Below are 57671 nucleotides of genomic sequence, written 5' to 3'. Positions count from 1 at the left end.
CTACATCGCCCTGGGCAACATCTACTTCAACTACAAGCCGCAACCCGTCTTCGACCTCGCCATCGCGAACTACGAAGAAGCCGTCAAGCTCGACCCCGATCTCGTCCAGCCCCACTTCAACCTCGCCCAATGCTACTGGGCGCAGGCGAACAGGGAATCGGACAACGAACTCGCCAACGAGCTGTTCAAGCGCTCGCTGATCGAATGGGACAAGGTGACGCAACTCGATCCGAAGAATGCACGGGCGTGGTTCGAGAAGGGCAAGATCCTCTACCTCGGCAAGCGCTACCGCGAAGCGGCAGGCTCCCTCATCCGCTATCGTCAGTTGCGCCCCGTCGGTACCGGTAATCCGCTGGCGAGCTGGTACCTCGGCAACTCCTTCTACGAAGTGCGCGAATGCGACTCGGCACGTCAGCATCTCGACGATGCCGCACGCCAGATCGATTCCGTGCGTTCCAAGGCCTCGCTCCTCATGGCCCGCTGCCAGTTCTTCGCCAAGAACTGGGCCAAGTCGGCAGAGCTCTTCGGCAAGGTCGAAAGCGCATCGACCACGCTGGAGTCCCAGGATCTCTGGTACTACGGCGCAACGCTCGTCCTGGCAGGGGATACGGCCAAGGCCATCAGCGTCATGGACCGTGCCGCCACGGCCGATCCGAAGCAGTGCACCTTCATGTTCCGGTACGGAGTCCTGCTGCAGCAACAGCAGAAGAACGAGGCTTCGACGCGCATCCTGAAGATGCGTCTCGCCAACTGTTCCGACTCGCTCGATGCCCGCATCATGGTTCTCATCGGCAACAACTTCTTCGCCGACAGTCTCGTGGACAGCGCTCGGGCAATGTATGAACGTGCCGTGGCCAAGGATTCCCTGACGCCGTACTTCCTCTCGCGGCTTGCGGAAATCACCCTCATCCAGAACGACGAAGCACGTGCCAGGGGCCTCTTCGAAAAGGTCGTCATGCTCGGACGGAACGGTTCGGCCTCGGACAAGCAGGCCGCGATCGGTGCCATCGGACGTCTGAACGGCATGGATCTCACCGCAAAGCGCTGCCAGCAGGTCGTGGACAGGTCGAAGACCGGCCTCGAGATCGACCCCAGAAGCGAAGCCATGCATCTCTGGACCGCCGTCGGCTACCAGTGCCTGAACGATGCGGCCAACGCCAGGAAGTACTACCGGGAAGTCCTCAAGATCAACCCCAACAACGGTACGGCCAAGCAGAACCTCAAGAGCCTCGGAGACTGATCTTCGGGGCCTTGCCCCTTTGTGAATTGGAGATAGCTCCGTATTTTCGTTGTCTTGTGTTCCATTCCCGTCGTTTGGTACCATGATTGTACTACCGATTTCCGGGCTGCAGGACGGGGAGCACCCCTTTGACATTTCCGTTCCCGTCGCACGTATTCCGGACCTCCTCAGCGAGTTCACGGGAGACGTCCACGTACAGGGAACACTGACGAAGCACGAGCAACGGATTTCCCTCCAATGCACCGTACAGGCGTCAGCCAGGCTGGAATGCGACCGCTCACTCGAGATGTTCGACGAGCCGATCACGCTCCAGCTTCGAAGGGAATACGTCAAGGACACCTCGCGTGCCATCGAACAGGGCGCAGGGGCCGACGAAACCGAAGACGTCATTGCGATACGTGAAGATGCGCGGCACATCGACATCACCGACGATGTCCGCCAGGAACTGGCGCTGAGCCTGCCCATGCGCCGGGTCGCACCGCAATACCGGGACGTTCCGTTCAATGAGCTGTATCCCGATCTCGCCGATCGTGATGCGGAAGCGACGGACCCGGAGGTGGTGAACGAACGATGGGCAGCATTGAAGAAGTTGAAGGATATCTGAACCAGGAGTATTGTCATGCCTAATCCGAAACGACGCCATTCCAAGTCGCGCGGTGCCAAGCGCCGTACGCACTACAAGGCCTTCGCACCGGCAGTATCGAGCTGCCCGAACTGTGGCGCTGCCAAGCAGCCCCATATCGTATGCCACTCCTGTGGCTATTATAACGGTCGCAAGATCCTCACGGTAGATTAATCCTATGCCCGTCCGGGTCGTACTGGACGCCATGGGGGGTGATCACGCCCCCGCGAACGAGGTTATCGGTGCCATCCAGGCACTGAAAACCCTTGGCGGAGATGTGGAACTCATCCTGGTGGGTCGCGAGGAAGAATTGCAGCCTCTTCTCGCGAATAAGGAAGTGACGAGCGGTTGTCGCATCGTCCATGCTCCCGACGTCGTCGGCATGGGCGATGAACCCTCCTCGATCATCAAACACCGTCAGCAATCTTCATTGTATGTCGGCCTCGCTCTCATGCGCGATGGCCAAGCGGATGCCTTTGTCTCCGGTGGAAACACCGGAGCCGTGATGGCAACCGCTACGATGTTGTGCGGACGCCTTCCCGGGGTGAGCCGTCCTACCATCGGTTCCTTCTTCCCTACGAAGACAGGTCGCCCCTGTCTTCTCGTCGACGTCGGCGCCAACGTTGACAGTAAACCGAAGTTCCTCGGCGACTATGCCGTGATGGGCTCCGTCTACTGCAAGCAGATGATGGGCGTCGACGATCCTTCCGTCGGCCTGCTCAATGTGGGCGAGGAAGAGGGCAAGGGAACGGAAGTCGCGAAGGAAACCTACGACCTGCTCAGGACGAAGCCCATCCGTTTCATCGGAAACGTCGAAGGACGTGACGTGCTGGCCGGTACGGTCGACGTCATCGTCTGCGATGGCTTCGAAGGCAACATCGTCCTCAAGTTCGCGGAAAGCGTCCTCGGCTTTCTCAAGGCCAAGCTGCGCGCATATGCGGACAGGGGACTCGTCCAGAAGCTTCTCATCGGCGCCTTCGCCCCCGTACTGAAGTCCGCGCTGAAGGATATGGACTATCAGGAATACGGTGGTGTGCCCCTGCTCGGCATCAACGGCGTCGTCATCATCGGCCACGGCTCGTCGAGCCCTGTGGCCATTTCCAATATGATCGTGCGGGCCGTGGAAGTCGTCCGGAAGGACGTCAACGGCCATATCAAGGCGGCTCTGGCCGCCCCCTCCACATCACAGACGGAACACGCATGAAGGCCACAATAACAGCCATCGCCCATTCCGTACCTCCGGACGTCTACGACAACAAGTGGTTCGAAGAACGCATCGACACGAACGACGAATGGATCCAGTCCCGTACCGGTATCCGTGAACGTCATTTCGCGACCGAAGGCGGCGTCACGGACATCCTTCTTCCGGCCGCCGAGGAGGTGCTCCGGCAGCGTGGAATCACGGCGAACGACATCGACTGCATCATCCTCTGTACGGTCACCGCGGATCGCATCTTCCCGGCATCGGCCGCAATCCTGCAACGCAAGCTGGGTGCGACCAATGCCTGGGGATTCGACCTCTCGGCAGCGTGCTCGGGCTTCATCTACGGTATCGTCACGGCGGCCAAGCTCGTCGAGTCCGGTGCCGTACGCAACGTCCTGCTCTGCGGCGGGGACAAGATGAGCTCGATCATCAACTTCGAGGACCGCACCACGTGCGTGCTCTTCGGCGATGGCGGAGGCGTCGTCCTGCTCGAGAAGTCCGAGGACGATTCGTTCGGCGTTCTCGACCACATTCTCCGCATGGACGGCAACGGTGAGCAGCACCTGCATCAGAAGGCGGGCGGCAGCCTCCGTCCACCCACCCACGAAACCGTCGATGCACGCGAACACTTCGTCTATCAGGAAGGTCAGGCCGTCTTCAAGGCAGCCGTCAAGGGCATGGCCGACGTATCCTACGAGATCATGCACCGCAACGGACTCACGGCCGACGACGTGGCCTGGTTCGTACCGCACCAGGCGAACCTCCGCATCATCGATGCGGCAGCCGAGCGCATGGGCCTGTCGAAAGACAAGGTGATGGTCAACATCCAGCGCTACGGCAACACGACGGCGGGAACGATTCCGCTGTGTCTGTCGGAACTCTATCATAACGGGCAGTTGCATCGGGGCGACAACGTCGTCCTCGCCAGCTTCGGCGCAGGATACACCTGGGGCAGCGTCCTCCTCCGCTGGTCGCTCGATCCCGTAACCAAGGACAAGGCATGAAGGCATTGATGTTTTCAGGTCAAGGCTCGCAGTACGTGGGCATGGCCAGGGATCTCTCCGAGCGCTTCGATGCCGCCCGTGATCTCATCCGGCGTGCGGACGAAGTTCTGGGCTACGGCCTCAGCACGATCATGATGGACGGTCCGGAGCCGACGCTCAGGGAAACGCGCTATACGCAGCCGGCCCTGTTCGTCCACGAAGCCGCCCTGCTTGCCGTAACTGGTATCGAGAAGCATGCGGATGCCGTCGCGGGACATTCCCTTGGAGAATACTCGGCCCTCCATGCGGCCGGTGTACTGTCCTTCGAGGATGCCCTGCAACTCGTCCAGCTCCGTGCTACACTGATGTTCGACGCCGGTACGATCATTCCCGGTACGATGGCGGCCGTCGTCGGCCTCGACGACCGGGCCGTACGGACCCTCTGCGATGAACTCGATGGCGTCGACGGCAACGTCCTCGTCCCCGCGAACTTCAATTCGCCCGGACAGGTCGTGATCTCCGGTTCCGCGGAGTATCTTCGCGCCTGCATGCCTCGCTTCAAGGAGGCCGGTGCGAAGCTGGTCAAGGAACTGCAAGTCAGCGGCGCGTTCCACTCGCCCTTGCTGGCCGAGGCCGAGAAGCCGCTCGCGGAGCGGATCCACGCGACGACCTTCCATGACGCCCGCATCGACGTCTACGTGAACGTCAGCGCGACGGCCGTCCGCGAAGCTGGGGCGCTGAGGGACAGTGCCATCCGGCAGTTGACGTCGCCCGTGCTGTGGACGCAGACCCTGGAAGCGATGCAGCGTGCGGGAATCACCGAAGCCGTCGAAATAGGTCCCGGCAAGGTTCTGCAGGGACTGGCGAAGAGAACGATCGACAACGTGCAGTGCGACGGTATCGATACGGCCGATGATGTAGAACGCTATTTGTCGACGAAAGGATCATGACTATGTCCGCAACGACGCATGACGGCAAGGTATTCATCGTGACGGGCGGATCGCGTGGTATCGGCGAAGCCATCGTACGACGTCTGGCGGCCGAAGGCGGCCGCGTCTTCACGACGTACAATTCGCAACCCGAACGTGCGGAAGCCATCCGTGCGGAAATCGTGGCGGCGGGCGGCACGGTGGAGTATCTCCAGATCGACGTTTCGAACGAAGAGAGCGTCAAGGGCCTCATCGACCACGTCGTATCCACGGCCGGTCGCATCGACGGTCTCGTCAACAACGCAGGCATCACGCGCGACGGCCTCATCATGCGGATGAGTACGAAGGACTGGGACGACGTCCTGCGCACGAACCTCACCGGCGTGTTCTATGCATGCCGTGCCGTGGCACGTCCGATGATGTCGCAACGCTCGGGCCGGATCGTCAACATCGGCTCCATCGTAGGCCTCGGCGGCAATGCCGGACAGGTCAACTACAGTGCGGCGAAAGCCGGTCTCGTAGGGCTTACACGCTCGCTTGCGCGCGAACTTGCCTCTCGTAACATTTTAGTAAATTGCGTCGCTCCGGGCTATGTCGAGACCGACATGACGGACAAATTGACGGGGGATCAGAAATCGGCATTTACGGAGTCGGTTCCTCTCAAGCGTCCTGCGAGTCCCGATGAGATAGCCGGCGTGGTTTCCTTCCTGCTCTCCGATCAATCTTCCTATATCACCGGACAGGTTCTGAACGTGGACGGTGGGCTGGCGATGTAACTGTGAATGTTCGTTTCTTCAACTCAATTCTCTGAGGGTTTTTATGTCGACTGTGGCGCAAAAGGTGACCGAGATCATCGTCAACAAGCTTGGCGTTGAAGAATCGCAAGTCACGCCTGGTGCTTCGTTCACCAATGACCTCGGTGCGGACTCGCTCGACACCGTAGAGCTCATCATGGAGTTCGAACGTGCATTCAACATGACGATCGAAGATGCAGATGCCGAAAAGATCCAGTCTGTCGGCGACGCAATCACGTATATCGAATCTAAGGCTTCCTGATCCCGTTGAACTTTCGGTAGGTCCTATGCCGCGGAATAACGTTCCACGTATCGTCGTCACCGGCCTCGGTGCCGTCACTCCCATCGGAAACACCAAGGATGCGTTCTGGTCGGGAATGATGTCGGGCCGAAGTGGGGCAGCGCCCATCACACGGTTCGACGCGACGCAGTTTGAAACGCGCTTTGCCGCGGAGGTCAAGGATTACGATCCTCTTCTGCATATCTCGCGCAAGGAGGTCCAGCGCATGGACCTCTTTGCGCAGTTCGCCATGTCGGCGGCCATCATGGCCGTCGAGGATTCCGGCATCGACTTCGAAGTCACGAACCGTGAACGTACGGGCGTGATCTTCGGTTCCGGTATCGGCGGAATGTGGACCTACCACCATCAGCAACAGAATCTGTACGAACGACACGGCGTACCGGACCGGATCTCGCCGTTCTTCGTACCGATGCTCATCTCCGATATCGCTGCCGGCCATATCGCCATTCGTTACGGTCTCAAGGGACCGAACTACGGCACCGTATCGGCATGCGCAACGTCGTCGCACTCCATCGCCGATGCGCTCATGATCATGCAGCGCGGCATGGCCGACGTCATGCTCGCCGGTGGTTCCGAAGCCGTCGTCTGCCCCATGGGCATCGGTGGCTTCAACGCCATGAAAGCGCTCTCGACGCGGAACGACGATCCCTCCACGGCCAGCCGTCCGTTCGACAAGGACAGGGACGGCTTCGTCATGGGTGAAGGGGGAGGCGTTCTCGTCCTCGAAACCCTCGAACACGCCATGAATCGTGGCGCTACCATCTATGCGGAAATCTGCGGCATCGGTCTTACCGATGATGCCTTCCACATCACGCAACCCGCTCCGGGTGGTGAAGGTGCAGTACGCTCCATGCGCCTCGCCATCGAGGACGCAGGCCTGCTTCCTTCGGATATCGACTACATCAACGCTCACGGTACGTCGACGCCGTTCAACGACCGGTCCGAATCGGCAGCCATCCGCACGGTATTCGGCGATCATGCCGATACCATGTCCGTCAGCTCCACGAAGTCGATGACGGGCCATCTTCTCGGCGCCGCCGGCGCCGTCGAAGCCGTGGCCACGGCCCTGGCGCTGAAGGAACAGATCGCTCCGCCGACCATCAACCAGTTCACCCCCGACCCGGATTGTACGCTCGACTACGTCGCCAATACGCCCAAACCGCGCCGTATACGCGCGGCCCTGAGCAATACCTTCGGCTTCGGCGGTCATAACGCCACGTTATGCTTCAAGGCATTCGAAGAATGATAACGGCCGTACGGCCACCACGACGAGGACGTACGTGAAGGATATCGTTCGCCAGCTCTACAGCAACCTGCTCAAGTTCACGTCGGTGAGAGGATCATCGGGCGACGCCGTCTCCCGTGAACTGTTCCCGCCGATGAACGTCCTGTCCGCCCAACGGGTGACGGAGCTGGAGGCCACTCTCGGCGTCACTATCCACAACCCGGCCATGTTCGAGCAGGCGCTGACGCACCGTTCCTACCTCCAGGTCGCCAATACGCCCGACCACCGCTCCAACGAACGGCTGGAATTCCTCGGTGATTCCATCCTGGGCATGGTGACGGCCGAATACCTGTTCTACAACAACAGGGAAGTGCTCGAGGGCGAACTCACGAAGATGCGCTCCTGGCTGGTGAACAAGAAATCGCTCGCCATCTGCGCCCGTGCCATGCACCTCGAGGACTTCCTCTTCCTCAGCTTCAGCGCGAAGCAGTCGCTCCAGCGCGGCAACGACAGTATGCTCGCCGATGCCCTGGAAGCGATCATCGCTGCCGTCTACGTGGACCGTGGCTTCGACGAGGTACGGAAGTTCATCGTGAACAAGCTCCTGCCCATCATGGTCAAGGAAAGTCTCGTCCACGATACCAACTTCAAGAGTCTCCTGCTGGAAGACGTGCAGAGCAGGGGCCATGCCGCCCCGCGCTACGTCGTCGTCCTCGAGGAAGGACCCGATCACGAGAAACAGTTCACGGTGGAAGTCTACGTGGACGACCGCTGCATCGGCAAGGGAACGGGGCGGACGAAGAAGGACGCCGAACAACGGGCCGCAGAGCTCGGCCTGGAACACCTGAATCGCCGCCGTGAACGCACGCGACGCCGCAGGCACTCCAGCAACGAGAACGAAGCCCCGTCTCACTAAAACAGCCTGCTGTTGCGTCTCAACGGCCTGGTAACAAACCGTGGTTCTGGACGTCAGGCTATCTGACATCGACAAGGAACGAACGCATGCGTCGGCTGACCTCACTCTCCCTTCTTCTCATGCTCGCCGTAGCGCCCATGCTGGCACAGATCGGCGGCAGCCTGCCTTTCGGCAAGAACAAGGTTCAATACGAAAAATTCAAGTGGCGCTTCATACAGTCGGAGAACTTCGACGTCTACTTCCATGAAGGCGGCGAATATGCCGCGAAGTTCACGGCACTGAAGGCCGAAAAAGCCCTCACGGAAATCGAAGGCACGCTGACGTATTCGATCACGAAGCGCATCGTCTTCATCGTCTATAACTCGCACAACCAGTTCCAGCAGACGAACGTCCTCGACGAATTCATGTCGGAGGGAATCGGTGGTGTGACCGAGCTCTTCAAGAACCGTATCGTGATTCCGTTCGAAGGCGACTACCAGAAGTTCGCCCACGTCATCCATCACGAACTCGTGCATGCCGTCCTGAACGACATGTTCTACGGCGGCTCCATCCAGTCCCTTCTCAGCAACAACGTCCGCGCCATCATTCCCATCTGGATGAACGAAGGCTTCGCGGAATATTCGAGCACGGGTGGGCTGGACATCAAGACGGACCAGTTCATGCGCGACGTGGCCGTAAGCGAATACCTCCGCGGCCTGAACCAGCTCAACGGCTACTTCGCCTATCGCGGTGGCCAGGCATTCTGGTGGTACGTGGCCGAGAAGTACGGCAAGGGCAAGGTGGGCGAGGTGTTCAACAGGTTCCGCTCCATCGGCGACGTCAATCAGACCTTCCGTGCTGCCTTCGGCATGACGTACGAAGAGATGTCGGATCAGTGGGCGAAGGACATCAAGAAGTTCTACTTCCCGGACGTCGACAAGTACGAATACGTCGAAGACTATTCGACGCGTCTGACCAATCACCAGAAGGAAGACAACTTCTACAACACGTCGCCGGCCGTTTCTCCGGACGGTGAGCGTGTGGCCTTCATTTCCGACCGTGACGGAACCTTCGGTCTCTACGTCATGGAACTGGCGACGAAGAAGGTACGAAAGCTGCAGAGCAGCGGTCGCAGCACGGATTTCGAGGAGCTGAACTTCCTCACACCCGGCATCTCATGGGATCCTGCCGGGAAACGTCTTGCCGTCGGTGCCAAGTCCGGCGGCCAGGACGCCCTCTACATCATCGACGTCGACGGCGGGGGATACGACAGGAAGGAATTCGGATTCCAGACGATGGGCGGCGTATCGTGGTCGCCGGACGGGAAGTACATCGTCTTCGACGCCGCACCGGGTGGAACCCAGTCCGACCTGTACGCCTACGGCATCGACAATGACTCGCTACGTCAGCTCACCAACGATGTCTTCACGGACATGGAGCCGGCATGGGCCCCCGACGGCCGCACGATCTACTTCATCTCGGATCGCGGACGATTCGTGGATGGCGGCGAGACCATCGACAACTTCGCGATGTGGACGCATGACGTCTCGCAACGCGACATCTACAGCATCACGCTCGACTCCGGTTCGATCAGACGCATCACGAACGATCCTTCGGTCGGGAAGTACTCCATCGTCGTGGCACCCGACCATCGCAGCATCCTCTACGTAGCCGACTACAACGGTATCGGCAACCTCTGGGAACTGAGTCTCGCGACGGGCGAACGCCACGCGCGCACGAACTCGCTGCAGGAAGTCAGCCAGATCTCGATCACGAAGGACGGCACCAAGATGCTGTTCTCGTCGCAGAACCGCGTCGGCTACGACCTCTTCCTTCTCAAGTTCCCGTTCGAGCAGAAAGAGCGCGATACGCTTCCGCTCACGAAGTTCCGCCAGCAGGAACTCGACAACCGCAACTCGCTGTCGGCCATCATGCTCAACCTCGACGCACCGCGTCCGGACAGTGTGGCCGCCTACGGGAACTTCGACATCGACTTCAGCCGCCAGAAGGTCGTGCCGCCGAACGAGGACGTCGTCGTGAAGGGTGCGACGGAAGGCGGCAACAAGGACAGCGTGAACACCGACTTCACGCCGAAGGACTATCGCGTATCGTTCAGTCCGGACGTCATCACCGGCAATGCCGGCTACAGTAACTGGTACGGCGCGCAGGGAACAGCACAGATGCTGTTCACGGACATGATGGGCGATCACGAGATCTACTTCCAGGCCAATCTCTTCCTCGATCTCAGCAACAGCAACTTCTACCTGTCCTACGGCTACCTGCCGGACATCGTCGACTATCGTGTGGCGGCCTTCCACAACGCCGGCTATACCTACATCGGCTCCGTCCTCTTCCGTCTGCGCAACTACGGCATGACGTTGTGGGGATCGTATCCCTTCAGCAGATACTCACGGTTCGACCTCGGCATCCAGGCCATGGCCATGTCGCGCGAGAACATCGACTTCCCGACGTCGCCGTCACTGTCCCGCTTCGTGACGGTACCGCAGGCTTCCTACGTCTACGACAACACGCTGCAGGGATTCTGGGCTCCGGTCGACGGAACCCGCGCGAACCTCACCGTCGAAGGATCGCCGAAACTCGGCAACAACGGTCTCGGCTTCGTGACGCTGCGCACCGACCTTCGCGAATACATCCATCTCGGCGGAGCGTATTCGATCGCACTGCGTGGTGCAGGCGGTATGAGCATGGGCGCCAATCCGCAGAAATTCTTCATCGGCGGTACGGACAACTGGTTCAACCGCTTCTTCTCCGCCAACGGATGGCCCTTCGTCAATCCCGAGGATTTCGCCTTCACACGACCGGGATGGCCGCTGCGCGGATGGGGGATCAACGAACGCTACGGATCGAAGTACTTCATCGGTAACGCCGAATTCCGGTTCCCGCTGCTCTTCGCCTTCCAGGCCGGCCCCATTCCCGCCCTGTTCCAGGGTCTGCAGGCCCAGCTCTTCCTCGACATGGGCGGTGCGTTCGACGACGGTAACCGTGCCTATACGCCGGATGGGAACATCGCTTCCAATCCGATCCTCTACAGCACCGGTTTCGGCATACGATCGCTCGCACTGGGCCTGCCGCTGCGTTTCGACGTGGCATGGCGGCGCGAAGCGTCGGGAATATTCTCCCAACCGGTCTACCTGTTCTCGCTCGGAGCGGACTTCTAGTCCCTCAGGGAGTATCCCGCCCGTGCATTCGTGCGGCTCGTCACCTGGGCGATGACGAAGTCGACCTGCGATTGAGGAACGTCGACGTCGAACGTCACCGCGTCGGCATAGATGGGCAGGAAGGGGATATCCAGTTCTTCCAGCAGCCCGGTGATACGGGCGATATCGTCGTACGTGCAGAAAATGGAGAGCGGACGGGTCTGGACGACCTTGCGGCGGGGACACGAGGCGAGTACGTCCGTGGCCGCTTCCGAATACGCCCGTGCGAGACCTCCCGTGCCGAGCTTGATTCCGCCGAAATAACGCACTACGACCACTACCGAATCCGTCAATTGCGCCTTCTGGAGACAGAAGAGGATCGGTTTGCCCGCGGTACCCGACGGTTCGCCGTCATCGGACATGCGATAATCGAGACCATGCTGCCCCAGACGGTAGGCGAAGCAGTGGTGAACGGCATCGAAGAACTCTTTTCTCAAACGCTCGACGTAGGCCATCGCGTCCTCCCTCGCGGGGCTGTGTAACGCACAGGCAAGGAAGACCGAACGTTTGATGGTAATTTCGGCTCTCGTTTCGGCAGCTACGGTCCAATATTCGTCAGTTGCCATCACGTACTGGAAAAAGGAAGTGCATGCGTATCGGAATGGTCTGTTATCCAACATACGGTGGCAGCGGTGTGCTCGCGACCGAACTCGGCCAGGAACTGGCACGGCGTGGTCACAGCGTCCACTTCATCACCTATGCCCAGCCCATGAGGCTGGACAGGTTCCAAGATAACATCTACTATCATGAGGTGGAGACGCCGACGTATCCACTGCTCGAATTCAATCTCTACACCCTGGCTCTGGCAGGCAAGATCATCGACGTCGCCAAGTACGAGAACCTCGATATCCTGCACGTCCACTATGCCATTCCGCATGCCATCAGCGGATATCTGGCGCGGGAGATCATGCAGGGCTCCAAGCCCATGCGCCTCATCACGACGCTGCATGGCACGGACATCACCCTCGTCGGACTCGAACCGTCCTTCCATCCTCTCGTGAAGTTCTCACTGGAGCGTTCGGACGTCGTGACGGCCGTATCGGGCTTCCTGCAGGAGAAGACGCGGCAGAACTTCGCGCCCGACATGTCCATACGCGTGATCCCTAACTTCGTGGATACGAACCTGTATCAGCGTACGCGGTGCACGCAACTGGAACGTCAGATACGCGGCAACGGCGAACACATTCTCATGCACGTATCCAACTTCCGTCCGGTGAAGAGGGTACAGGACTGCATCCACATCCTCTCCGAAGTACGCAAGAGCATCAATGCCACGCTGCTCCTGGTGGGCGATGGCCCCGAACGTTCCGAAGCCGAACGGCTCGTGCGCGATCTCGGTCTCGTCGATCACGTGAAGTTCCTCGGAAAGCAGTCGGCCCTGCCGGAAATCCTTTCCGTGGCCGACATCTTCCTTCTTCCGAGCCAGCAGGAGAGTTTCGGTCTGTCGGCCCTCGAGGCCATGAGCTGTTCGGTGCCCGTCGTGGCCACGAACATCGGCGGCATTCCGGAAGTCGTCGCGCACGGAGATACGGGCTACATCGCCGAACTCGGCGATGTGCAACGCATGGCCAAGTACTGCGTCGAACTGCTCTCCAATCCCAAGAAGCTCAACATCTTCAGCGAGAACGCGCGCAAACGCGCCGTGGAGAAGTTCGACATCTCCCTCATCGTCCCCCAGTACGAAGCCCTGTACGAAGAGGCCCTGATGTCAGGCGTCACCGAACTGTCGTAGCGTATTTTCGAACCATCCTTCAGCATTCCACCCCGATCATGACAGAGACACTGACCTATCTTGCCGAGAATGCCGCACGATTCGATGCGGAACTGCACGACTTCCTCTCCATTCCCAGCGTCAGCACGGACCCGTCGGCGATTCCCGACGTCCGCCGTTGCGCCGAATGGCTCGCGGCACATCTTACGTCCATCGGCATGCCGGATGTCCGCGTCCTGGACACACCCGGCCACCCCATCGTCTATGCCGAGCATCTCGGTGCCGGACCCGACAAGCCGACGGTATTGTTCTACGGTCACTACGATGTCCAGCCCGTCGATCCCATCGACCTGTGGACCACGCCGCCCTTCGCGCCCGAAGTGCGTGACGGCAGGATCTATGCCCGTGGTGCGACGGACGACAAGGGACAGGTCTTCCTGCATGTCAAGGCTCTCGAAGCGCTGATCGCCACGACCGGTGGTCTCCCCGTCAACGTCAAGTTCCTCATCGAAGGCGAAGAGGAAATCGGCAGTCCGAACCTCGCTCCCTTCGTTCGGCAGCATGCGGACATGCTCCGATGCGATGCCGTCGCGGTGTCGGATACACCAATGTTCGCTCCGGGTATCCCTGGTCTCGTCTACGGACTGCGCGGCCTGGCCTATCTTCAGATCGACGTCCAGGGTCCCGATCGCGACCTGCATTCGGGATCGTACGGCGGCGCCGTCAACAACCCGCTCAACGCGCTCGCGAGTATCCTCGCACAACTGAAGGATGTAAGGACCGGACGTATCCTCGTTCCCGGATTCTACGACGAAGTCCTGTCGCTCGACGACACGGAACGCATGGAGCTCGGACAACTCGAATACGACGACCAGCGTCTGAAGGATGACGTCGGTGTCGATACTCTCTATGGCGAAGAAGGATATTCGACGCTCGAACGCCTGTGGGCACGGCCCACACTGGACGTCAACGGCATGCTCGGCGGATTCACCGGCGAAGGTGCGAAAACCGTTCTTCCTGCGAAAGCCATGGCGAAGGTCAGCATGCGACTCGTGCCACATCAGCGCACCGCCGATATCGTAAAGAAGTTTACCGACTACATCCAGCGGATCGCACCTCAGGGAGTGACCGTCACCGTCACCGATCTCCACGGTGCCGATCCCGTCCTCGTGCCCAGGGATACGAAGGCCATGCATGCCGCCGCCAGGGCGATGGAGGAAACGTTCGGTCAGCGCTGCCGCTTCACACGAGAAGGTGGTTCCATTCCGGTCGTCCTGCTCTTCGACACCGTGCTCAAGGCTCCGACGGTGCTGATGGGCTTCGGGCTCAACAACGAGAACGCCCATTCGCCGGACGAACACTTCGACATGTCGAACTTCCATGAAGGCATGAAGGCGGCCGCACGGTTCTACACGAACATGGGACAGGACGGAACGTCATGACGCAACGGAGAGCCGAAGCACTGCTTCTGCTGATCACGTGCCTGTGGGGCGGTACGTTCGCCATCATCAAGGATGCGCTCGTAACGACATCTCCGGCCGTCTTCGTCCTCCTGCGTTTCGGCCTCGCCCTCGTCATGGCCATCGCCATCTGGCCACGTGCGATGCGTGGCTGGAATCGCCGTCTCGTGATGCGCGGCATGGCGCTCGGCAGTCTCTATGGCATCTGCCTGTTGCTCCAGTCCGTCGGACTGACGAGCATCTCGGCTTCATCGAGTGCCTTCATCACCGGATCGGCCATCATCTTCGTCCCGTTCATCCACCGCGGCGTCACGGGCACATCCATCAGGCCCAGGCATCTCGTCGCTGCGGTGATCGTCGTCGTCGGCCTCTGGCTGCTGACCGAGGCAAGCATGGGCGGATTCAGGATAGGCGACATCGTGACGTTGATCAGCGCACTCCTGTGGGCATTCTACCTGACCTACATCGACGTCTGGACGTCCGAGCTGCGCGACGATCCGGACAAGCAGAACGCCCTGGTCATCATGCAGTTCGGTATGACGGTCATCCTGGCAGGCATCACCGAACTCATCCTCGAAGGAGGCGCCTTCCGGTTCACGTGGAATACCTCCATCGTCTGGAGTCTGTTGTACTGCTCCGTCGTCGCCTCCGTACTCGCGACCTGGGTGCAGACGCGCTTCCAGCAATACACGCATCCGGTCCGTGCCGGCATGATCTTCGCCGTCGAGCCGCTCGCCGCTTCGGCCATCGCCTTCGTGGCGTTCGACGAATCCTGGTCCATGGCCAAGGTCGTCGGCGCGATCATCATGCTTGCTGGCATGATCCTTCCGGATTATCTCGCATCACGTCGAACCATCACGACAACGACATCATGAACGACATCACTTCGGAGAAGAAGACGGTACGTACGGCTGCACTAGAATCGCGTGCGCACATCAAGGACGACGAACGGTCGTTCTGGAATCAGTTGATCTTCGAGCGGGCTCACAAGATCAGGGCCTTCCAGCTAGCGAAGCGCATTCACGTCTATCGCGATATCCGTGGGGAAGTGGCGACGATGCCCTTCATCGAATACGCCTGGGCCACGGGCAAGGACGTCTACGTTCCTGTCGTCGTAGCCGATGTCATGCGCCACGTACGGGTCACGCATGCCACGCGATGGGCGCCGGGCGGCTTCGGCATCCACGAGCCCGTTCCGGATGAACATGGCGATACGACGGACGACGACGGCTTCACGACGAACGACGTCGTCATCGTTCCGCTGGCGGCCTTCGATGCCTCCTGCAACAGGGTCGGTTACGGAAGGGGATTCTACGACCGCTTCCTTTCGGCGACCGATGCCGTCAGCATCGGCCTCGCCTACGAATGCCAGAAGGTCGCGAAGGTACCGGTCGACATCCACGACGTTCCTCTGCGCTGCGTCGTTACGGAACGGCAGGTATACGTACGCGACTGACGTCTCAACAACAACCCGATCGATCATCGTCCATGCTCATGCCGAACATCCCACGACCATCGTCCGCGATCCTGAGTGTCCTGCTCGTCATGCTCTGTGCGACCACGACGATGCATGCCGACTGTACCGATACGATGCTTCTCGGCAACGAGGAACCGCTCGTCAAATACGGTATCGATTCCACAGGACACTGGTGGGCGATCACGCAGCCGTTCGAGGGAATAGAACATCTCTACGTCGATGGCAAGCGCTACGGTCCGTTCAACAGGATCGAACCACCGATATTCTCCCGCAGTGGAGCCAGTTGGGGAACCATCGGCGAACGCAACACGCAATGGTCCATCGTCACCGCCGAAGGAAGCAGGCATATCGAAGGAACCGGGCTGGAATCGCTGATGTATCCGCCGGCCAGCGACGAGCTCTGGTATGTCGTCCTCAACGGAACCGATCGCGTACTCACGAACGGCCAGCGAACCTATCGATGTCTGAATCCAACGGGTACGTTCGCCTTCGATCCGGCGGGGATCACCGTATGGTACGTCGGCCAGCGCGGGAACTCCCAGGCTCTGGTCCGCAACGGTGAGGACGTCGCACTAGGCGAGAGCATCCAGCTCGGAGGTATCTGGGCCGATGCCCGTCCGTTCTATGCGATAGGAAACGGAGCGCGATATACGGTCTATCTCGGTGACGAGGAACTCGCATCCAACCTGACCTTCGTGAACATGCTCCAGGTGAATCCTTCCGGAACGGTCTGTGCATTCTCCGCGGCCAGCACCGGTCCGGCCTACGTCTACATGTACACGGATGACTACATCCAGCCCTGGATGAGTCCGGTCGTGGAAGGTATCTCGGACGTCACGCTCAGCCCGGCAGACCCGCTCGTCGCCTATCGTGCGACGCGGCGCGGTACCAGGGTCATCATGTTCAACAACGCCGATTATTCGGCAGGACTCGAAACGGGTCCGTTGACGTTCTCGAACAACGGTGCCTTCCTGGTCTATGCCGGGCGCGACAGCGAAGAGTTCTTCGCCGTCAACGGCAAACGCTATCGTGTCAAGGGACGGGTCAGCACGGGCGCCCGGCTCGCAGTCCATCCGACGAAGCACTACGTCGGATACTCGTCCGCCACGACGCTCGTCATGTGGGACGTCGAACTCGACATCATGCGTCTTGGCCGCATGTGCGACAGTGCGGGCCCGACCGTCTACGACGTCAAGGCGGATGCGTTCAAGGCCCTCGGCGTGTACGGCGGACGTCTCTTCCTCATGACCTGCAAGCCGTAGATGCATATCGCTCCGACGAGTGCACGCACCTCCCAAACATGTTGGTGCTCGCCTGCGGCCTGCCTATCTTCGCAGTCACATCACACTGAAATTCCAATGCGATTCATCGTTTCAACGGAGATCGACGGCCGTTCCGCAGCCGTCGATCTCGATGCGAAGGGTACGGCAGCGACGGACGGTATGACGGTACGGCTCGAACCGACGGGACGACGCCATGTATGGCAGGCGGACATCGACGGAACGACGGTTCCCGTCGTTATCACGAGCGACGGCATCAGCCATGTCGCCATTTCCCTGCGTGGCTATACCTACACCGCCAAGGTCATCGACGAACGTCACGACGCCCTTCTCGCCATCCTCCAGGCTTCGCCGGCCGCGCAGTCGCGCGTGGTACGCGTGGCCGCACCGATGCCCGGACTTCTGAAGACCATCCTCACGTCAACCGGCACGACGGTCAAGAAGGGCGACACCCTGTTCACGCTCGAGGCCATGAAGATGGAGAATGCCATCAAGTCGCCGATCGCCGGTATCATCCAGCATCTGACCGCACAGGAAGGGATCGCCGTGGAAAAGGGCACGTTGCTGTGCGCCGTGGAACCAACTCATTGACCAACTCGTCGATATCGACATGAAACACATCATCCTTCTCGCCGCCCTCTCCCTTTTCACCGCCGCGACGCAGGCACAGACGTGGAAAGCACTGCCCGGAACGGAACCCTACGTACATCGCATCAAGGTCTTCAGCTCGCCCGACGCCCTGGTCGTATGCGGCGATTCCGCACCTCCGCTGTACGAAGACGCGAACGCCAACATGGAATACTATTCCGGAATGGGCTATCGCATCAGCAGCAACGATGGGGGAACGTGGAGCGATCCGGTCCTGAAGGGATATTCCGTACGCGACATTCTCCGTCTACCCGCCGATTCCCGCTACTGGATCGCTGCAGTCATCAAGCCCTTCTCCTTCACCGGAGGCCTCGTCCGCTCCACCAATGCCGGTGAAGAGTGGTCGACGCAACCGGAGAACGACCTCATGAAGATCGAACAGTTCCTCGTGCGTGCCTACGATCCGCCGCTGATCATGACGGCACAGGTCAATACCAGCGATGGTTTCCAGACGTCGACCGATTCGTGCAAGACGCTCGTACGCCCGGGTAACGAGCCGGTATCCACACGCAGCATCGCCATCAGCGAAGCCGACACGGCCCTGGTCTTCATGGCCGGTGACGGTCGCGGCCTGCCGGGCGTGTTGTGGTCACGGGACAACGGCGTCACATGGTCCAAGGATTCCATCGGCCTCGAAGGCAAGCGTGTCCTCTGCGTATGGCCCTCGCGCTTCCACTCCAACGTCGTTTACTGTGGTACGGACTCCATCGTCGGCACGTCCAGCGTCGGCACCGGCATGTTCAAGAGCAACGATACCGGACGCACGTGGTTCAGGCTGAAGGGAACGGAGAACACGCGCATCTGGCGCATTCTCGAACATCCGACGTGGGGCAGCGCCCTTCTCGCTGCGGCCGACACGAGAGGTATCCTCGTCTCCAATAACTGGGGCGATGGCTGGGAACAGTGGAACGACGGTCTTCCTCAGGACGTCATCGTACGCACCGTCGAACTGACGCGTGATCAGCTCCCGACAGGAAAGATGGCCGCCTACTGCGGCACGTACGGTCACGGCGTATTCAAGTCGGGCATCATCACGACCGGCGTGAACGAGGACGGCGGCAGGCCTGTCGCCGGTGTCAGCATCGCACCCAATCCCGTCGTCGACGTCGCATCCATCGTCGTGGCTACGGACGACGCGGGGGAGATCGGTCTCGAACTCTACGACGTCACCGGACGCATGCTGATGGCGGCCCAGCCTTCACAACGCGACGGCCGTGCGGTACGCTTCCAGATCGACACGCGCATGTTGCCGTCGGGCGCCTACCGTATCGTCGTCCGCACGACGTCGACGATCCACACCGCATCCTTACTCCATTAGGAGCAGGGTCTGCCAGGCTTCGTCCACCATCGCCTTGCGGAGGAATTCCTGCGCGATACGGTGCCGGGCATTCCTGTCGTGGCGTTGTCCTGAATTCATGAACACATAGAGTGCGGCTTCAGGCTTGCCGGCGGCCAGTTCGACATCGATGGAATCCGCCGTGAACTCCGACGTGAAGGTCGGGAAGGATCCATCGAGCATGGGTAATACCTGGACGCCTGCGAGCTTCGCCAGATCGTTTCCGGTAAGGATGTCGCTTTCGCGGATATGATCGGGCAGCGCATCCACGCCGATACCGTTCCATGTGGGCTTGTGCACTTCGAAGACGGCCTCGGGCGACACCCGGCTGTAGTAATTGTAGCCCATGCGGGCGACCAGATCCATCCGCCGCGGATCGATGCGTCCATCCACCATGACGCTGTCCGATACATGGAAGCAGATGGCTTCCAGCAACAGGATATTACCGTTGCCGCCGATATCGCGCCGCAGCTCGATGCTTTCCATCAGCCGGCATTCCATGATGAACGGGGACTCGGCTACACCGGGCGGGGTCACATACGACGAAGGACGCTTCGTCAAGCCCGACTTCACGAATTCGTCCACGCCTCGCGGGTACTCGCACGAGGCCAGGTTCACGCTTTCCACCATCGAATAGGTGCAGGCGCTGATGGTACATTCACCCGTTTCCAGAATGTTCAGCCACGTGTCCTTCGCCACACCCGTACGGGCGCTCACGGCCGGTCCGATGGCCACGATCGGAGGCCTCGACGAGTAGGCGTTGAAGAAGGAAAACGGGCTCAGATTGACGTGTCCTTCACGGTCCTGACTGGCGACGAAGGCGATGGGACGGGGGGCGACGCCGCTGAGCAGCAACTGGTGGCGATCACGATGGGGAAGGTCTTCGGGGAGGATCGTCTTCATGAAGGGCGTATACGTTGATGATGCATGGAGATATGCGAAATTGCGCTCTTCGTGAGCAAAACAAAAACTTGGCCTGTGGAAACGGCGCCACGTATATTTGCTGTTCGATCCGTTGACGCATACGCATGCCTACACAATTTGGAGCACCACGATCATGGTCCGTCGGCATCCTGGTCTTTTCTCGTTGACGATACTGGCTGTCGCCGTCGTATCGCTCGCTCTTTCCGGTTGCGGCCGGAAGACAACGACCCCTTCAGATTCCCTCAACGTCAAGAACACGTGGAAAAAGTTCGATACGCCGCCCGGAGCAGATCCGAGCGTACCGGACTCCCTCGGTGGCGCGGGATTCGAAAAGATCGCCGAAGGTATGGGATTCGTGACCTATGTGCCGACCGACGAAGACATCAAGCTCGTCTCCGATCCGAATGCGAAGACCGGTGGTCAGATATCCTATACGGAAAGCTCGTTCCCGAACACGTTCCGTCCGTATGGCCAGGGTTCCACGACGGTCAACACGCAGGATATTGCCGCCATTTGTTATGAGACACTGATCTCGCAGCATCCTATCACGCTGGACTATGCTCCCGGCATCGCGACGCACTGGAAGATCGGCACCGACAAGAAGACGTTCACCTTCCGTATCGATCCGAACGCACGTTTCGCCGACGGCAAGCCGGTGACGGCAGAAGACGTGGTGGCGACGTGGAAGCTGCTCGTCGATCCGTCCATCCTCGAACCAGCGCTCAACCTCGTCTACGGCAAGTTCGAGACGCCCGTCGCGAAGTCGAAGTACATCGTCGAAGTGAAGGCCAAGACCGTCAACTTCCGTGACCTCCTGTATTTCGGTACGGGGATGTTCATCCTGCCGTCGCACGAGATCGGCAATCTCACGGGCAAGGAATTCCTCGAGAAGTACAACATGAACATGCCGTCCGGCTCGGGCGAATACATCGCCCTCGAGTCCGACATCAAGGCCGGCCAGTCCTATGCAATGACGCGCCGTGACGACTACTGGGCCAAGGACTATCCCATGAACAAGGGTACCGGTAACTTCGATCGCATCAACGTTCTCGTGGTCAAGGACAATCCAATTCTCGAATACGAGAAGTTCAAGTCCGGTGAATCCGACATGTATCGGTTCAACATGATGACCACGGAGAAGTGGATCAACGATACCACGTACGATGCCCTCAAGAACGGCTGGGTTCTGCGCCGTCGTATGTATACGGACGGTCCGATGGGTACGCAGGGCGTCACCTTCAACATGCGCAAGCCGCCGTTCGACGACATCCGCATCCGCAAGGCCTTCCAGATGCTGTACAATCGTGCGGCCGTCGTCGAAAAGCTGCTGTACAACGACTACGAAATCTACAATACCTTCCAACCGAACACCGTATACGCCAACCCTTCCAACCCGCCCGTGCAGTACGATCCGGAGCAGGCGCAGAAGCTGCTGGCCGAAGCAGGATGGGCAACGCGTAACTCGGATGGTCTCCTTACCAAGAACGGCAAGCCGTTCGTGATCGAACTGCCGATCCAGAAGCCGCTGGAGCGCTTCCTGACGCCGTATCAGCAGGAACTCCGCAAGGCCGGTATCGATCTCAAGCTGAAGTTCATGGACTGGAACGCCATCCTCAAGAACGTCGACGAACGTAACTTCACGATCTTCGCCTACGGATACGGTGGCCTCGTCACCCCCAATCCCGAAACGTCGCTCCTCAGCAAGCTGGCCGACCAGAACGACAACAACAACATCCAGGGCTTCAAGAGCGCCCGCGTGGATCAGCTCTGCGCCGAATACGATTCGACGTTCGACATCAAGCATCAGATCGAAATCATCCGCGAGATCGACGGTCTGGCCTATCAGACCTACATGTCCAGCTTCTGGTGGAATCCCAAGGGGATCCGCGTAGCGCACTGGAACCGCTTCGGCATGCCGGAGTACGGTCTGCCCAGGTATGCCCAGCTCGCCTATGCCTATCGCACGATCGCCACGACGTGGTGGCACGATCCGGCCAAGCAGCAGGCCCTGGACGAAGCGCGCAAGAACAAGAGCGCTCTCGCCGATCCGAAGTCGGTCATCGAAATGAAGTTCTGGAAACAGTACAAACGCTAACACATGCTCCAGTACTTTATTCGGCGTCTGCTTCTGGCGATTCCGACGTTCCTTGGTTGTACGATCGTTGTCTTCTTCATCGTCCAGTACGCTCCCGGTGGCGCGTACGAGCAGCAACTGAATGCCCTGAAGAAGGGCAACGGCGCCGAGGGTGCGGGAAGTGCCCTCGGTACCGAGGGGATGGCGATTCCACCGAGTCAGCTCGAGGCATTGCAACGCTATCATCAGGTCAACGAACCGATCTGGAAGCGTTACCTCATCTGGCTCGGAACGTGGCCTCGCCCGGTCGACGACTACCAGGCCGCCATCGGCGAGCCGCGTAACGTCGGCGAAGGGCATCGCGTCATCGTCAAGAAGGACGCGACAGGCCAGCTCGCCGTCTTCGAATACGAGAACCAGAGCGTCAGACTCGACGAATGGCATATCGATCCGTCGAAGACGGCCAACAGCGTGTGGGTCTATCGACTCGAACGCAGTGGACTTCTCACGTTCGACTTCGGCCGGTCCTTCCAGTATCGCAAGCCCGTGACGGAACTGATCATGGACCGCATCCACGTATCGATGCAGTTCGGGCTGATCGGCTTCATCCTCAGCTACATCATCTGCTTCTACCTCGGTGTGCAGAAGGCGCTGCGCCATGGGAGCACGTTCGACGTCATTTCGTCGAGTGCCGTCTTCGTGGGTTATTCCATTCCGGGCTGGGCACTGGGCGCATTGCTGCTCGTCCTCCTTGGCGGCGGATCCTTCCTGCAGATATTCCCGACGGGCGGCTTCCAGTCCAACGACTATGATCAACTGTCGTTGATCGAAAAGATAGGGGACAGGCTCTGGTACTTCGTCCTTCCGACCATCGCCTATACCATCAGCGGCTTCGCGACGCTCACCATGCTCATGAAGAATTCGCTGCTGGACACGCTCGGACAGGACTTCATCCGTACCGCCTACGCCAAGGGTCTGCGCGAATCGCGCGTGATCTGGATGCACGGCATGCGCAACTCCATCATTCCGCTGATGGCCACGATCGGTAGCGTCATCTCCGTGCTGCTCGCCAGCAACTATCTCATCGAGGTTGCCTTCAACATCGACGGAATCGGCAAGCTGTCGTTCGAGGCCATCGTCTATCGCGATTCGAACGTCTTCTTCGCCTTCACCGTCATCAACGTCATCCTGACGCTGGTCGGTTCGATCATCTCAGACTTCATGCTTGCGCTGGTCGACCCGCGCATCCGCTTCCGGTAAGCTGCCATGAGTGCGACTCCATCCAAACCTCAAACCATCAACCAACGCCGCTGGCGCAAGTTCAAGACGTTGCGCCGAGGCTACTACTCGCTCATCATCCTGGCGGTCTCGTACCTCCTGTCGTTCCTTCTGCCGTTGGCCGTGAACAACAAGGCCCTCGTCGTCAGCTACGAAGGGGAGTGGTATTCGCCGGCGGGCCGCGACTTCATCGCCAGCATCATCCCCATCGAATCGTTGAAGCCATCGAGCTTCTTCAGTGGCACGACCTTCGGTATGACGGGGGAGAATGGCGAGTGCGACTACCGTGCACTCCAGGAACGCTTCGAGAAGCAGAACGGGGACAACTGGGTGCTGATGCCCCTCTATCCGTTCGGGCCCAACGAAGACTTCACGACGACCGGAAACGAGAAATTCCTCGAACCCTTCCAGGCCGACCCGAACGGACGTTCGCGGTGGCTCGGTACGGATGACCGGGGCCGCGATGTCCTGTCGCGCATGTCCTACGGTTTCAACGTATCACTGTCCTTCGCCCTGCTCGTGGCCATCCTCGAATACCTGATCGGCATTCCCATCGGCGCCCTCATGGGCTATATCGGAGGATGGTTCGACATGCTGATGCAGCGCTTCCTGGAAATATGGAGCTCGTTGCCGTTCCTCTTCCTGATCATCATCGCCGTCAGCTTCGTGGAGCCGACCTTCCTGCTCCTCACCGTCTTCCTCACCATCTTCGCGTGGATGGCCATCTGTACGCAGATGCGGGCACAGTTCTACCGCGAGAAGTCGAAGGACTACGTGGCGGCAGCGGTGTCGATCGGTGTTCCGACGCGCAAGATCCTCCTCAAGCACATCTTCCCGAATACGCTGGTACCCGTCATCACGTTCTTCCCGTTCGCTCTCGTGGCAGCCATCACAGCGCTCGTCAGCCTCGACTTCCTCGGCTTCGGACTCGCTCCGCCAACGCCGTCGTGGGGACAGATGATCGGTGTCGGCCTTCAGTACCTTACCAAGTACTGGCTCGTCATGGTTCCCATGGCGGCCATGTTCTTCACCCTCACGCTCGTCGTCTTCATCGGAGAAGGCGTTCGTGAGGCATTCGATCCGAAAGTATTCTCGCGTCTGCGCTAATGACACAGGAACCACTCGTCGAGGTCCGCGACCTCAAGACCTACTTCAATATCGAAGGCAACTGGGCGAAGGCCGTCGACGGCGTTTCGTTCGATGTCTTCAAGGGTGAAGTGCTCGGCATCGTGGGCGAATCGGGCTCCGGCAAGTCCGTTACGGCCCTGTCGCTCATGAAGCTGATTCCGGATCCTCCGGGACGCATCATGGGCGGTGAGATCAAGTACAAGGGCATGGACATCGTCAAGCTGTCCTATCAGGACATGTACAAGATCCGCGGCAAGGAGATCGCCATGATCTTCCAGGAGCCGATGACGTCGCTGAATCCCGTCTTCCGTGTCGGTATGCAGATCGCCGAAGTATTGCAGGCTCACGAGAAGCTGTCGGCGAAGGAAGCGCGCCTGCGCGCCATCGAGATGCTGCGTGCAGTGGGCATCCCCGATCCCGAGAAGCGTATCAACGACTATCCGCACCAGTTCTCCGGCGGTATGCGCCAGCGCGTGATGATCGCCATCGCCCTCGCATGCAATCCGGCCGTGCTGATCGCCGACGAGCCGACGACCGCACTCGACGTGACCATCCAGGCACAGATCCTGGAGCTGATGCTCGAACTCAAGACCCGCCGCAAGGAAGCGGCCATCGTGCTGATCACGCATGATCTTGCCGTGGTCGCCGAACTGTGCCATCGCGTCATCGTCATGTACGGCGGCAAGATCCAGGAAGTGGCGACGGTCCAGGACCTCTTCGACTCGCCGCTCCATCCATATACGAAGGGGCTGCTGAACTCCATTCCGCGTCCCGAGAAGGAACGTTCCAAGCACCAGCGTCTGCAGGCCATTCCAGGCAACGTCCCGAGTATCCAGAACCTTCCTGTCGGCTGCAAATTCTGCACGCGATGCGAAGTGAAGATCGCCAAGTGCGATACGGAAGAACCGCCGTTGCGTGAAATCGTCCCCGGCCATTCCGTCCGTTGCCATCTCGTAGAGCCTGCCGGAGTATCAGCATGAGCAAGCCGTTGCTTGAAATCAAGGACCTGAAAGTCTACTTCCCGGTATTCGGCGGTGTGTTCCAGCGCCGCGTGGCGGACGTCAAGGCGGTCGACGGCATCAGCTTCACGATCAATCGTGGTGAGACGCTCGGTCTGGTAGGGGAATCCGGTTGCGGCAAGACGACCGTCGGCCGCGCCATCGTCAATGTCCTTCGTCATGTGTCGCCGGACGTCACGCTCGGCGGCGAGATCAACTACTTCGCGGAAGACGGCACGAAGACGAACCTCCTGGAGCTGCGCGAGAAGGATCTGAAGTCCTTCAGGCAGAAGATCCAGATGATATTCCAGGATCCGTACTCGTCGCTCAACTCGCGTCTGTCCGTGCGCCAGATCGTGGGTGAGCCCCTCGAACTGCACAAGGCTTCGTCGATGTCGTCGAAGCAGATCGACGACAAGGTCGCATGGCTACTCGAGAAGGTAGGACTCCAACCCGAATACGCAGCACGCTTCCCGCATGAATTCTCCGGCGGACAACGCCAGCGTATCGGCATCGCACGTGCCCTGGCCACCAATCCCGACCTGATCGTCTGTGACGAACCGGTATCAGCTCTCGACGTGTCGGTGCAGGCCCAGGTCGTCAATCTCATGGACGACCTGCAGAAGGAATTCGGCCTGTCCTATCTCTTCATCGCTCACGACCTCTCCGTCGTCTACCACATCTCCCAGCGTATCGCCGTGATGTACCTCGGTAGCATGGTGGAGATCGGTTCGGCTGACGACGTCTATTTCGACCCGACGCATCCGTATACACGAGCACTCATCTCCGCAGTACCGGAGCCCGATCCGCATCGCAAGGACAAGCAACGCATCATGCTCGAAGGGGACATTCCGACACCGCTCAACAAACCGAGCGGTTGCAGCTTCCGGACGCGTTGTCCGATCGCAAGACCGGACTGCGCGAATGCGGTGCCTCCAATGCAGTCCAAGAAGAGCGGAGCGATCGTCGCCTGTCCATACGTGGAGTGATCCCGTGATCCTGCCCGTGAACCTCGTTCGTGGAGCGACGATACTGGCTCTTCTCCGTTCGTCGGCATCGCTCCGGGGGCAGGGAACATACCTTGTCCACGACAACGAGTCCTTGCGAATTCACGCGTTCCAGCATCGGGATCGGTGGCTTCGGCATCGCACGGGGAATGTCGGGCAACATCTGGCTCCGCAACTCGCAGAATCAGGACGTGTTCACACCTCGCCGATCGGTACAAGGTCACCATCGGTCGCGGCTTCGGCGATGAAGATCTGACCGCCAGCTTCCACGACGGAGACCTGGCGTACTACGGGGAAGGCGAGGACATTGCCGCAGAAACGGGATTTCCTCCCGGACTGCAGTTCAGACAGTCGTTGTACTCGTGGTCGCAAGGACCATTGACGAACGTCATCCTCGTCCGCACCTCCATTACCAATACGACGGCCTCTCTCTACCTTCCGGCGAAGGTATTCGAAGAAGCAGCAGTGACACGCGCCATCGCATTGGCCGAAGCGGCACGCACGGTCCTGTCGTCCATCGTCTCCATAAGCGATGAGAATATATCGTCCGTAACTATTTCCGGTATGGGCGTAGCCCCCAAGCCTATCCGTGGTGCATGGCGTATCGGCATCGACGACGACAGGGATGATCGCTGGAGGGTATCGATTCACGATGCGGCAGGCATCCTGCAGCCGACGGCTACCCACACCTTCGATACACCGTTCGCGGGGCCTTCCCTGCAACCCGGCGGGTACGTGGCGACGTTGCAGCGCCGCGCATCCGTCATACGGAAGATCGTCCTTGGCGTACCCTGACGTCCAGTCGGTGTGGCCAGCATCTCACACGATCATTTCATCGTTCTGATATCGAGGCGACGTCCACCGAGAACGGGGGAGACGAGGAAGCCCCGTTCACGTAGCTCGGCGAGCAGCCCCTTGCTACCCGGCAGATGTGCAGCGCCCACGGCGACGAAGACCGGCTTCGATCTCATGACTGCCTGCAGCCGGTCGGCCATACGCGCATTGCGGCGCGTGTTGATGGCCGCGGAGAACTGACCGTATGCGTCGAGTTCCTTCATCTGATCGTCGATGGACGAAAGATCTTCACCGATATAGGCCTTCAGCAGCGCCTTCGACGATGAATCCTGTTCACCCATGGATTTGACGAACTCCGTCAGCATCTCGTTCGGCATCGCGTCCAGCGCGGAAAGCTGTTCGTCCACCGTTTCAAGGCTCCGTCCATCAAGACCCCGTCGACGCGCTTCCGACCACAGGAATTCGTCCATTCCCTGATCGGCAGTCGTCTCCATTCCATCCAGGCTGAGCAGGGCCACGATGGCGGCGGGCTTCAGCATATCGGCCATGACGGCCATCGGTCCCAGCTTCTCCTTCAGCGCCTTCATGATCAGGTCATAGTCCGCGGGCGAGTACAGGTCCTTCAGCGTCTTCCCGCCCGGAATCATCATCGCGGAGGGATCGAGGGACGAGGCGGCCGAATCGAGATTCAGCTCCGCATAGAGATCCTTGCAACGTTGCATCAGGATCAGGATGGAGTCGCGCTGCATGAAGATCGACGAGTCGCGGACGTGAATCGTACCGAAGACGTAGGACTGCGTTCCGTCCGGAACCTGTACACGCCAGAGAAGACTCGGAGGTGTGGCCGCCTTCTTCATGCCCGTTCCGGCACAACCGATACAGATCGTACAGATCATCATCATCGAAAAGCGTAGCATCGTCATCCTGTGTCGTTCGTGGATGTTCCAATGAATGTGCGACCACTGCCGCGTACCGACGGGAAGGTACCCCTCATCGTTTCATGTGTTTCCACTGTTCGTACTGCGGAGCCAGGCCCACGTGTCCCGTGTCGATCTCCGTGACCGTATTCTGCAACGTCAGCTCCTTCGCATTCGCCGCCCAGAATACGACCGGCATTCGTTCTCCACCCCACGTACCGTTGCTGGTGGCATACGTCTCGTTGCTGAGCCCGGATACGTACATCATCAACGGGGCGGCGGCATTGTAGCGATACATCCGGACGGTCGAAAGACTGTCGAAGTCGAAGGATATTTCACCGCAGAGCTTGTCGCCCTGTGTGTACAGACGTTTCGTGACGTTACGACATCCTACCAGTTCATCTTCGAGCTTCGTACCTTCGAGATAGTCGGTCACCAGCTCGGCATAGTCCTTGAACGATATATCCTTGCCGTCATCCTTCGTCGACACGATGTTGTAGTAGGTGATCGTGCACTTGCCGGATTGTTCCCCCGTCATCGTAATCTTGTAGGATTTCTTTTCGACCGTCAGGCAACCGGTCAGGAAGATGGCGACGATCAGGACCATCGTCATAGTCGCCAGGACGCTGTTCATGTGACGTTCCTCGATATTAACAACATGCACCCCCCATGCCAAGATCGCAAAAAAGCCGCTGGATCACATTTCTCGTCACTGTTATCCTGCCCCTCTTCGCCATCCATGCACAGACGGACAAGGACAGGGCCCAGGTGGAAGCGCAGAAAGCCATCGACTACATGAACCGTAACCAGGCCGAGGCGGCCCTGGCTGCATGGGACAAGGCACTGGCGCTGGATCCGAAGAACATCCCGTTCCAGTACGAACGTGTCATTGCCATCGCCATGACGAAGAACTACAAACGCGCCATCGAACTTCTGGAGCCGATCTACAGGGATACGTCACTGCTCGATCGGGGCTATCAGCTCATGGGGAACTGTTACGACCTTCTCGACGATTCGTCTCGCTCCCTTCCATATTACCGTGAAGGGCTGAAGGCATATCCGAAGTCGGGACGTCTGCATTACGAACTCGGTGCCGCCGCCTTCATCGACGGCAACAGGAAGGAAGCCGTGGACTACTGGCTTAAGGGCACGCAGGTGGAACCGGCCTTCGCGACCAATTACTACTGGCTCTGCAAGGCCCACGTGGACCGTCCGGACAAGATCTGGGCCGTCCTCTACGGTGAGATATTCCTCATGGCCGAACGTTCTACCTATCGTACCCGCGAGATCAGCAAGCTACTCTTCGATACCTGGAACAGCGCCCTGGCGATCGGGGATTCCACCGATCCCATCAATCTCTGTTCGGACGCCCTGCTGAACCAGCCCAATCCGCGCGATGCCAGTGCGATGAACTTCCCCACGGCCTTCGAATACAACGTGGCCGTATCAGCACAGTACCTTTCGGCTCCGGGGCAGGGGAGGATTCCACGCCTCTCCATCGCCCAGCTCGTCAGCCTCAGGGCCCGCTTCATCCGCTCGTGGGTGAAGGCAGGCTATCTCGAGAAATATCCCAACGACCTCCTGCAATGGCAGAACACCGTGCTTGAAGGCGGGTGGATCAACGAATACTTCTGGTGGCTGTATTCATGGGGCGACAAGCAGGAGATGAACGACTACTTCGTCAGGAACGAGCAGCGCTACGATACCTTCCTGGCCTGGTTCGGCGCACGGGCCGTGGACTTCAGCAAACCGATTTGCGTGGGACTGGGTTGCCCATGACCTGCGGTCTGCGTACTTTTGTGGCTCGATAATCCCAGCAACCATTCCGTCCAGACCCAACATGGAAATCTTCCTCGTCATCCTCTGCGTGATCATGTCGATCTTCCTCATCGGCGCGGTGCTGATCCAACCCGGCAAAGCCGACATGGTCTCCGGTATGGGTGGCCTCGGTGGTCAGATGAACAACCTGTTCGGCGTTCGACAAGGCCGTAACGTTCTCCAGAACGTCACGATCGGTCTCGCCGTCGCCATCATGCTGCTGTCCATCGTCATCAACAAGGTCTTCCTGCCCACGGGTACTGCCGAACGCGCACCTGTCACGCAGGGTGCCGAAATGCCCGTCGCCGTACCGAGCGCTCCCGCTCCCGGTCAGCAACCGCAACAACAGCAGCCCCAGCAGCAGCAACCCGCACAACAAGGCAAGTGACCAACGTCGACATGATGTTGAAAGGCGTTCCGTGTGAACGCCTTTTTCGTATCCGCCAATTCCATCCTACGGTGTTACCATGGCACGCGTGATCGGTTCCGCGATCAACCACGACTTCACGTACGAAAAGAACTACGACGCCAACCGTCAGATCATGCGGGTGATCGACGCCAAGGGTGAACGAGAGATGCTCGGTGGGGGCAAGAAGGCCATCGAACGGCATCGTGCCAAGGGCAAGCTCACCGCACGCGAGCGTATCCATATGCTTCTCGACGAGAACTCCGGCTTCCTCGAAGTGGGCCTGTTCGCCGCCCATGGTATGTACGAAGAAGAAGGCGGCGCACCGTCCGCCGGTGTCGTCACTGGGGTAGGGGTCGTGAGCGGCCGTGAATGCATGATCGTTGCCAATGATGCCACTGTCAAGGCAGGTGCCTGGTTCCCGATGACGGCGAAGAAGAACATGCGTGCCCAGGAAATCGCCCTGGAGAACAGACTGCCCATCATCTATCTCGTTGACTCCGCAGGTGTCTATCTGCCGATGCAGGACGAAATATTTCCAGACAAGGAACACTTCGGCAGGCAGTTCCGCAACAACGCCATGCTCTCGGCCCTCGGAGTGCCGCAGATCGCCGCGATCATGGGTCCGTGCGTCGCCGGTGGAGCCTATCTGCCTATCATGAGCGACGAAGCGTTGATCGTGGAAGGTACGGGCAGCGTCTTCCTTGCAGGCCCGGCCCTCGTCGAGGCCGCCATCGGCGAGAAGACGGATATCGAGCCGCTCGGCGGCGCCACGATGCATTCGTCCATCAGCGGCGTTGTGGACTACAAGGTCGCCAACGACGAAGAAGCGATCCGCACGATCCGTTCGCTCGTGGACAAGTTCGCACCGTCGAAGGGCAGGAAGGCCGTGTTCTCACGGACCGAGCCCGTGGCCCCGCTTCACGATGCGGACGAGATCTACGGCATCATGCCGGACGTACGCAGTAAGCCCTATGATACGCACCAGTTGCTGGCGCGTCTGCTCGACGGAAGTGAATTCGACGAGTACAAGGCCGACTACGGCAAGACCATCGTCTGCGGCTATGGCCGTATCGACGGCTGGGCCGTCGGCATCGTCGCGAACAATCGCGAGATCGTGCGCTCCGCGAAGGGGGAGATGCAGGTTGGCGGTGTGATCTATTCCGACAGCGCCGACAAGGCCGCGCGCTTCATCCTGAACTGCAACCAGCGCCGTATTCCCCTCGTCTTCCTGCAGGACGTCACCGGCTTCATGGTCGGTACGCGCGCCGAGCAAGGGGGCATCATCAAGGACGGTGCAAAGCTCGTCAATGCGGTTGCCAACAGTATCGTACCGAAGTTCACCATCATCCTGGGCAACAGCTACGGTGCGGGTAACTATGCCATGTGCGGCAAAGCCTACGATCCGCGCTTCATCTATGCCTGGCCTACGGCCCAGATCGCCGTCATGGGTGGTGCACAGGCCTCGAAGACACTGCTGACCATCCGGCTGGCCGCTCTCGAAAAGCAGGGACAACAGCTCGACGAAGCAGGACGGAAGGCCATGCTCGACGAGATACAGAAGAAATACGACGAGACGACGACACCGATCCACGCAGCTTCGCGCCTGTGGGTCGATGGCATCATCTCACCCACCGACACACGTGCCGTCATCTCGCGCGGTATCGCCGTGGCCTCCCATAACGACGATCTCCCGGACATGAAGAACGGCGTCTTCCAGGTTTGACGCCGATACGGTTCGATACGCTGACGTTGAAACGGAGACATCCGTGGCATATACGATCTCGGAACGACTGACCGATCGACTGAAGTTCGCTCACGATGCGAGCCTGTACCGGCTCGTGCCCAGGGCAGTGGTACAGCCGCGTTCCGCGGACGACGTACGGGAACTGCTGCTGCAATGCGGCCGTACAGGACAGCACCTGACCTTCAGGGCCGCAGGCACGAGTCTCAGCGGCCAGGCCGTCACCGACGGAATCCTCGTGGATCTCTCCCAGCACTTCAAACGCTGCGCCGTTGAAGACGACGGCCGGCTCCTTCGTGTGGAACCGGGCGTACGCGGAGGTATGGCCAATGCCGTCCTGCGCTCGTACGGACGGAAGATCGGTCCGGATCCCGCATCGATCATGGCCTGCATGATCGGCGGCATCGTGGCGAACAATGCCAGCGGCATGTGCTGCGGCACGGAACAGAACTCCTACCACACCATCGACAGTCTGACGTACATGCTTGCCGATGGCACACGCATCCGTACTGCCGATCCGGATGCCGATGCCGTGCTGAGGAAGGAAGCAGCCACTGTCCACGAAGGTATCGCTGCGTTGCGCGATGAGATCCGTACGGATACGGCGATGACGGATCGTATACGAAGCAAGTATCGCATCAAGAATACCGTCGGGTATTCGCTCAATGCCTTTCTCGACGAGGACGAGCCAGCACGCATCCTCGGCCGTCTGATGGTGGGATCGGAAGGAACGCTCGGCTTCATCGAGGAAGTCGTCTTCCGTACCGTCGCCGACCCGCGGCACAAGATCACGTCCATTCTGCTCTTCGCCGATCTCGACGATGCCTGTGCTGCCATCACACCTCTGCGCGATGCGGGAGCGGCGGCGGTGGAGCTGATGGACGATGCTTCGCTCTTCAGCATACGCAGGCTCGCAGACGTTCCCGATGCCGTTCGCGGCGCGGAACGGGGCAACGCAGCGTTACTCGTCGAATTCATGGCGGAGACGGAGTCCGAAGCATCGACGTCGATGACGACAGCACGGGAGCTCACGGCGAACCTTCCTCTTCGACGCCCTGCCGAATGGACGACCGACCCTGCGATCCAGGCTTCGTACTGGAAGGTCCGCAAAGGCCTCATGCCGTCGATCGGCGCCATGCGTCCTGCCGGGACGACGATGATCAACGAGGACATTGCGGTCCCTCCCATCCATCTCGCGGACCTCGTACGCGCTGTGCATGCAGCGTTCGACCGGCATGGGTACAGGGAAGCCATCATCTTCGGTCATGCCAAGGACGGCAACATCCACTTCGTCGTCAATCAGCGCTTCGAGACCGCGGACGATGTGAACCAGTATCGTCGGTTCATGGAAGACATCGCCCGCATCGTCGTGAACGATTACGGTGGATCGTTGAAAGCCGAGCACGGCACCGGACGCAACATGACGCCATTCGTGGAAATGGAATGGGGTACGCAGGCCTACGGTCTCATGTGGCGGTTGAAGAAACTCGTCGATCCACGCCACATCCTGAATCCCGGTGTCATCCTCGACACCGATGCCGACGCCTACGTCCGGAACATCAAGCCCGTACCTTCAGTGGATCCCGAAACGGACCGCTGCATCGAATGCGGATTCTGCGAGCATGTATGCCCGAGCAGGGAAGTCACGCTCACGCCCCGTCAGCGCATCGTCCTGCGTCGCGAGGAAGTCATCGAACCCGCATTGCGCGGCCCGATACGACGAGCTTATCGCTACGATGGGATCGATACGTGCGCCACGGACGGAATGTGCGCAACCGTATGTCCGGTCGGTATCGATACGGGATCGATGATCAAGCGTCTGCGTGGCGAACGCGCGGGTAGTGGAATCACGATGCGGTTCCTCGCACGGAACTTCGACATCGTCGATGCCGCATCGCGCATCGCCCAGACCATCGCTCACGGCACGGCCGCAGCCATCGGCGCCGACGCCGTGGAGTCCATGACGGCAGCGATCAACTCCGACTATCGCGGCTTCCCCACGTGGCATCGTCATCTCGGTCGTCCGACGCCGATCGGTTCCGGGGAACCGACGACCGTCGACATCTGGCTCATGCCGGCCTGTGGTTCGAGGTGGATGGGAACGCGGGAAGACCGTACCTCCCTCGTCGATCTCCACATCGAGCTGGCACGGCGCGCCGGTCTGCGTGCAGCCGTCGTACCCGGATGCACGACCATGTGCTGCGGCCAGGTATTCTCCTCACGCGGTCATGACGATGCCGCATCCATCGTGGCGGAACGCACGATGGAACGTCTGTCGGTACTGTCCGATGGCAGGATTCCCGTCGTCGTCGACGCCAGCACCTGTGCGGCCACCATCGAGGGGATGACGTCGGAGCACGACGTCGACCTCCTCGATCCCATACGCTTTCTCGCGACGTACATCCTGCCCACCATCGCGATCACGGAACCTCTCGACCGTGTCGTCCTGCATCCGGGATGCGGTACGGCCCATCTCGGTGCCGGTGGGCTCATGCGGTCCATCGCCGCGCGTTGCGCACGTAACGTCGTGATCCCGACGTCAAGCACGTGCTGCGGTATGGCAGGCGACAGAGGATTGCACTATCCCGAGCTCGTGAAAAGTGCCATTGCGGAAATGAGCAGGGAGATCGATGCCATCGACGGTGGGATCGACGGATACTATGGCGTCAATGTCACATGCGAAGCCGCCCTTCATCACCATACGGGACGTCACTTCGAACCGCTCGCAGCCCTCGTGGAACGTGTGACCCGTCAGGAACGGAATACCTGATTCTTCCACACGACGGTCCGTCTGGTGACCAGAATGGGCAGCATGATTTCCGTGAGCAGCAGGAGGGACACGGAGGGTACGATCCAGGGCAGCAGGCCGTATCTCTTCAGACGAACGGCAGAATAGGCGATCAGCGTGGAATCTCCGATGATCCGCAGTGCGAAGAAGACCAGGAGCCACATCCACTGTGCCGTGATGATGGAGACGAGGATACCCGTCCATACGGCCAGACTCGAGATGACGAAGAGCGCGGCACGTCCACCGAGAGCCATACCACCGCGGGCCCACCGCTGGCGCTGCCGGAAGTATTCGCCGAGGGTCGATACGGGCAGGGTTTCCACCGTGGCCATCGGTTCGCAGAGATACCGCACATGCCATCCGGCATTATGAACGGTCTGCAGGAGGGCCAGGTCTTCCGTCACACTGAACGGAATGTTCCCGTACCCACCGAGATCCTTGTACAGGCTCGCACGTATGCCGAGATCGTTACCGAAGCATCCGAGGGGCACACCATTGTTGATACCACTGCGTGCCATGGTCTGGGTATACGTCCATTCCACATCCTGGACGTGATCCAGCACCGAGATGCACCGTATCGTCGTCATACCGGCGGTCATTCCTACGGTGGGATCGCGGAAGGGCTCCGTCATGGAGCGGACCCACGATGGATGAGGAAGACAGTCGGCGTCCGTCATCAGGAAGACATCGCCATGCGCCGAATCGAACCCCTGCTGCAGGGCGCCGGGCTTGCCCTTCAGATTCGCATGGACGTCTGCCTCGGTGCGATGCAGGGCATGGATCATGGGATAGCGGGCAGCGAAATCGTCGAGAATGGCTGCCGTACCATCGGTCGAACGATCATCGACGACGATGACTTCGAGCTTGTCGGCAGGGTAATCGCTGCTTACGAGGGCCATCAGACAACGTTCCAGGTTCCGTTCCTCGTCCCGCGCGGGAACGATGACGCTGACATGGAGATGGTCGTTGGTGGCAGGTGAAAGCGGAGGTCGCTTGAGGGCCCCTCGCCAGAAGAATATCAGGCGGGCCAGATACAGGCCGGAACAGAGGAATAGAACCGGAAGGATCATGCAGCGTAATGTTTACGTAGGTTTGTGACCCGAAATTACTTCGAATAATTGACGTGCCCCATGACGAAACATTCATCAATGATGTTCGTCACAGCGGCGCCATGAACATGAAATCTACCGTCAATCTCACGAGCGATCCCGTCGATCGGTCGTTGCGTCTGTTCGCCATTCCCATGGCATTCAGCTTTCTCATCAACATGATCTATTCGCTCATCGACCGGTATTACGTCAGTCGACTGGGCGATGCGGCCATCGCAGCCATCGGATCCACGGATCAGGTGGCTTTTTTCGTATTCACGCTGGCGAGCGGTTTCGGCGTGGGTACGGGCATCATCGTATCGCGGCGCGTGGGCGAGGGGAACCACGACGAGGCCGGCCGTACGGCCACGCAGGCGACGGTAGGAATGGCGCTCATCGCGCTCATGATCACGATCCTGCTCTACATCGCCATGCCGGGCATACCGGGTCTCATGCGCATGAATACGGAAGTAGGCACCTATGCCTTGTCGTACATGAGCATGCTCTTCATCGGCGTCGCCGCCAACCTCCTGAACTTCCAGACGTTCTCCATCGTCCGCTCGACGGGTAATCCCGTCTTCCCGATGGTCGTCCTGATCTTCACGACGATCTTCAACGCCGTCATCGCTCCCTTCCTCATCTTCGGCATCGGCCCGTTCCCCGAAATGGGTATGGCCGGAGCAGGGCTCGCCACGGCATCGGCACAGATCTTCGGCTGCTGCGTGACGATGTGGGCCATCGCGACGGGAAAGACGGGCGTACGGTTCAATTTCACGAAGTTCAGACTCGACTTCGGCCTCCTCGGCCGTATAGCGGAGAAGGGCTTTCCGGCGTCGCTCCAGATGCTCTCCGTCGGCATCAACCGGATGTTCATCTTCATGATCGTCGGCGGCTTCGGTACGTCCGTCACCGCTGCCTATACCCTCGGTCTGAACGTCGACATGCTCGTCTTCATGTGTGTCTTCGCCGTGGGGATGTCCATCGAAGTGGCTACGGGACAGAACCTGGGTGCGGGCAAGATCGAGCGTATCTTCGCCTATCATCGCTCGGGCATGCGCCAGCTCACCATCCTCATGGCCCTGCTGGCTGTCGGCATTTGGGTCGGAGGATCGTGGTTCGCCGGACTGTATTCGAAGAACCCGACGACGATCAGCGAGGCGACGTCGTATTTCCATACGACGGTCTTCGGCTACATCTTCTTCGCCATCGGCGTGGTCTCGGTACGCGTCATCAGCGGAGCAGGAGCATCGTTCACGAGCATGGCCATCACTGCCGGATGTCTCCTCGGCCTGCAACTGCCACTGGCCTACGTCCTGTCGCATGCCACGCCGCTCGCCCAGCACGGCGTCTGGCTGGCCATCGTCATCGGCTATGCCATCTTCGCCGTCGTCGGGCTCGTGGTCCTGCGCGGCCGTCGCTGGCTCAAGGCCAAGGCCTGACGCCCGTTAAACCTCCATACGCGCTCATGTGACAAAGCCTCGTATTTTCCGGGGCCACATTCGTGAGTACGACCATTTTGACACTGGACAACGACGCCGACCTCGTGGAAGCGTTCCGGACGGGAGACCGTGACCGGGCCGCGACCATCTTCGTGCGTCGGCACCAGCGTTTCGTACTCTCCATAGCCTACCGCTACCTCTCGTCGATGGAGGACGCCCAGGACGCCGCACAGGACGTCTTCATCCGGGCCATCCAGGGAATGGACAGGTTCAAGGGCGAAAGCTCGCTGCAGACGTGGCTGTACCGGATCACCGTCAACGTCTGCTCCAATATGCGGCGCAGGAAACGGATCGTCTCCTTCTTCGCCTTCGGCGAGGGTGAGGACGAGCACGACGTCGTATCGACCCAGCCTCCGCCGTCGCAGCAGAGTGAACAATCCGATTTCGAGAACTACTTCAAGGGAGTGCTCGCGAAGCTCCCCGAAAAACAGCGTGAGACCTTCTGCCTCCGGTACTACGACGAGCTGTCGTACGACGAGATCAGCCAGATGGTCGGCACCAGCGTTGGCGCCTTGAAGGCCAACTACCATCATGCCGTCAAGAAGATCGCGACGGCCCTACGTACGAGTGACTACTATGAAACCTGGCTCGAACACGATGCCGACGCGCGATAACGGACTCTCGAGAGAGTACCTCGAGTCCGTGCTCGCGGACTACGCCACGGGCCTGTTGTCGCAGGAGGAAACCGAGCGTATCGGGTCGGCTCTGGCTCATCACCCCGACCTGAAGACCGAGGCGGATGACATGAAGATCGTCCGTATGGCGATGAGCCGTACGGCCCGCAACGATGCCATGGACTATGCGGCGCGGAACCTCTCGGTCCATGTCGTCGAACGGCTGAAGAAACGCCCCAGGCGCTCCTCGGCCTTCCTCGGCTGGATCGTCCTTCCCGCAGCGACGGTGGCGGCCGTGGCCTTCTTCGTACTCGATCGCAATGCCGTCGTCGAACCGATCGCCGAACCGGTCGTGGCGATGGAGAACATGATCGATTCCTCGGAAGAGCCCTACAGGATGGTGCTTTCGATGGAGAATCCGATCGGTACGGCCCACGTCCCGCAGGCGACCGATGCCATCGTGACCACGCTCTACGACGAGGACATCGTGGACCAACTCGTGAGCCAGCACCGGGACGATCCCCCGACCAGGACGATTTCCGCCCTTACGGATGAAGATGTAGAACAGCTTCTCGCAGGACTTTGATGAAAACGCTACGGACATTTCTGCTCACCGCCGGTATCGCGACGATCATGATCTCCACGGTAGTCGCGCAACCCCGGAAAGAACATCACGAAGCCATGCTTCGCAAGGTGGAGGATCTCCGGAAGGTGAAACTGCTGGACGTCCTCGGCCTGCAGGGCGATCAGGTCGAGAAGTTCTTCGGTGCCTACAACAAGCTCCAGAACCAGGTTTTCACGGCCAAGCAGTCCGTCGACAATGCGGCCGACGACGTCATGAAGGCCCTGGACAAGAAGGCCTCGCAGTCCGAACTGACGGCGAAGAGCGATGCCCTCACCCAGAAGACGAAGGAACTGATGAATGCCGTGGCGGCTCGCAACGAAGGCGTCAGGCCTCTGCTGTCGGTCGAACAGTATGCGAAGTACCTCGTCTTCGAATCCAGGTTCCAGGAAGAACTCTCACGGCGCATCATGAGCCGTGCACGGCGCATGCATCGGCAGGGTCCCGACGAGAACTGACCGCCATCGTATGACGAATCGCACGAGAGGTATCGAACGGGACCATGATTCCAGCGACGGTATTCCACGCGTGGAGTACCTCGTCATGTTGATGCTGACCATCATCCTGTGGTGCAGCATGCCCGCCCTGTCATCGGCGGGGAATGTCGATACGCTCTATCACAAGTCCTACGGAGATCCCGCGGATCCCGCCGTGATCTTCGTTCATGGCGGTCCCGGGTACAACAGCGTCGGTTTCGAACTCGGAGCCGCGAAGGAACTGGCACGGACAGGCTACTTCGTCATCGTCTTCGACCAACGAGGCTGCGGACGAAGCAGGGGATACCGGCCGCGTGGCGGATGGACCTTCGACGATCTCCATGAGGACATCGATACCGTTGCCGCGAGGTACGGCCTGAAGACGTTCCACCTCCTCGGGCATAGCTGGGGCGGTACGCTGGCGGCGTTCTATGCACTTGCCCATCCCGATCGCTGCCGCTCGCTCTGCATCGCGAGCTCGCCGTTGTCCTACCAACGCACCTTCCGGGCGCTGCTGGACAGAGCCGATACGACGGAACGCTTCAGGGAACAGGTACGACAGATACGAACCCTCGATACGGCCGGACTCATCTATGCGAGCCGCTGCTTCGCGCTTGCGATGCAGACCGGAGCCTATACGCCACGTGTGAAATCATCCGAAGCGGACACGATCATGACCGCCGTGCGGCAGGACTCCGCGGCGAAGCTCATGCGCGATATGACGCCGGGGCCGACGATCGGCATCTACATGGCCGAACGCTACACGATGTTGAACATGGGCGAAACGTGGCGCAGACTCATCGCCCTCATGCCGGTCGGCTTCATCGCCGGTATGGATGACGGACTCTTCGATCCCGTGCACATCGAGGCCATCCGGGACGTTCTCGGAAAGGACAGGACGATCATCATCGAAGGAGCCAGCCACAACGTCTTCATCGACAAACGGGCAGCCTTCATCGAAAGCTATCGACGTTTATCATCGAACGGGCAGTAGGGACCTGGATCGCGACGGATGGCTCATCGATCAACGTCGCATCACGACTCGACATCGATCAGGACGTTCCCATCACCGAAGGATTCGGTCAGGAACTTCGTCGTCTCCTTCGACGCCTTGATCTTGAGCATCGACGTGTACTGGACACGACCTTCACCCTTGACGACCAGGAACTTGAGGCTGTCCATCGCATCGGACGTATTGCAGCGGTCGCGCAACTGTTTCAGCGTGTCGTATTCGACCTGGTCGGGATTGACGCGAATAAGATAGCCCTTCGTCAGTTTCTTCTCGGCCTGTTCCAGTGTCAGGGCTTCGTCGACGAAGATCTTGACGTTATCGCCGTTGATCTCGCATTTGCCGATGAAGACCAGCACTGCGTCGGGCTGAAGCACCTCGGCGAACTGCCGGAACTTGTCGCTCCAGAACACGCACTCGCACGATCCCGAATATTGTTCGACCTTGACGAAGGCGATGGTATTCTCGCGCTTGTCGAGGCGCGTCCGGATGTCGGAGATGATGCCGCACAGACGCACGACGGATCCTGACTTCGCCGGATCGATGCGTGAGAGAAGCAGATTGGAGTATGACGATACGGAAACGTGATACTCCTTGAGGGGATGCCCCGAGATATAGAAGCTGAGGTAGTCGCGCTCGCGTTTGAGACGATCGCGCTCCGGCCATTCCTCGAAGTTGGGCAGCATCGGCTCGCTCGGCTTGATCTCCTCGGCTTCGCCGAACAGGCTCTCCATGTGAGAGCTGCCCGTGCCCTGGATCTGGCGTGCATACTCGATGGAATTCTCGATGGCGGCGAACAACTGCGCGCGATGGCCGTGCTTCACCGAATCGAACGCTCCCGAACATACCAGCGCTTCGAGGACGCGCTTGTTGACGTCCTTGCTGTTCACCCGTGCCGTGAAGTCGAACAACGACGTGAACGGGGCGTCTTCCCGCGCACGGATGATGGATTCGACGGCGCCGATGCCCACGTTCTTGATCCCCGCCATGCCGAAATAGATCAGGCTCTTGTCGGCCAGGAACGTCGCCATGGATCTGTTCACGTCGGGCGGAAGTACGGTGATGCCGAAGCGTCGCGCCTCTTCGATCAGCGCGACGATCTTGTTCTGGTCGTTCAGTTCCGCCGTCATGTTCGCCGCGAGGAACTCGGCAGGGTAGTTGGCCTTCAGCCATGCCGTCTGGAAGGCCAGATAGGCATAGGCTGCGGAGTGCGACTTGTTGAAGCCGTAGGACGCGAACTTGAGGATGAGGTCGAATATCTCGCGTGCCAGATCGGACTGGAGATTCGCATGCTTCTGCGCGCCCTCGACGAACAGGGCCTTCTGCTCCTGCATGAGCTTCTCGTCCTTCTTGCCCATGGCGCGGCGCATCACGTCCGACTGCGCCAGCGTGAAGCCAGCGATGTCCCGCACGAGCTGCATCACCTGTTCCTGATAGACGATGATGCCATAGGTACGCTCCAGGACGGGCTGCATGATGGGATGCAGGTATTCGATCGGCTTACGTCCCTGCTTCCGGTCGATGAAGTCGGGAATGTTGTCCATTGGACCCGGCCGATAGAGGGCGTTCATGGCGATGAGGTCTTCGAGGACGGTTGGCTTGAGCTGACGCAGGGCATTCTGCATCGGTTCGGATTCGAACTGGAAGACCGCCAGTGTCTGGCCCCGTCCGAACAACTCGTAGGTCTTCGGATCGCCAAAGTCCACGGCATCGATATCGATGTCGATACCATGATTCCGTTTGATGAGTTCGAGCGTGTTGTCGATGATGGACAGCGTCCGCAGCCCCAGGAAGTCCATCTTGAGGAGTCCCGCTTCCTCGAGGTCCTTCATGTTGTACTGCGTGGCCGGTTCTGAATTCGGCGTCTGGTAGACGGGCACGAAGTCGGAGATTGGGCCGGGCGCGATGACGACACCCGCGGCATGGAGCGATGAGTTCCGTGCGAAGCCTTCCAGTACCGTCGAGTATTCGATGAGGTCCTTGAGCTTCGGATCGCCGGTATCCTTCAGCCACCGGAGTTCAGGCAGTTCGATGGCCTCAACGAGAGGCTTGACCTTGCCCATGATCACGGGAATCTTGTCGGTGATCGAATTTATCGTCGCGACGTCGATGCCGAGAACACGGCCGACATCCTTGAGGACGGCGCGTGAGGACAACGTACCGAAGGTGATGATCTGGGCAACGGACTCGGCGCCGTACTTCTCCTTCACGTATTCGATGACGCGCTCGCGCTTGTCGTCGGAGAAGTCGATATCGATATCGGGCATCGACACACGGTCCGGATTGAGGAAGCGCTCGAAGAGCAGATCGTACTTCAGCGGATCGATGTTCGTGATGGCCAGGGCATAGGCGACGATGGAACCGGCCGCCGAGCCCCGTCCCGGGCCGACGCGTACTCCCATATCCCGTGCGGCACGGATGAAGTCCTGCACGATCAGGAAGTATCCGGCGAAGCCCATGCGTTTGATGACGCTGAGTTCGAAGGATGTACGATCGAGGATTTCGGACGTGAGAACCGGATAGCGTTTCTCCAGTCCCTGCATCGTCAGTTCTTCCAGATAATCCTCGAGCGTCGTCGCATCGGACTCCGGAGGAATGGGGAAGAGCGGCATCTGCAGGTCGGTCGAGATCTTGAGATCGATCTTGTCGGCGATTTCGAGCGTCGACTCGATGCCTTCGCCGTAGTCCTTGAAGAGCTCGACCATATCGGCCTGCGTCTTCAGGTACATCTGGTCGACCTTGTAGCGCAGATCCCGCTTGACGTCGAACTGTCCCGTACGTGCGAGCGTGGCATCCTTGTTGATGTTCAGCAGCACGTTGTGCGGGACGGCATGTTCCTTCCTGATGTAGTGCGCATCGTTCGTCACCACGAGCTTGATGCCGAGTTCACGGGCCATGCGTGGTGCGAACTCCAGGACGTGCTTGTCCTCGGGCAGGCCGTGATCCTGCAGCTCGATGTAGAAGTCGTCGCCGAAGATGTCCTTCAGCAGTTTGGCGTTGCGATAAGCCGTCTCGTGATCGCCGGCGAGCATCGGTGCGTTGATCGGTCCTGCCAGGCAGGCCGACGTGGCGATGAGGCCTTCGTGATGCTGGGCGAGAAGGTCGAAGTCGATCCGCGGCTTGTAGTAGTATCCGTGCGTGTGACCGATGGAGGTCAGTTTCATCAGATTACGATAGCCGGTATCGTTCTTGGCGAGGAGGACGAGGTGATAGTAGTTACGCTTCTTGCCCGCGTCCTGTACCTTCTCCCTGTCCGTATGCTTCTTGACGGCGATGTAGACTTCACACCCCACGATGGGCTTGATGCCCGCCTTCTTCGCCTTCTTGTAGAATTCGAAGCAGCCGAACATGACGCCGTGGTCCGTCAGGGCGATGGCCTTCTGTCCATCGGCGACGGCGGCATTCACCAGTTGCTGCGGCGTGCATGCGGCGTCGAGCAGGGAATAGTGGGTGTGATTATGGAGATGGACGAATTCAGGCATGGCGTCTTCTGTTCACGTAGGGCGGGGAATCCAAATTGCCACGGATCACCGAGGGGCCCAAATGAAAGCATGTACTTCTTTATCCACAGTCCGGGACAGCAGGCGGGGAGCCGATCGGGACACGAAACGGACCTCAGCGGCCGCTGCCGATTCCCTTCACCATCTCGTCCAGCTTGGACTCGATCTTGCCCTTGGCCGCACCACCCAGAATGCTCAGCTCGATGTGGATGACGACGAGCCTGTCACGTACGTCCAGCGTACCCTGACCGAGCGGACTCTTGACTTCGAGAATGTTGCCGTGCCATACCGCCGACGAAAACAGGGCCTTGATCTCCGGCCGGGGCAGCACCTTGTCGTCGAGATAGGCCTTGATCTCCGCTGCCGTGTATTCCGTGGCTACTTCCTTGTGGATCGTCATGTATCTGACCGGATGATGTGGAACAACGCCCCTGTTGACGTTCCGGACGTCCCGGAATTGGGTGGCTCCGGCACGCACCCTATCGCAGGGCCTGACGCACCCTGGCCGAAACCACGTCGAAGATCCATACGACGATGGCGATGATGATGACGATGGCTCCGACTTCGTTCCAGCGCGCCAGTCCCTGATACTGGATCAGCATGTTGCCGATACCGCCACCGCCTACCAGACCGATGACCGTGGCCATGCGCACGTTGATGTCCCAGCGATAGATCGTGAAGCTCAGGAACGGTATCACGCATTGGGGAACGACGGCGAACCATATCACCTGGGCGCGGCGTGCACCCGTGGCTTCGATGGCTTCCATGGGACCGTGGTCGACATCTTCGATCTGCTCGCTGTATTGTTTGGTGAGCGATGAGATCGTGTGGACGACGAGGGCGAGCATACCGGCGAAGGGACCGATACCGACCCATACCGAGAAGATGATGGCCCAGATCAACGGTTCGATGGACCGCGAGAAGTTCGTGAAGACGCGCAGCACGACGTAGATGCTTCGGGCGACACCATTGTGGGCCATGAGATTGCGTGCGCAGAAGAAGCTCAGCACGAAGGAGAACGGCACGGCGATGGCCGTGGCCATGAAGGCCAGGTAGATCGTCTCCACCATCGCCAGCAATGCTTCGCCGAGGATGTCGAAGTTGGGGGACAGCAATGCCTTGAAGATACGTCCCGCACCTTCCAGGCCCTGCTGGCTGAAGAGGTCGACCGGAGAGATCTCCGTGATGACCCAGCCGGCGATGACGGTGCTGACCAGCGTGAGCCAGCCGATATGCGATGCCACGGCATGCTGCCATGTATCGCCGTCGATACGGCGCTGGAACAGACGTCCGAGCGAGGCACCTGTCGCGAGTCCCAGAATGGCGAGGAGCAGGCCCGCCGCGACGATGGCGACGATGGACGTCGTGGATGCGGCCGGCGGCCTGGTATCGAGGATCACGCGAGGAACGATGACCCATACGGCGATGGCTGCGAGGTAGGCGCCTGCGCACAGATCGATGATGGCGGCCGTGGAACTACGTTTCATCGGATCTCCACCTCGGCGGCATCGTCGCCATAGATCGTCCTGAACCATTCGTCGGTGATATCGGCAGGCAGGCCTTCGAAGACCTTCTCACCGTTCCGCAGGGCGATCACGCGTGTAGCGTACTGGCGGACGAGGGAGAGGAAGTGGAGATTGCAGATCACCGTGGTACCGTAGTCGCGGTTGATGCGTTCCAGATAGCTCATCACGGAATGGGAGGTAGCGGGATCGAGCGAGGCCACTGGCTCGTCGGCGAGCAGGAGGTCCGGCCGCTGCATCAATGCCCGTGCGATGGCGACGCGCTGCTGCTGGCCACCGCTCAGGGCATCGGCCCGCTGGCGAGCCTTGTCGGCGATGCCGACCACGTTCAGGTTGTCCATCGCCATCGACTGCTGGTCCTGCGTGAACCGTCCGGCCAGCGAGGACCACGTCGGCGTAGAGCCGAGCGCGCCGTAGAGAACGTTGCGCAGGACGCTATGCCGTTTGATCAGGTTGAAGTGCTGGAAGATCATGCCGATCCGGGCTCGGTGCCTGCGGAGGGCTTCGCCGTCGACGTGCGTGACGTCCGTACCGTTCACGACGATCGAACCTTCCGTCGGTTCGAGCAGTCGGTTGATCGTGCGCATGAGCGTGGATTTACCCGAACCGCTCAGACCGATGACGACGAGAAATTCGCCCGCGTGAACATCGAAGGATACGTCCCTCAGGGCCTGATAGCCGTTGGGATAGGTCAGGAACAGATGCTTCACCGAAACGAATGGCTGCATGGCCGCAAAACTAATCAGCGGCGAGACGTCTCCATGCGCCATACGGCGATGATGCCGAAGAAAAGCGTCACGGCGACGGCGAGCAGGATGTCCTGCGGAATGCCGTGATGCACCCTCACGATGGGAATGTTGGAAGGCAGGAGTTCCATCGAGACATCGATGAAGGCATGGGGCACGACCTGGATGACGGTGGCGATACCGGCCAGCATGATCATGATGCCGATGGCGCCGCTCCAGCGTATGAGCAGGCGCAGCCATCGCGGACGGGTGGGCAGGGCGGCGATACGGCGCTGCAGTGCGGGGAGGAAGGCCTCGGTCGTCGTCGTATGTGAAACGGCCGACATGGAATCCCTGAGGGCCTGTTCGGCATCGATGATGCGGTCCATGGCCTTCTGGCCGAGGCGCGTGGTCAGCATCCGATGCTCTTCGGGTGTGATCGTACCCATGGCGAGCCTGTCCATCAGCTCCGCCAGCCGCCTGTCATGTACGTGGTCACTCATGTGTTCTCTCCGTCAGTCCTGTGTCGACGAGATCCGGGCACCGGGCCACAACGGCCGCACGAAGCAACGAACGGCCTCTGTTCAGTCGTGTCTTCACCGTTCCCAGAGGCATCGCCGTGATCCTGCATATCTGTTCGTACGAGCATTCCTGTACGTAGAACAGATCCATGACGGCAGCATAGAGCGGTGGCATCCGTTCGAGTTCGTCACGCAGGACGTCTTCGAGAACGGCGCGGTCGATCGTGTCGAACACGACCGGCTCGGTCCAGACGGACGTGACATCCTCGTCCAGCACATCGTGTGCAGGCTGCCGGCGGCGTTTCTTGAGAACGTTCAGGCATGTGTTGTAGACGATACGGAAGAACCATGTGCTCGTCCGGGACTCGCCCCGGAATGCCGTCATTCCCTGATAGGCCTTCACGAAGGCCTCCTGCAACGCATCCTCGGCATCGTCGCGGTCCTTGAGCAGACGCAATGCCAGCGACAGTGCACGGTCCTTGTAGGTCGTCACCAGCGTCGAAAAGGCATCGGTTTGTACGGACATGATATCCCGGAAATGATGTAGCGTCCTTTGGACAACATATCCCAGCCAGGGTTTCAGATGAAACCCTCGACGAATTTCGTTGTCGAAAGCGATGAACGAAGACTATCCATCACATCACCGTCATCGGAATGACCATGCATATCGTCCGTGGACTTCTGCTCTGCATCGCCACCCTGTTGACGTTCGCCCGTCCCGCCTTCGCGGATGGAGCGGCGGACACGTCGAAAACTACCCATCGGGATTCGCTGTTGCGAAACGATTCGGCATACCGGGCCTTCGTGCTCGACTCCATGAAGCAGGAGCACGACGCCCAGTTCAGGGCGGCCGTTCAGGACGGCAAGCAAGAGAACATCCCGGCGATCCTCGCATTGTCGCTTCCCATCATCTGCATCTTCCTGATCATGCTCATCGCATGGCGGCGCATCGAATCGCGCAAGGCCATCAAGCTGGCCATGATCGAGAAGGGAATGGATCCGGGCCTCGACGAACTTCCGAAGGATGAGTCGACGAGCAAGTACGGTGCGCTGCGCATCGGCATGCTCTTCGCCGGTCTCGGCCTCGGCGTGCTGGTCAGCGGTCTGGCCAGCATCGCGATGTCGCTGAACGACGAGGCGACAGCACTGGCCATCATCGCCAGCAGTCTGCTCGGCGGTGGTCTCGGCCTCGTGCTCTATCATCACGTCGCTGCGAAACTGGAAGCGCAGGAGCGGCGCGACTAGTATCTTGCAGGTATGCGCCTTCTTCTTTTCGACATCGATCATACGCTCCTCAGCGTCCGCGGTGGCCTCGGCCGTAGTATCTGCGCCGAGGCTTTTCGTTCCGTCTACGGTTCGGATCCGACGGACGTTCTTCGCAGCTATTCGTTCTCGGGGCGTACGGACCGCCGCATCGTCGGTGATCTCGGAGTCACGCTCGGCATCGATGCCGCGGTACTCGACGACGGATGGAATGCCTACGAGGATATCCTCCGTCGACGTTCCTTCGAGACGATCACGCAGAACGACGTTCACGTCCATCCCGGCGTCAGGGATCTTCTGCATGCGCTGAACGATTCCGGCATCACGCTCGCCCTCGTCACCGGCAATCAACGGGACGTAGCCCGTCACAAACTCGCCATGGGCTCCCTCGACGATCACTTCGACATGGCAGGGGCCTTCGGCTGCGAGCATGCGGACCGCGACCTGCTCCCGCCGCTCGCCCTCGAACGCATCAATGCCCGCCGCCTGCAGGAGGGCCGGAACCCCTTCGGTGTGACCGATACGGTCGTCATCGGCGACGCACCACCCGATATCCGCTGCGCCAGCGTCAACGGCATGCGCTCACTGGCCGTGGCGACAGGGGAGTTCGACGTCCAGGCCCTGACCGATCATGGCGCCGACGCCGTGCTACCGGACTTCTCCGACACGAAGCTGGCCATCGACCTTCTCCTGCATATCTGACGAGTGCCACCGGAAGCTGTATCTTTGCAATCAATATGCCCGACAAGAACATCATTGTAACGATCGATGGACCGGCAGGAGCCGGGAAATCGACCACGGCACGCCGTGTCGCCGAACGCCTCGGATACGTCTACATCGACACCGGCGCCATGTACCGCGCCGTCACCCTCGCAGCACTGCGTGAAGGCACCACCATCACGGACGATGCCCTCCAGACCCTGCTGAGACATACCGACATCAGGCTCGTCCATACCGTGGGCGGCCAGCGCACCTATCTGAACGGTATCGATGTCAGTGAAGCCATCCGTTCGGCCGACGTCACGAATCTCGTCAGCACCATCAGCGCCATGCCCGTCGTACGACGTGCCATGGTCTCCATGCAACGCTCCATGGGAGCATCGGGCGGGGTGGTGATGGACGGACGCGACATCGGAAGCGTCGTCTTCCCCTCGGCCGAAGTGAAGGTCTTTCTCGTTGCCGACCTCGACGAGCGGATCCGCCGCCGGGCGTCGGAAGCGCATCTGAACGGACAGCAACTAACACTGGACCAGGTTCGTCATCAGATCGTCGAGCGGGACCGGATCGATTCCGAACGATCGGACAGCCCCCTCGTACGACCCGACGGAGCGGCGGAAATCGATACGACCAATCTCACCATCGACGAGCAGGTCGACCGCATCGTCACTCTGGCGCGCAAGTACCTCAGCGCCTACAACCTGATCTCGGGCTACGGCAACTTGTAATTCACTGTGCAGGCATCGACGCGATCATGAACGTTACCATCGACAGATTTTCCGGCTTCTGCTGGGGCGTGGTACGCACGGTACAGATCGCCGAGGACCAGCTCGCCAGGGAACGTGCCAACCGTAACGTCTACGTTCTCGGTCACATCATCCACAATCCGAGCGAGATCGCGAGACTCGAAGCCAAGGGACTGGAAACCGTTTCCGTCGACGATTTCGAACGCCTGGCACATAGTGGAGCCAAGGTCATCATCCGCGCCCACGGCGAACCTCCCGCCACCTATCGCAAGGCCTGGGAATACGGCATCGAAATCATCGACGCTACCTGCCCGGTCGTGACCAAGCTCCAGGAACGCGTCCGCAAGTTCTACGACCAGCAATACCAGATCGTCATCTTCGGCAAGAAGGATCACGCCGAAGTACTCGGCGTCCGTGGTGTCGTCCACGATAATTGCGTCGTCGTCAAGAACGTCGACGAAGCCCTCGCCCTCGTCGATCCAGCCCGCAAGACCGTCCTTTTCTCGCAGACGACGATGGACAGGCCTACCTTCCAGGCCATTCGCGATGCTCTCAAGGCCCGTATCGCCGAGTTGGTGGTGGACACCATCGAGGAAATCGCTACCGAATTCCACGCCAAGGACACCATCTGCGGCCAGGTCAGCGGCCGCGAAGGGCAGCTCGCCCAGTTCGCCTCGAACAACGACGTCGTGATCTTCGTCGCCGGCCGGGCCTCCAGCAACGGCAAGGTGCTGTACGACGTGGCCCATGCCTCGAACCCGCGAACCTACTTCATCGAGAACGCGTCGGAACTGAACGACGAATGGTTCGCCGGAGCGGAGACGGTAGGCATCAGCGGCGCCACCAGTACTCCGCAATGGTACATGGAAGAGGTAGCCGAGGCCATCCGCACCAGATACAACTGATTTCCCAAGGACATCATTTCGATCACTTCATGTCGATCGAATGCAATAAAGCGACATTTGTCCCGTATATTGCAGTCAGTTGTCCACCAGGAATCACACCATGACCATCGCCAAGGTATACAAGATCATCGGCGGAAAGCCGGCGGTAGGCCTTCCCGTACGGACTCAACTGGACCTGCACGCGGCGATTCAGCAGGGGTTCCGCCTCCAGGCCGCACAGCACGTCAAGGAATCGCTCCAGCTTACGGAGGCCGAACTGGCCCAGTCGCTCGGCGTCAGCGCCAAGACGCTCCAGCGCATCGCCAAGGAAGACGAGCCCCATCTCACGGCGGCGATGAGCGACCGACTCTACCGCATCGCCCGCATCATGGCCTTCGCACAGGAAGTGTTCGAGAACACCGAACGGGCATATACGTGGCTGCGCGAACCGCAACGTGGTCTGGGTAACCGCACGCCATTTTCTCTCCTCGAATCCGAAGCGGGAGCGCGTGAGGTGGAAGATCTTCTCGGCCGCCTCGAATACGGCGTCTATACCTGATGGCCGCCGAAACCCGATCGTTCTGGCGTATCGTCAAGCACCGATATGCCGCTCACGCCATGGATGGAGAAGGAGCCCGTCTGTATGGAGGCCGGTGGAATCTGCGCGATACGACCGCCGTCTATCTTTCCGAGTCCCTGAGCCTCGCCGCGCTGGAACTCTTCGTCCACCTCGCGCCCGAGGACTCACGCCTCCGCTTCGTCGCCATCGAAGTCGTCGTACCGGCCGACGTCGCTGTCGAAACCGTCGGCATCGGAGAACTGCCCGACGACTGGACGTCCGAGCCGCCATTGGAAGGCACACAGCGCATCGGCACGGAATGGTGCGAGTCCATGCGCACGGCCTTCCTGCGCATACCTTCGGCCATCGTTCCGGGAGAATGGAACGTCCTGCTCAACCCGCGTCACCCGGACTGGCAACGGTGTGCGACCGGCAAGCCCGTCGCCTTCGGCTTCGACGGCAGGATGTGGAAGAAGTAGGGAAGATCATCATCGAAGAACGGATACGTTCGACGATACCGTCGACGGCATATCGTCCATTCCCCGTCCTCACCGAAAGGGAGCGAACCCACGAATTGAACCGATGCCCCCCGCGTAACGACCGGGAAGCGAAGGACTATCGGAGGTATGCACCATTCGACTACAACAACGACGGCCGGCAACCGTCTTCATCGTATCTTTGTTCTGTCTCGATCCGAATGAACGGGGATGTACCGGTTTCGACGAGGCGACGGAAACACGAAGATGCATGCCGAGCTACGCTGGTGGAGCTCGTTAATACAACTGGCGAACAAAGACTAGGCGATAACTTCGGTTATCGCATGGCTGCCTAACCCAGGTACCCATGCCATCGGACGGATGACTGCCTGTCGTCCTCCACTCCGGTGACGCTTCTGACAGGCTGGCGTGAAGTCGTGCATCAGGGCATAGCGCAAGATTTTTCTGATGATCGTGGATAGCGACCTGTCGATGGGTGAACGCATCCGCTAAACTTCTACATCGACTACGCATGGAGTAAGCTTCGGTAACTGCGCTTCGGACCCGGGTTCGACTCCCGGCATCTCCACAGGAAGCAAAAGGGATGATCTCACGATCATCCCTTTTTCCGTTTCGGACCTCGGCTCAGCTTCACGGCCTCGCATGACATCCGATATGTGTAGCTTTTCCGCGCTCTGGATTCTGCAGCAGGAGTGAGCATATCATCGACACCGGAAGATCAGCGGTATATGGAACACCAGCATATCTACGATGCAGAGGGAAGGCAGCTCTGCTGTACACAGGAAGAAAAGATCTATACCAATGCCGGTGCGGAAGAACTCATCGAAGAGCATGGAACAGCGGATAGTCACGATCGTGCAGATGACCAGGATCACGATCATGGAACGGTGAACACGACGTTCCGACTCTTCATCCCGCCGTTGACGTCGCTCGTTCTTCTCCTGGCCGCTCTCGGACTCGACCACTACCTGAAGCCGGAATGGTTCACCGCCTGGGCAAGGCTCGTATGGTATGTACTGGCCTACATTCCCGTCGGACTTCCCGTGATCAGGGATGCCGTACGAAGCATCATGAAGGGTGAAGTTTTCTCGGAATTCCTGCTGATGTCCATCGCCACCATCGGTGCCTTCGCCATCGGCGAGTATCCCGAAGGCATCGCCGTCATGCTGTTCTATGCCATCGGTGAAGTGTTCCAGACCATGGCCGTATCGAGGGCGAAACGCAACATCAAGGCCTTGCTGGACCAGCGTCCGGACGAAGTCACGATCCTGCGCGACAACCGCCCTGTAACCGCAAAGGCCCTGAGTGCCCGTCCCGGAGACATCATCCAGTTGAAACCGGGCGAGAAGCTGGCTCTGGACGGAGAACTGCTGTCGGACCGGGCGGCGTTCAATACATCGGCGCTGACCGGAGAGAGCAGGCCAGACACGAAGACGAAGGGCGATGCCGTACTCGCGGGAATGATCAATCTGAATACCGTGAGCCAGGTGAAGGTCACGACGGCGTATCAGGACAGCAAGCTCAGCAGGATACTGGAGCTCGTACAGAATGCCACGTCACGAAAGGCCCCGACGGAACTCTTCATACGGAAGTTCGCGAGAATCTACACACCGATGGTGGTAGCACTGGCCGCCACCCTCTGCCTGCTTCCGTATTTCTTCGTGCAGGACTATACCTTCAGCACATGGCTGTACAGGGCCCTGATATTTCTCGTGATCTCGTGTCCGTGCGCTCTGGTCATTTCCATCCCGCTCGGATACTTCGGAGGGATCGGTGCGGCGAGCCGGAACGGCATCCTGTTCAAGGGCAGCAATTTCCTCGACATCATGGCGAACGTGCGAAACATCGTCATGGACAAGACAGGAACCCTGACCGAAGGCGTGTTCAAGGTTCAGAACGTGGTCTTCGACCCTGCCTTCGACAGGGAAACGGTCCTGCGAATGGTCAATGCCCTCGAACACCACAGCACACATCCGATCGCGACGGCGATCTGGGACCACGTCGGCGACGTCGACAATACCTTGCGGTTGACGGATATCGAAGAAATAGCAGGCCAGGGTATGAAGGCAATCGTCGACGGCAAACAGCTCCTTGCAGGCAACTTCAGGCTGATGGACAGGTTCGGGATACGCTATGAGATCGACCAGACGGACATCGTCCATACCGTCATCGCCATCGCCTATGACGGGCGATTCGTGGGGCACATCACCATCGCCGACAGGATCAAGGACGATGCGAAGGCAGCCATCGACGGCCTCAAGGCGCTGAACGTGACGACGACGATGCTGAGCGGCGACAAGGGGACCGTCACCGCATACGTTGCCGGACAACTCGGTATCGACAACGCCTATGGTGATCTCCTGCCGGAAGACAAGATCTCGAGGGTTCAGGATATCCGGTCCCGGAACGGAAGCGTCGCCTTCGTCGGGGACGGCGTGAACGACGCTCCCGTCATCGCCTTGAGCGATGCGGGCATCGCGATGGGTGGACTCGGCAGCGATGCCACCATCGAGACCGCCGATATCGTCATCCAGGACGACAAACCGTCGAAGATTCCTATGGCCATCAGGATCGGACAACGTACGAAGGCCGTCGTATGGCAGAACGTCACGCTCGCCTTCGTCGTCAAGGGAGTCGTCCTCGCTCTTGGCGCCGGGGGAATCGCGACCATGTGGGAGGCGGTGTTCGCCGACGTCGGTGTAGCGCTGATCGCCATCCTGAATGCCGTACGCATACAACGGATGGAATTCAGGAATACGCCCACATCCGGTAGTATCGATCGATAGCATCCGCAACAATGCCGGGTCGTCGGATCTTCCGTTCGACCCGCATCCGCAGCAGATCCGTCATGATCATCCGTAGTACAATCACTGGAGAAGAACGCAATGGAACTCGGTGCATTCTCCGTCAGCCTGGCCGTGAAGGATATCGGAGCATCGAAGCGTTTCTACGAACAGCTCGGCGTCGCGTCGTTCGCAGGCGATCAGACGCAGAACTGGCTCATCATGAAGAACGGCGAGCCCGTCATCGGACTGTCCCAGGGCGTGTTCGAGAAGAACATCCTGACGTTCAATCCAGGATGGGACAGCAACGCCCAGCCGCTCGAGAGCTTCACCGACGTTCGCGATCTGCAACGTCGACTCAAGGACAAGGGAATGACGATGACGGTGGAAGCGGACGAATCCACGACAGGCCCGGCCAGTTTCATCGTCGTCGATCCGGATGGCAATCCCGTACTGGTGGATCAGCACAGGTAGGTTGCCGTATCAGGCCGCAGACACGGATTCATCGATGCAGCACGCGCGACTGTGTCGGCGTCTGTCCCATGATGTTCCGGAACCGGCGTGAGAACGCCGAGACATTGTCGAAGCCGACCATCAACGCTATATCCGATACGGACCGGTTCGTCTGTGCGAGCAAGCGCTCGGCTTCCTGCATCCTGCGGCGTCCGAGATAGGCGAACGGGCTTTCGCCGAAGGCATCCCTGAATGCACGGAGGAAGTGATATTCGGACATGCACGCTTCGCGGGCGATTTCGCGGAGCGAGAGAGGGCGATGGAAGAAGGCATCCATGTAGTCCCTGCCCATCGAAAGGCGACGCAGCAGCTCAACGCGTGTGGAGGCCCGGCGTGCGACGAGTCGATCCGCCCGATGCATGTAGTGGCCGTGATCGCGTACGATCAGTTCCAGCAATCTGATGACCAGGGCCTCGCGCTCTTCCATCCCGGCTCTGCCTTCGTCGATGGTCGTAACGACCCTGGAACGTAATTCCGCCATCTCGGTCGCACAATCGAAGCGCCTGTCCACGAGCGGCAGTTCTCCCGTACCGTCGTGCTCCGTATCGATCAGATCCTCGTCCTTGCGAACGGCAACCTGCAGGACATTTTTCACGAGGGACGGTCTGAAGGCCACACCGACCATGACCGATTTCGGGTCCGGCAACGCCGTGGCATAGCTCTGTCCGTGTGCGATGAGCAGATATGAGGTGGGATCGATACGATGATGGTGGGAGCCGCCCAGACGATAGTACTGGGTACCGCCCAGAACCCAGCGGATGGATAGTCGCGAGACGTGATCGAACGAATCGATGGCACCGCCATTCAGACGGAACAAGCCGCTGTCCATCTCGGCCATGACGGCGTGATGTGCTTCCGTGGCCCGGTAGACGTCGCCGACGGCCGAACCGGATGCACTACGACAATAGGAGCAGGTACATGATGCCACAACGTCCCTTTCGTGAACGACTTGACCGGGACTGGACGGATGCCTGCGCAAAATGTTACGCCCTGCGAGCGGGAAACGGGACTCGAACCCGCGACATTCAGCTTGGGAAGCTGACGCTCTACCAACTGAGCTATTCCCGCAGTCACTGCGAATATCGTGATTCGTCCGGATTCCGGAACTTTGGGGTATGAAACCTCTTCGCATCGCCATCCTCTGGCATTTTCACCAGCCCGACTACCGGATCGACGGCTCCATGTTCCTTCCCTGGGTGCGTCTGCACGCCGTCAAGGACTACGTCGATCTGCCGATGATCATGGCCTCGTTTCCTGAGAATCGCGCCATGACCTTCAACCTCGTGCCCGCGATGCTCGAACAGGTCAGGGCCTATCTCGGCGGGGTGGAGGACGAAGTACAACACCTGACCAGACGTCCTGCCGACGCCCTCACCCATGCGGAGCAGGAACGTATCGCACGGCTGTTCGTGATCTGTCAGGATCGGACGATGATCCGGCCGCTCCCGAGATTCTCGGAATTGTACGACCGTATCGTACGCGGCGAATGGCCGGCCTTTTCCGCGCAGGAGTGGAGGGATCTCCAGGTGCTCTACAACCTGACGTGGGTCGGTCCCATGCATCGGCGCACCATGCCCATCGTCCGTGCACTCATCGAACAGGGACGGAACTTTACCGAAGAACAGAAACTGACGCTCCTGGATATCCATCTCCGCATCATGGCGTCGATGGAAGCCTTCCTCGCGACGGAGCAGGCGAAGGGGACATGGGAACTGTCGGTTACGCCATTCCATCATCCGATCCTGCCGCTGCTCTGCGATACCGACGATGCACGTCCCGGTCTCCCGACGGCTCCATTGCCTGTACCCGCATTCACCGCACCGGACGATGCCGACGAGCACGTACGCAGAGCGAAGGAATACTGGCAGGCGACATGGGCCCATCCGACGCATGGTATGTGGCCCGCGGAAGGGAGCGTCAGCATGCAGGCACTGACCATCATGGCACGCCACGGCGTGCGGTGGGCTGCCAGCGACGAAGAGGTGCTCCGTGCGACGCTCGGACATCGATGGACGCCGACGTCGACATGGTTCCCGTGGACGGTCCGGACGGCTGAAGGGGACATCGCGATGCTTTTCAGGGACCATGCCCTGAGCGATGCCATCGGCTTCGAATACGCCACGTGGGATGCGGCGACTGCAGCCGACGACTTCGTTCGCCGACTCGACGAACGACGCCGCGTCCTCGTCCGTGAACATGGCGAAGACGTCCTCGATCATGCCGTGATTCCGATCATTCTCGACGGCGAGAACTGCTGGGAATTCTATCCGGAGAATGGAGAACCGTTCCTGAGAGCCCTGATGACGCGCCTGACGGATCGCCAGCACTTCACGATGACGACCTGCGGCGAAGCGACGGCTGCCGAGCACCGTATCATGCCCGTTCTCGACATGATCGTTCCCGGTTCATGGATCAACGGGAACTTCGACGTATGGATCGGTAATCCTGTGAAGAATCTCGCATGGTCACTGTTGCGTGACGTACGCCATGCCATGGAAACGACGGCCGGAACCCGAAGCGAGGCGGCCCAGCGTGACCTGCGGGAACAACTTCTCGCGATGGAAGCTTCAGACTGGTTCTGGTGGTACGACGACCGGCATCAGGCACCGAACAAGGGCGATTTCGACATGATCTTCCGCCGGCATCTCGACGCGATGTTCCATGCCTGCGGCGTCGCGCCGCCCATCGATCTGTTCCAGCCACTTCAGGCTTCGGCAAGCATGGCGGATCCCTCTGCACCTCGCCGGACACCCGTACAATTCGGCAGTGCCGCCATGCATATCGTCGATGCCATTTCGAGAAGCATCGGTGTCGAAACACAGGACAACTGGCAGCGGATCACCCTCGAGCTCGAACGACATCCGGGAAACGAGGAAGAGCTCATCATCACGCTGACCGATACGGAAGGAACCGAGCGGGCAGCGGCGATATT

53 protein-coding genes, 1 tRNA gene and 1 other RNA gene (2 of these 55 running past the window's edge) are annotated in these 57671 nt (G+C 59.7%); 42 read left to right on the top strand and 13 right to left on the bottom strand.

Translation table 11 applies throughout. The annotated features are described in order from the left end of the window. The 10 genes from BGO89_02620 to BGO89_02575 form a co-directional block, all read left to right on the top strand. Window positions 1–1240 carry the 3' portion of a hypothetical protein gene (locus BGO89_02620; protein OJX59330.1) on the top strand. 473 nt of this gene lie to the left of the window's left edge, so only the last 1240 of its 1713 coding nucleotides appear in the window; the start codon falls outside the window, past its left edge; it ends in the stop codon at window positions 1238–1240. Window positions 1241–1322: 82 nt separating this feature from the next. Continuing rightward, window positions 1323–1844 (top strand): hypothetical protein, encoded by a 522-nt coding sequence (locus tag BGO89_02615; protein OJX59329.1) that lies wholly within the window; start codon window positions 1323–1325, stop codon window positions 1842–1844. Between the two features lie 196 nt (window positions 1845–2040). Continuing rightward, window positions 2041–3066 (top strand): hypothetical protein, encoded by a 1026-nt coding sequence (locus tag BGO89_02610; protein ID OJX59328.1) that lies wholly within the window; start codon window positions 2041–2043, stop codon window positions 3064–3066. Then, complete coding sequence (locus tag BGO89_02605) at window positions 3063–4070, top strand: 3-oxoacyl-ACP synthase (GenBank protein OJX59327.1); 1008 nt, start codon at window positions 3063–3065, stop codon at window positions 4068–4070. The genes BGO89_02610 and BGO89_02605 overlap by 4 nt, the downstream gene beginning before the upstream one ends. Continuing rightward, a complete protein-coding gene (locus BGO89_02600; protein OJX59326.1) occupies window positions 4067–4999 on the top strand; it encodes a [acyl-carrier-protein] S-malonyltransferase in 933 nt (310 codons plus the stop codon). Before BGO89_02605 ends, BGO89_02600 begins: the two co-directional genes overlap by 4 nt. A gap of 2 nt (window positions 5000–5001) precedes the next feature. Beyond that, window positions 5002–5754 (top strand): 3-oxoacyl-[acyl-carrier-protein] reductase, encoded by a 753-nt coding sequence (locus BGO89_02595; protein OJX59325.1) that lies wholly within the window; start codon window positions 5002–5004, stop codon window positions 5752–5754. 43 nt (window positions 5755–5797) lie between these two features. Beyond that, window positions 5798–6034: an acyl carrier protein gene (locus tag BGO89_02590; protein OJX59324.1), complete on the top strand. Its 237-nt coding sequence runs from the start codon at window positions 5798–5800 to the stop codon at window positions 6032–6034. 25 nt (window positions 6035–6059) lie between these two features. Further along, window positions 6060–7319, top strand: a complete 1260-nt coding sequence (locus BGO89_02585) for a beta-ketoacyl-[acyl-carrier-protein] synthase II (protein ID OJX59323.1) — start codon at window positions 6060–6062, stop codon at window positions 7317–7319. 133 nt (window positions 7320–7452) lie between these two features. Beyond that, complete coding sequence (locus BGO89_02580) at window positions 7453–8214, top strand: ribonuclease III (GenBank protein OJX59426.1); 762 nt, start codon at window positions 7453–7455, stop codon at window positions 8212–8214. An 86-nt stretch (window positions 8215–8300) separates the two neighbouring features. Then, window positions 8301–11372: a hypothetical protein gene (locus BGO89_02575; protein ID OJX59322.1), complete on the top strand. Its 3072-nt coding sequence runs from the start codon at window positions 8301–8303 to the stop codon at window positions 11370–11372. Here the strand turns inward: BGO89_02575 and BGO89_02570 are convergent. After that, complete coding sequence (locus tag BGO89_02570) at window positions 11369–11977, bottom strand: hypothetical protein (GenBank protein OJX59321.1); 609 nt, start codon at window positions 11975–11977, stop codon at window positions 11369–11371. The genes BGO89_02575 and BGO89_02570 overlap by 4 nt on opposite strands. A 23-nt stretch (window positions 11978–12000) precedes the next feature. Between BGO89_02570 and BGO89_02565 the strand changes: the two genes are divergently transcribed. The 7 genes from BGO89_02565 (at window position 12001) to BGO89_02535 (ending at window position 19305) form a co-directional block, all read left to right on the top strand. After that, window positions 12001–13143: an N-acetyl-alpha-D-glucosaminyl L-malate synthase BshA gene (locus tag BGO89_02565; protein OJX59320.1), complete on the top strand. Its 1143-nt coding sequence runs from the start codon at window positions 12001–12003 to the stop codon at window positions 13141–13143. 38 nt (window positions 13144–13181) lie between these two features. Then, window positions 13182–14564 (top strand): peptidase M20, encoded by a 1383-nt coding sequence (locus tag BGO89_02560; GenBank protein OJX59319.1) that lies wholly within the window; start codon window positions 13182–13184, stop codon window positions 14562–14564. After that, window positions 14561–15457 carry a hypothetical protein gene (locus BGO89_02555; protein OJX59318.1) on the top strand — a complete coding sequence of 299 codons (897 nt, stop codon included), beginning with the start codon at window positions 14561–14563 and terminating at the stop codon, window positions 15455–15457. Before BGO89_02560 ends, BGO89_02555 begins: the two co-directional genes overlap by 4 nt. Next, a complete protein-coding gene (locus BGO89_02550; protein ID OJX59317.1) occupies window positions 15454–16038 on the top strand; it encodes a 5-formyltetrahydrofolate cyclo-ligase in 585 nt (194 codons plus the stop codon). The genes BGO89_02555 and BGO89_02550 overlap by 4 nt, the downstream gene beginning before the upstream one ends. Window positions 16039–16070: 32 nt before the next feature. Beyond that, window positions 16071–17321, top strand: a complete 1251-nt coding sequence (locus BGO89_02545) for a hypothetical protein (protein ID OJX59316.1) — start codon at window positions 16071–16073, stop codon at window positions 17319–17321. A gap of 96 nt (window positions 17322–17417) precedes the next feature. Continuing rightward, entirely contained in the window at window positions 17418–17930 is a 513-nt protein-coding gene (locus BGO89_02540; protein ID OJX59315.1) for a hypothetical protein, read from the top strand. A gap of 19 nt (window positions 17931–17949) precedes the next feature. Further along, window positions 17950–19305, top strand: a complete 1356-nt coding sequence (locus BGO89_02535; protein OJX59314.1) for a hypothetical protein — start codon at window positions 17950–17952, stop codon at window positions 19303–19305. On the opposite strand, the gene BGO89_02530 is transcribed toward BGO89_02535, so the two are convergent. Next, on the bottom strand, window positions 19294–20226 hold the full coding sequence (locus BGO89_02530) for a hypothetical protein (GenBank protein OJX59313.1): 933 nt from the start codon (window positions 20224–20226) through the stop codon (window positions 19294–19296). The two genes, BGO89_02535 and BGO89_02530, sit on opposite strands and share 12 nt — an antisense overlap. A 97-nt stretch (window positions 20227–20323) precedes the next feature. Between BGO89_02530 and BGO89_02525 the strand changes: the two genes are divergently transcribed. The 6 genes from BGO89_02525 to BGO89_02500 all read left to right on the top strand — a co-directional run bounded on the left by BGO89_02525 (window position 20324) and on the right by BGO89_02500 (window position 27527). Further along, a complete protein-coding gene (locus BGO89_02525) occupies window positions 20324–22342 on the top strand; it encodes a hypothetical protein (GenBank protein OJX59312.1) in 2019 nt (672 codons plus the stop codon). A 3-nt stretch (window positions 22343–22345) separates the two neighbouring features. Beyond that, entirely contained in the window at window positions 22346–23581 is a 1236-nt protein-coding gene (locus BGO89_02520) for a hypothetical protein (protein OJX59311.1), read from the top strand. 6 nt (window positions 23582–23587) lie between these two features. After that, the gene (locus BGO89_02515) at window positions 23588–24706 is read left to right on the top strand and encodes a hypothetical protein (GenBank protein OJX59310.1); all 1119 of its coding nucleotides are present in this window, start codon (window positions 23588–23590) and stop codon (window positions 24704–24706) included. Continuing rightward, window positions 24706–25707, top strand: a complete 1002-nt coding sequence (locus tag BGO89_02510) for a dipeptide/oligopeptide/nickel ABC transporter ATP-binding protein (protein OJX59309.1) — start codon at window positions 24706–24708, stop codon at window positions 25705–25707. Before BGO89_02515 ends, BGO89_02510 begins: the two co-directional genes overlap by 1 nt. Next, entirely contained in the window at window positions 25704–26714 is a 1011-nt protein-coding gene (locus BGO89_02505; GenBank protein OJX59308.1) for a peptide ABC transporter substrate-binding protein, read from the top strand. Before BGO89_02510 ends, BGO89_02505 begins: the two co-directional genes overlap by 4 nt. A 144-nt stretch (window positions 26715–26858) precedes the next feature. Then, complete coding sequence (locus BGO89_02500) at window positions 26859–27527, top strand: hypothetical protein (GenBank protein ID OJX59307.1); 669 nt, start codon at window positions 26859–26861, stop codon at window positions 27525–27527. 32 nt (window positions 27528–27559) lie between these two features. Here the strand turns inward: BGO89_02500 and BGO89_02495 are convergent, their stop codons facing one another. Both BGO89_02495 and BGO89_02490 read right to left on the bottom strand, forming a co-directional pair. Beyond that, entirely contained in the window at window positions 27560–28450 is an 891-nt protein-coding gene (locus tag BGO89_02495; GenBank protein OJX59306.1) for a hypothetical protein, read from the bottom strand. A 67-nt stretch (window positions 28451–28517) separates the two neighbouring features. After that, window positions 28518–29078 (bottom strand): hypothetical protein, encoded by a 561-nt coding sequence (locus BGO89_02490; protein OJX59305.1) that lies wholly within the window; start codon window positions 29076–29078, stop codon window positions 28518–28520. A 35-nt stretch (window positions 29079–29113) separates the two neighbouring features. On the opposite strand from BGO89_02490, the gene BGO89_02485 reads away from it, so the two are divergent. The 4 genes from BGO89_02485 (at window position 29114) to BGO89_02470 (ending at window position 35182) form a co-directional block, all read left to right on the top strand. Continuing rightward, the gene (locus tag BGO89_02485) at window positions 29114–30223 is read left to right on the top strand and encodes a hypothetical protein (GenBank protein ID OJX59304.1); all 1110 of its coding nucleotides are present in this window, start codon (window positions 29114–29116) and stop codon (window positions 30221–30223) included. A gap of 61 nt (window positions 30224–30284) precedes the next feature. Further along, window positions 30285–30650, top strand: a complete 366-nt coding sequence (locus BGO89_02480; protein ID OJX59303.1) for a preprotein translocase subunit SecG — start codon at window positions 30285–30287, stop codon at window positions 30648–30650. 79 nt (window positions 30651–30729) lie between these two features. Beyond that, window positions 30730–32394: a methylcrotonoyl-CoA carboxylase gene (locus BGO89_02475; GenBank protein ID OJX59302.1), complete on the top strand. Its 1665-nt coding sequence runs from the start codon at window positions 30730–30732 to the stop codon at window positions 32392–32394. A 43-nt stretch (window positions 32395–32437) separates the two neighbouring features. Continuing rightward, window positions 32438–35182 (top strand): hypothetical protein, encoded by a 2745-nt coding sequence (locus tag BGO89_02470; protein OJX59301.1) that lies wholly within the window; start codon window positions 32438–32440, stop codon window positions 35180–35182. Here the strand turns inward: BGO89_02470 and BGO89_02465 are convergent. Next, window positions 35164–36270 carry a hypothetical protein gene (locus BGO89_02465; GenBank protein OJX59300.1) on the bottom strand — a complete coding sequence of 369 codons (1107 nt, stop codon included), beginning with the start codon at window positions 36268–36270 and terminating at the stop codon, window positions 35164–35166. The two genes, BGO89_02470 and BGO89_02465, sit on opposite strands and share 19 nt — an antisense overlap. Before the next feature lie 101 nt (window positions 36271–36371). On the opposite strand from BGO89_02465, the gene BGO89_02460 reads away from it, so the two are divergent. The 5 genes from BGO89_02460 to BGO89_02440 all read left to right on the top strand — a co-directional run bounded on the left by BGO89_02460 (window position 36372) and on the right by BGO89_02440 (window position 40493). Continuing rightward, on the top strand, window positions 36372–37727 hold the full coding sequence (locus tag BGO89_02460) for a hypothetical protein (protein OJX59299.1): 1356 nt from the start codon (window positions 36372–36374) through the stop codon (window positions 37725–37727). 206 nt (window positions 37728–37933) lie between these two features. After that, window positions 37934–38401, top strand: coding sequence for a hypothetical protein (locus tag BGO89_02455; GenBank protein ID OJX59425.1), 468 nt, complete (start codon window positions 37934–37936; stop codon window positions 38399–38401). After that, entirely contained in the window at window positions 38385–38987 is a 603-nt protein-coding gene (locus tag BGO89_02450; GenBank protein ID OJX59298.1) for a hypothetical protein, read from the top strand. The genes BGO89_02455 and BGO89_02450 overlap by 17 nt, the downstream gene beginning before the upstream one ends. Next, a complete protein-coding gene (locus BGO89_02445) occupies window positions 38987–39481 on the top strand; it encodes a hypothetical protein (GenBank protein OJX59297.1) in 495 nt (164 codons plus the stop codon). The genes BGO89_02450 and BGO89_02445 overlap by 1 nt, the downstream gene beginning before the upstream one ends. Window positions 39482–39491: 10 nt before the next feature. Next, window positions 39492–40493 (top strand): hypothetical protein, encoded by a 1002-nt coding sequence (locus tag BGO89_02440; GenBank protein OJX59296.1) that lies wholly within the window; start codon window positions 39492–39494, stop codon window positions 40491–40493. Between the two features lie 41 nt (window positions 40494–40534). On the opposite strand, the gene BGO89_02435 is transcribed toward BGO89_02440, so the two are convergent. The 6 genes from BGO89_02435 to BGO89_02410 all read right to left on the bottom strand — a co-directional run bounded on the left by BGO89_02435 (window position 40535) and on the right by BGO89_02410 (window position 47303). Then, window positions 40535–43990 (bottom strand): DNA polymerase III subunit alpha, encoded by a 3456-nt coding sequence (locus BGO89_02435; protein ID OJX59295.1) that lies wholly within the window; start codon window positions 43988–43990, stop codon window positions 40535–40537. A gap of 133 nt (window positions 43991–44123) precedes the next feature. Further along, the gene (locus tag BGO89_02430; protein ID OJX59294.1) at window positions 44124–44408 is read right to left on the bottom strand and encodes a hypothetical protein; all 285 of its coding nucleotides are present in this window, start codon (window positions 44406–44408) and stop codon (window positions 44124–44126) included. A 79-nt stretch (window positions 44409–44487) separates the two neighbouring features. Continuing rightward, window positions 44488–45495: a phosphonate ABC transporter, permease protein PhnE gene (locus BGO89_02425; protein ID OJX59293.1), complete on the bottom strand. Its 1008-nt coding sequence runs from the start codon at window positions 45493–45495 to the stop codon at window positions 44488–44490. Next, window positions 45492–46259 carry a phosphonate ABC transporter ATP-binding protein gene (locus tag BGO89_02420; GenBank protein OJX59292.1) on the bottom strand — a complete coding sequence of 256 codons (768 nt, stop codon included), beginning with the start codon at window positions 46257–46259 and terminating at the stop codon, window positions 45492–45494. The genes BGO89_02425 and BGO89_02420 overlap by 4 nt, the downstream gene beginning before the upstream one ends. Window positions 46260–46273: 14 nt before the next feature. After that, the gene (locus tag BGO89_02415) at window positions 46274–46720 is read right to left on the bottom strand and encodes a hypothetical protein (GenBank protein OJX59291.1); all 447 of its coding nucleotides are present in this window, start codon (window positions 46718–46720) and stop codon (window positions 46274–46276) included. A gap of 31 nt (window positions 46721–46751) precedes the next feature. Further along, window positions 46752–47303, bottom strand: a complete 552-nt coding sequence (locus tag BGO89_02410) for a hypothetical protein (protein OJX59290.1) — start codon at window positions 47301–47303, stop codon at window positions 46752–46754. A gap of 128 nt (window positions 47304–47431) precedes the next feature. Here BGO89_02410 and BGO89_02405 point away from each other — a divergent pair, with 128 nt between their 5' ends. From BGO89_02405 to BGO89_02365, 9 genes are all read left to right on the top strand, one after another. Further along, complete coding sequence (locus tag BGO89_02405; protein OJX59289.1) at window positions 47432–48022, top strand: hypothetical protein; 591 nt, start codon at window positions 47432–47434, stop codon at window positions 48020–48022. A 12-nt stretch (window positions 48023–48034) separates the two neighbouring features. After that, window positions 48035–48742 (top strand): hypothetical protein, encoded by a 708-nt coding sequence (locus BGO89_02400; protein OJX59288.1) that lies wholly within the window; start codon window positions 48035–48037, stop codon window positions 48740–48742. Between the two features lie 35 nt (window positions 48743–48777). Beyond that, entirely contained in the window at window positions 48778–49485 is a 708-nt protein-coding gene (locus tag BGO89_02395) for a cytidylate kinase (GenBank protein OJX59287.1), read from the top strand. A gap of 26 nt (window positions 49486–49511) precedes the next feature. Then, window positions 49512–50408: a 4-hydroxy-3-methylbut-2-enyl diphosphate reductase gene (locus tag BGO89_02390; GenBank protein ID OJX59286.1), complete on the top strand. Its 897-nt coding sequence runs from the start codon at window positions 49512–49514 to the stop codon at window positions 50406–50408. A 100-nt stretch (window positions 50409–50508) separates the two neighbouring features. Then, on the top strand, window positions 50509–50946 hold the full coding sequence (locus tag BGO89_02385) for a hypothetical protein (GenBank protein ID OJX59285.1): 438 nt from the start codon (window positions 50509–50511) through the stop codon (window positions 50944–50946). After that, window positions 50946–51425, top strand: a complete 480-nt coding sequence (locus tag BGO89_02380; protein OJX59284.1) for a hypothetical protein — start codon at window positions 50946–50948, stop codon at window positions 51423–51425. Before BGO89_02385 ends, BGO89_02380 begins: the two co-directional genes overlap by 1 nt. Window positions 51426–51649: 224 nt before the next feature. After that, window positions 51650–52014, top strand: a transfer-messenger RNA (tmRNA) gene (gene ssrA, locus BGO89_02375). 157 nt (window positions 52015–52171) lie between these two features. After that, complete coding sequence (locus BGO89_02370) at window positions 52172–54229, top strand: cadmium-translocating P-type ATPase (protein OJX59283.1); 2058 nt, start codon at window positions 52172–52174, stop codon at window positions 54227–54229. 99 nt (window positions 54230–54328) lie between these two features. Continuing rightward, on the top strand, window positions 54329–54700 hold the full coding sequence (locus tag BGO89_02365) for a glyoxalase (GenBank protein OJX59282.1): 372 nt from the start codon (window positions 54329–54331) through the stop codon (window positions 54698–54700). 28 nt (window positions 54701–54728) lie between these two features. Here BGO89_02365 and BGO89_02360 read toward each other — a convergent pair whose 3' ends face one another. Beyond that, window positions 54729–55667, bottom strand: coding sequence for a hypothetical protein (locus BGO89_02360; GenBank protein ID OJX59281.1), 939 nt, complete (start codon window positions 55665–55667; stop codon window positions 54729–54731). A gap of 67 nt (window positions 55668–55734) precedes the next feature. Beyond that, window positions 55735–55807 (bottom strand) — tRNA-Gly (locus tag BGO89_02355). A gap of 47 nt (window positions 55808–55854) precedes the next feature. On the opposite strand from BGO89_02355, the gene BGO89_02350 reads away from it, so the two are divergent. Then, window positions 55855–57671, top strand: partial view of a hypothetical protein gene (locus tag BGO89_02350; protein ID OJX59280.1) — the 5' portion only. The gene runs 163 nt beyond the window's last position; the window shows 1817 of its 1980 coding nt (coding positions 1–1817); it begins with the start codon at window positions 55855–55857; its stop codon lies beyond the right edge, outside the window.

It is taken from the genome of Candidatus Kapaibacterium thiocyanatum (assembly GCA_001899175.1).
GTDB classification, from domain to species: domain Bacteria; phylum Bacteroidota; class Ignavibacteria; order Kapaibacteriales; family Kapaibacteriaceae; genus Kapaibacterium; species Kapaibacterium thiocyanatum.
This window is presented reverse-complemented; position numbering and strand designations above follow the sequence as displayed.

Coding starts and splice junctions, on each gene's coding strand:
- BGO89_02615 (OJX59329.1), top strand. CDS start 1,323: ATGATTGTACTACCGATTTCCGGGCTGCAGGACGGGGAGCACCCCTTT.
- BGO89_02400 (OJX59288.1), top strand. CDS start 48,035: ATGCGCCTTCTTCTTTTCGACATCGATCATACGCTCCTCAGCGTCCGC.
- BGO89_02600 (OJX59326.1), top strand. CDS start 4,067: ATGAAGGCATTGATGTTTTCAGGTCAAGGCTCGCAGTACGTGGGCATG.
- BGO89_02520 (OJX59311.1), top strand. CDS start 22,346: ATGCTCCAGTACTTTATTCGGCGTCTGCTTCTGGCGATTCCGACGTTC.
- BGO89_02545 (OJX59316.1), top strand. CDS start 16,071: ATGCTCATGCCGAACATCCCACGACCATCGTCCGCGATCCTGAGTGTC.
- BGO89_02380 (OJX59284.1), top strand. CDS start 50,946: ATGGCCGCCGAAACCCGATCGTTCTGGCGTATCGTCAAGCACCGATAT.
- BGO89_02540 (OJX59315.1), top strand. CDS start 17,418: ATGCGATTCATCGTTTCAACGGAGATCGACGGCCGTTCCGCAGCCGTC.
- BGO89_02565 (OJX59320.1), top strand. CDS start 12,001: ATGCGTATCGGAATGGTCTGTTATCCAACATACGGTGGCAGCGGTGTG.
- BGO89_02555 (OJX59318.1), top strand. CDS start 14,561: ATGACGCAACGGAGAGCCGAAGCACTGCTTCTGCTGATCACGTGCCTG.
- BGO89_02440 (OJX59296.1), top strand. CDS start 39,492: ATGACGAATCGCACGAGAGGTATCGAACGGGACCATGATTCCAGCGAC.
- BGO89_02505 (OJX59308.1), top strand. CDS start 25,704: ATGAGCAAGCCGTTGCTTGAAATCAAGGACCTGAAAGTCTACTTCCCG.
- BGO89_02610 (OJX59328.1), top strand. CDS start 2,041: ATGCCCGTCCGGGTCGTACTGGACGCCATGGGGGGTGATCACGCCCCC.
- BGO89_02405 (OJX59289.1), top strand. CDS start 47,432: ATGACCATGCATATCGTCCGTGGACTTCTGCTCTGCATCGCCACCCTG.
- BGO89_02585 (OJX59323.1), top strand. CDS start 6,060: ATGCCGCGGAATAACGTTCCACGTATCGTCGTCACCGGCCTCGGTGCC.
- BGO89_02455 (OJX59425.1), top strand. CDS start 37,934: ATGGAGGACGCCCAGGACGCCGCACAGGACGTCTTCATCCGGGCCATC.
- BGO89_02530 (OJX59313.1), bottom strand. CDS start 20,226: ATGAAGACGATCCTCCCCGAAGACCTTCCCCATCGTGATCGCCACCAG.
- BGO89_02485 (OJX59304.1), top strand. CDS start 29,114: ATGCCAAGATCGCAAAAAAGCCGCTGGATCACATTTCTCGTCACTGTT.
- BGO89_02430 (OJX59294.1), bottom strand. CDS start 44,408: ATGACGATCCACAAGGAAGTAGCCACGGAATACACGGCAGCGGAGATC.
- BGO89_02475 (OJX59302.1), top strand. CDS start 30,730: ATGGCACGCGTGATCGGTTCCGCGATCAACCACGACTTCACGTACGAA.
- BGO89_02415 (OJX59291.1), bottom strand. CDS start 46,720: ATGGACAGGCTCGCCATGGGTACGATCACACCCGAAGAGCATCGGATG.
- BGO89_02390 (OJX59286.1), top strand. CDS start 49,512: ATGAACGTTACCATCGACAGATTTTCCGGCTTCTGCTGGGGCGTGGTA.
- BGO89_02515 (OJX59310.1), top strand. CDS start 23,588: ATGAGTGCGACTCCATCCAAACCTCAAACCATCAACCAACGCCGCTGG.
- BGO89_02575 (OJX59322.1), top strand. CDS start 8,301: ATGCGTCGGCTGACCTCACTCTCCCTTCTTCTCATGCTCGCCGTAGCG.
- BGO89_02480 (OJX59303.1), top strand. CDS start 30,285: ATGGAAATCTTCCTCGTCATCCTCTGCGTGATCATGTCGATCTTCCTC.
- BGO89_02365 (OJX59282.1), top strand. CDS start 54,329: ATGGAACTCGGTGCATTCTCCGTCAGCCTGGCCGTGAAGGATATCGGA.
- BGO89_02605 (OJX59327.1), top strand. CDS start 3,063: ATGAAGGCCACAATAACAGCCATCGCCCATTCCGTACCTCCGGACGTC.
- BGO89_02420 (OJX59292.1), bottom strand. CDS start 46,259: ATGCAGCCATTCGTTTCGGTGAAGCATCTGTTCCTGACCTATCCCAAC.
- BGO89_02445 (OJX59297.1), top strand. CDS start 38,987: ATGAAAACGCTACGGACATTTCTGCTCACCGCCGGTATCGCGACGATC.
- BGO89_02450 (OJX59298.1), top strand. CDS start 38,385: ATGCCGACGCGCGATAACGGACTCTCGAGAGAGTACCTCGAGTCCGTG.
- BGO89_02490 (OJX59305.1), bottom strand. CDS start 29,078: ATGAACAGCGTCCTGGCGACTATGACGATGGTCCTGATCGTCGCCATC.
- BGO89_02510 (OJX59309.1), top strand. CDS start 24,706: ATGACACAGGAACCACTCGTCGAGGTCCGCGACCTCAAGACCTACTTC.
- BGO89_02385 (OJX59285.1), top strand. CDS start 50,509: ATGACCATCGCCAAGGTATACAAGATCATCGGCGGAAAGCCGGCGGTA.
- BGO89_02560 (OJX59319.1), top strand. CDS start 13,182: ATGACAGAGACACTGACCTATCTTGCCGAGAATGCCGCACGATTCGAT.
- BGO89_02495 (OJX59306.1), bottom strand. CDS start 28,450: ATGACGATGCTACGCTTTTCGATGATGATGATCTGTACGATCTGTATC.
- BGO89_02370 (OJX59283.1), top strand. CDS start 52,172: ATGGAACACCAGCATATCTACGATGCAGAGGGAAGGCAGCTCTGCTGT.
- BGO89_02580 (OJX59426.1), top strand. CDS start 7,453: ATGAACGTCCTGTCCGCCCAACGGGTGACGGAGCTGGAGGCCACTCTC.
- BGO89_02410 (OJX59290.1), bottom strand. CDS start 47,303: ATGTCCGTACAAACCGATGCCTTTTCGACGCTGGTGACGACCTACAAG.
- BGO89_02395 (OJX59287.1), top strand. CDS start 48,778: ATGCCCGACAAGAACATCATTGTAACGATCGATGGACCGGCAGGAGCC.
- BGO89_02435 (OJX59295.1), bottom strand. CDS start 43,990: ATGCCTGAATTCGTCCATCTCCATAATCACACCCACTATTCCCTGCTC.
- BGO89_02425 (OJX59293.1), bottom strand. CDS start 45,495: ATGAAACGTAGTTCCACGGCCGCCATCATCGATCTGTGCGCAGGCGCC.
- BGO89_02535 (OJX59314.1), top strand. CDS start 17,950: ATGAAACACATCATCCTTCTCGCCGCCCTCTCCCTTTTCACCGCCGCG.
- BGO89_02550 (OJX59317.1), top strand. CDS start 15,454: ATGAACGACATCACTTCGGAGAAGAAGACGGTACGTACGGCTGCACTA.
- BGO89_02465 (OJX59300.1), bottom strand. CDS start 36,270: ATGATCCTTCCGGTTCTATTCCTCTGTTCCGGCCTGTATCTGGCCCGC.
- BGO89_02460 (OJX59299.1), top strand. CDS start 36,372: ATGAACATGAAATCTACCGTCAATCTCACGAGCGATCCCGTCGATCGG.
- BGO89_02570 (OJX59321.1), bottom strand. CDS start 11,977: ATGGCAACTGACGAATATTGGACCGTAGCTGCCGAAACGAGAGCCGAA.
- BGO89_02590 (OJX59324.1), top strand. CDS start 5,798: ATGTCGACTGTGGCGCAAAAGGTGACCGAGATCATCGTCAACAAGCTT.
- BGO89_02595 (OJX59325.1), top strand. CDS start 5,002: ATGTCCGCAACGACGCATGACGGCAAGGTATTCATCGTGACGGGCGGA.